52 protein-coding genes and 2 pseudogenes (1 of these 54 running past the window's edge) are annotated in these 57,671 nt (G+C 35.5%); 17 read left to right on the top strand and 37 right to left on the bottom strand.

Annotation, left to right across the window (positions count from 1 at the left end):
• The 3 genes from B5V89_RS07140 to B5V89_RS07130 form a co-directional block, all read right to left on the bottom strand.
• On the bottom strand, positions 1 to 570 hold the start of the coding sequence (locus B5V89_RS07140) for an ABC transporter permease/substrate-binding protein (protein ID WP_107919823.1). 951 nt of this gene lie to the left of the window's left edge; only the first 570 of its 1,521 coding nucleotides appear in the window; the start codon lies at positions 568 to 570; the stop codon falls past the left edge of the window.
• 3 nt (positions 571 to 573) lie between these two features.
• Positions 574 to 1,533 (bottom strand): ABC transporter ATP-binding protein, encoded by a 960-nt coding sequence (locus B5V89_RS07135; RefSeq protein ID WP_108071193.1) that lies wholly within the window; start codon positions 1,531 to 1,533, stop codon positions 574 to 576.
• An 83-nt stretch (positions 1,534 to 1,616) separates the two neighbouring features.
• Entirely contained in the window at positions 1,617 to 2,345 is a 729-nt protein-coding gene (locus tag B5V89_RS07130) for a metallophosphoesterase family protein (RefSeq protein ID WP_108071191.1), read from the bottom strand.
• A gap of 329 nt (positions 2,346 to 2,674) precedes the next feature.
• Here B5V89_RS07130 and B5V89_RS07125 point away from each other — a divergent pair, with 329 nt between their 5' ends.
• The gene (locus tag B5V89_RS07125; RefSeq protein ID WP_108071293.1) at positions 2,675 to 4,207 is read left to right on the top strand and encodes an MDR family MFS transporter; all 1,533 of its coding nucleotides are present in this window, start codon (positions 2,675 to 2,677) and stop codon (positions 4,205 to 4,207) included.
• Positions 4,208 to 4,212: 5 nt separating this feature from the next.
• On the opposite strand, the gene B5V89_RS07120 is transcribed toward B5V89_RS07125, so the two are convergent.
• Positions 4,213 to 5,331, bottom strand: coding sequence for a serine hydrolase domain-containing protein (locus B5V89_RS07120; protein ID WP_108071189.1), 1,119 nt, complete (start codon positions 5,329 to 5,331; stop codon positions 4,213 to 4,215).
• 189 nt (positions 5,332 to 5,520) lie between these two features.
• Here B5V89_RS07120 and B5V89_RS07115 point away from each other — a divergent pair, with 189 nt between their 5' ends.
• A complete protein-coding gene (locus tag B5V89_RS07115; protein ID WP_066231399.1) occupies positions 5,521 to 6,588 on the top strand; it encodes an undecaprenyldiphospho-muramoylpentapeptide beta-N-acetylglucosaminyltransferase in 1,068 nt (355 codons plus the stop codon).
• A 67-nt stretch (positions 6,589 to 6,655) separates the two neighbouring features.
• Here B5V89_RS07115 and dltD read toward each other — a convergent pair whose 3' ends face one another.
• From dltD to B5V89_RS07080, 7 genes are all read right to left on the bottom strand, one after another.
• Positions 6,656 to 7,831: a D-alanyl-lipoteichoic acid biosynthesis protein DltD gene (dltD, locus tag B5V89_RS07110; protein WP_066231397.1), complete on the bottom strand. Its 1,176-nt coding sequence runs from the start codon at positions 7,829 to 7,831 to the stop codon at positions 6,656 to 6,658.
• Complete coding sequence (gene dltC / locus B5V89_RS07105) at positions 7,828 to 8,061, bottom strand: D-alanine--poly(phosphoribitol) ligase subunit 2 (protein ID WP_066231394.1); 234 nt, start codon at positions 8,059 to 8,061, stop codon at positions 7,828 to 7,830. The genes dltD and dltC overlap by 4 nt, the downstream gene beginning before the upstream one ends.
• A 13-nt stretch (positions 8,062 to 8,074) precedes the next feature.
• Positions 8,075 to 9,247, bottom strand: a complete 1,173-nt coding sequence (gene dltB / locus B5V89_RS07100) for a D-alanyl-lipoteichoic acid biosynthesis protein DltB (RefSeq protein WP_107919826.1) — start codon at positions 9,245 to 9,247, stop codon at positions 8,075 to 8,077.
• Positions 9,244 to 10,764 (bottom strand): D-alanine--poly(phosphoribitol) ligase subunit DltA, encoded by a 1,521-nt coding sequence (gene dltA, locus B5V89_RS07095; RefSeq protein WP_107919827.1) that lies wholly within the window; start codon positions 10,762 to 10,764, stop codon positions 9,244 to 9,246. Before dltA ends, dltB begins: the two co-directional genes overlap by 4 nt.
• 18 nt (positions 10,765 to 10,782) lie before the next feature.
• Complete coding sequence (gene dltX, locus B5V89_RS20585) at positions 10,783 to 10,929, bottom strand: teichoic acid D-Ala incorporation-associated protein DltX (protein WP_084347628.1); 147 nt, start codon at positions 10,927 to 10,929, stop codon at positions 10,783 to 10,785.
• A 366-nt stretch (positions 10,930 to 11,295) separates the two neighbouring features.
• Entirely contained in the window at positions 11,296 to 12,429 is a 1,134-nt protein-coding gene (ald, locus tag B5V89_RS07085) for an alanine dehydrogenase (protein WP_107919828.1), read from the bottom strand.
• A gap of 116 nt (positions 12,430 to 12,545) precedes the next feature.
• Positions 12,546 to 13,784, bottom strand: coding sequence for a PucR family transcriptional regulator (locus tag B5V89_RS07080; protein WP_108071289.1), 1,239 nt, complete (start codon positions 13,782 to 13,784; stop codon positions 12,546 to 12,548).
• Positions 13,785 to 14,171: 387 nt separating this feature from the next.
• On the opposite strand from B5V89_RS07080, the gene B5V89_RS07075 reads away from it, so the two are divergent.
• Positions 14,172 to 15,539 (top strand): amino acid permease, encoded by a 1,368-nt coding sequence (locus tag B5V89_RS07075; protein WP_107919829.1) that lies wholly within the window; start codon positions 14,172 to 14,174, stop codon positions 15,537 to 15,539.
• Positions 15,540 to 15,758: 219 nt separating this feature from the next.
• Positions 15,759 to 18,197, top strand: a complete 2,439-nt coding sequence (locus tag B5V89_RS07070) for an SH3 domain-containing protein (RefSeq protein WP_181294625.1) — start codon at positions 15,759 to 15,761, stop codon at positions 18,195 to 18,197.
• A gap of 90 nt (positions 18,198 to 18,287) precedes the next feature.
• On the opposite strand, the gene B5V89_RS07065 is transcribed toward B5V89_RS07070, so the two are convergent.
• Complete coding sequence (locus B5V89_RS07065; protein WP_244913470.1) at positions 18,288 to 18,689, bottom strand: hypothetical protein; 402 nt, start codon at positions 18,687 to 18,689, stop codon at positions 18,288 to 18,290.
• 138 nt (positions 18,690 to 18,827) lie between these two features.
• Here B5V89_RS07065 and B5V89_RS07060 point away from each other — a divergent pair, with 138 nt between their 5' ends.
• A complete protein-coding gene (locus tag B5V89_RS07060; protein ID WP_108071185.1) occupies positions 18,828 to 19,295 on the top strand; it encodes a CBS domain-containing protein in 468 nt (155 codons plus the stop codon).
• Between the two features lie 155 nt (positions 19,296 to 19,450).
• Here the strand turns inward: B5V89_RS07060 and B5V89_RS07055 are convergent, their stop codons facing one another.
• Positions 19,451 to 19,903: a DUF2269 family protein gene (locus tag B5V89_RS07055; RefSeq protein WP_407716582.1), complete on the bottom strand. Its 453-nt coding sequence runs from the start codon at positions 19,901 to 19,903 to the stop codon at positions 19,451 to 19,453.
• 299 nt (positions 19,904 to 20,202) lie between these two features.
• Between B5V89_RS07055 and B5V89_RS07050 the strand changes: the two genes are divergently transcribed.
• Entirely contained in the window at positions 20,203 to 21,606 is a 1,404-nt protein-coding gene (locus tag B5V89_RS07050; protein WP_181294624.1) for a vWA domain-containing protein, read from the top strand.
• 24 nt (positions 21,607 to 21,630) lie between these two features.
• Here the strand turns inward: B5V89_RS07050 and B5V89_RS07045 are convergent, their stop codons facing one another.
• Positions 21,631 to 22,656, bottom strand: coding sequence for a DUF3231 family protein (locus tag B5V89_RS07045; protein WP_108071181.1), 1,026 nt, complete (start codon positions 22,654 to 22,656; stop codon positions 21,631 to 21,633).
• A gap of 167 nt (positions 22,657 to 22,823) precedes the next feature.
• Between B5V89_RS07045 and B5V89_RS07040 the strand changes: the two genes are divergently transcribed.
• Positions 22,824 to 23,252: a VOC family protein gene (locus B5V89_RS07040; protein ID WP_108071179.1), complete on the top strand. Its 429-nt coding sequence runs from the start codon at positions 22,824 to 22,826 to the stop codon at positions 23,250 to 23,252.
• Between the two features lie 274 nt (positions 23,253 to 23,526).
• On the opposite strand, the gene B5V89_RS07035 is transcribed toward B5V89_RS07040, so the two are convergent.
• Complete coding sequence (locus tag B5V89_RS07035; protein WP_142406515.1) at positions 23,527 to 24,840, bottom strand: WD40/YVTN/BNR-like repeat-containing protein; 1,314 nt, start codon at positions 24,838 to 24,840, stop codon at positions 23,527 to 23,529.
• A 253-nt stretch (positions 24,841 to 25,093) separates the two neighbouring features.
• On the opposite strand from B5V89_RS07035, the gene B5V89_RS07025 reads away from it, so the two are divergent.
• The 3 genes and pseudogenes from B5V89_RS07025 to B5V89_RS07015 all read left to right on the top strand — a co-directional run.
• Complete coding sequence (locus tag B5V89_RS07025) at positions 25,094 to 25,417, top strand: DMT family transporter (protein WP_066231367.1); 324 nt, start codon at positions 25,094 to 25,096, stop codon at positions 25,415 to 25,417.
• Positions 25,418 to 25,438: 21 nt separating this feature from the next.
• Entirely contained in the window at positions 25,439 to 25,786 is a 348-nt protein-coding gene (locus tag B5V89_RS07020; protein ID WP_108071175.1) for a DMT family transporter, read from the top strand.
• A 146-nt stretch (positions 25,787 to 25,932) separates the two neighbouring features.
• Positions 25,933 to 26,400, top strand: a pseudogene (locus tag B5V89_RS07015) (methyl-accepting chemotaxis protein); the annotation flags it as partial.
• A gap of 146 nt (positions 26,401 to 26,546) precedes the next feature.
• On the opposite strand, the gene B5V89_RS07010 reads toward B5V89_RS07015, so the two are convergent.
• Complete coding sequence (locus B5V89_RS07010; protein ID WP_066231434.1) at positions 26,547 to 27,134, bottom strand: GNAT family N-acetyltransferase; 588 nt, start codon at positions 27,132 to 27,134, stop codon at positions 26,547 to 26,549.
• Positions 27,135 to 27,491: 357 nt separating this feature from the next.
• Entirely contained in the window at positions 27,492 to 28,010 is a 519-nt protein-coding gene (locus B5V89_RS07005) for a YfiT family bacillithiol transferase (protein ID WP_107958760.1), read from the bottom strand.
• A gap of 255 nt (positions 28,011 to 28,265) precedes the next feature.
• Between B5V89_RS07005 and B5V89_RS07000 the strand changes: the two genes are divergently transcribed.
• A complete protein-coding gene (locus tag B5V89_RS07000; protein ID WP_244913468.1) occupies positions 28,266 to 28,562 on the top strand; it encodes an MFS transporter in 297 nt (98 codons plus the stop codon).
• Between the two features lie 106 nt (positions 28,563 to 28,668).
• Complete coding sequence (locus tag B5V89_RS06995; protein WP_108071171.1) at positions 28,669 to 30,477, top strand: beta/alpha barrel domain-containing protein; 1,809 nt, start codon at positions 28,669 to 28,671, stop codon at positions 30,475 to 30,477.
• A gap of 62 nt (positions 30,478 to 30,539) precedes the next feature.
• On the opposite strand, the gene B5V89_RS06990 is transcribed toward B5V89_RS06995, so the two are convergent.
• Positions 30,540 to 31,076 carry a hypothetical protein gene (locus B5V89_RS06990; RefSeq protein ID WP_108071169.1) on the bottom strand — a complete coding sequence of 179 codons (537 nt, stop codon included), beginning with the start codon at positions 31,074 to 31,076 and terminating at the stop codon, positions 30,540 to 30,542.
• A gap of 221 nt (positions 31,077 to 31,297) precedes the next feature.
• On the opposite strand from B5V89_RS06990, the gene B5V89_RS06985 reads away from it, so the two are divergent.
• Positions 31,298 to 31,618, top strand: coding sequence for a YbjQ family protein (locus B5V89_RS06985; RefSeq protein WP_066231340.1), 321 nt, complete (start codon positions 31,298 to 31,300; stop codon positions 31,616 to 31,618).
• 1 nt (position 31,619) lies between these two features.
• Positions 31,620 to 31,847 (top strand): hypothetical protein, encoded by a 228-nt coding sequence (locus B5V89_RS06980; RefSeq protein ID WP_321165987.1) that lies wholly within the window; start codon positions 31,620 to 31,622, stop codon positions 31,845 to 31,847.
• 58 nt (positions 31,848 to 31,905) lie between these two features.
• On the opposite strand, the gene proP is transcribed toward B5V89_RS06980, so the two are convergent.
• The 10 genes from proP to B5V89_RS06930 all read right to left on the bottom strand — a co-directional run bounded on the left by proP (position 31,906) and on the right by B5V89_RS06930 (position 42,293).
• Positions 31,906 to 33,375: a glycine betaine/L-proline transporter ProP gene (gene proP / locus B5V89_RS06975; protein WP_108071167.1), complete on the bottom strand. Its 1,470-nt coding sequence runs from the start codon at positions 33,373 to 33,375 to the stop codon at positions 31,906 to 31,908.
• Between the two features lie 490 nt (positions 33,376 to 33,865).
• The gene (locus B5V89_RS06970; protein WP_107958692.1) at positions 33,866 to 34,630 is read right to left on the bottom strand and encodes a LamB/YcsF family protein; all 765 of its coding nucleotides are present in this window, start codon (positions 34,628 to 34,630) and stop codon (positions 33,866 to 33,868) included.
• A 19-nt stretch (positions 34,631 to 34,649) separates the two neighbouring features.
• Complete coding sequence (locus tag B5V89_RS06965) at positions 34,650 to 35,585, bottom strand: 5-oxoprolinase subunit C family protein (RefSeq protein ID WP_108071165.1); 936 nt, start codon at positions 35,583 to 35,585, stop codon at positions 34,650 to 34,652.
• 46 nt (positions 35,586 to 35,631) lie between these two features.
• On the bottom strand, positions 35,632 to 36,348 hold the full coding sequence (pxpB, locus tag B5V89_RS06960) for a 5-oxoprolinase subunit PxpB (protein ID WP_108071163.1): 717 nt from the start codon (positions 36,346 to 36,348) through the stop codon (positions 35,632 to 35,634).
• A gap of 36 nt (positions 36,349 to 36,384) precedes the next feature.
• Positions 36,385 to 37,704, bottom strand: coding sequence for an MFS transporter (locus tag B5V89_RS06955; protein ID WP_066231327.1), 1,320 nt, complete (start codon positions 37,702 to 37,704; stop codon positions 36,385 to 36,387).
• 35 nt (positions 37,705 to 37,739) lie between these two features.
• Entirely contained in the window at positions 37,740 to 38,537 is a 798-nt protein-coding gene (locus tag B5V89_RS06950) for a carbon-nitrogen family hydrolase (RefSeq protein ID WP_107958328.1), read from the bottom strand.
• Positions 38,538 to 38,540: 3 nt separating this feature from the next.
• Positions 38,541 to 39,227 (bottom strand): DUF2848 family protein, encoded by a 687-nt coding sequence (locus B5V89_RS06945; protein ID WP_066226136.1) that lies wholly within the window; start codon positions 39,225 to 39,227, stop codon positions 38,541 to 38,543.
• A gap of 1 nt (position 39,228) precedes the next feature.
• On the bottom strand, positions 39,229 to 39,912 hold the full coding sequence (locus B5V89_RS06940) for a GntR family transcriptional regulator (protein ID WP_108071161.1): 684 nt from the start codon (positions 39,910 to 39,912) through the stop codon (positions 39,229 to 39,231).
• Positions 39,913 to 40,265: 353 nt separating this feature from the next.
• Positions 40,266 to 41,429, bottom strand: coding sequence for an MFS transporter (locus B5V89_RS06935; RefSeq protein WP_107958324.1), 1,164 nt, complete (start codon positions 41,427 to 41,429; stop codon positions 40,266 to 40,268).
• 585 nt (positions 41,430 to 42,014) lie between these two features.
• The gene (locus B5V89_RS06930) at positions 42,015 to 42,293 is read right to left on the bottom strand and encodes a hypothetical protein (protein WP_108071159.1); all 279 of its coding nucleotides are present in this window, start codon (positions 42,291 to 42,293) and stop codon (positions 42,015 to 42,017) included.
• Positions 42,294 to 42,700: 407 nt separating this feature from the next.
• On the opposite strand from B5V89_RS06930, the gene B5V89_RS06925 reads away from it, so the two are divergent.
• Complete coding sequence (locus B5V89_RS06925) at positions 42,701 to 43,678, top strand: YdcF family protein (RefSeq protein ID WP_066226121.1); 978 nt, start codon at positions 42,701 to 42,703, stop codon at positions 43,676 to 43,678.
• A 433-nt stretch (positions 43,679 to 44,111) separates the two neighbouring features.
• On the opposite strand, the gene B5V89_RS06920 is transcribed toward B5V89_RS06925, so the two are convergent.
• The 8 genes and pseudogenes from B5V89_RS06920 to B5V89_RS06885 all read right to left on the bottom strand — a co-directional run bounded on the left by B5V89_RS06920 (position 44,112) and on the right by B5V89_RS06885 (position 53,325).
• On the bottom strand, positions 44,112 to 45,182 hold the full coding sequence (locus tag B5V89_RS06920; protein ID WP_108071157.1) for an isocitrate/isopropylmalate dehydrogenase family protein: 1,071 nt from the start codon (positions 45,180 to 45,182) through the stop codon (positions 44,112 to 44,114).
• Positions 45,183 to 45,410: 228 nt separating this feature from the next.
• Positions 45,411 to 46,622 carry a MalY/PatB family protein gene (locus B5V89_RS06915; protein ID WP_108071155.1) on the bottom strand — a complete coding sequence of 404 codons (1,212 nt, stop codon included), beginning with the start codon at positions 46,620 to 46,622 and terminating at the stop codon, positions 45,411 to 45,413.
• 87 nt (positions 46,623 to 46,709) lie between these two features.
• Positions 46,710 to 47,156 carry a hypothetical protein gene (locus tag B5V89_RS06910; protein ID WP_108071154.1) on the bottom strand — a complete coding sequence of 149 codons (447 nt, stop codon included), beginning with the start codon at positions 47,154 to 47,156 and terminating at the stop codon, positions 46,710 to 46,712.
• A gap of 161 nt (positions 47,157 to 47,317) precedes the next feature.
• Positions 47,318 to 47,905: a hypothetical protein gene (locus B5V89_RS06905; RefSeq protein ID WP_108071151.1), complete on the bottom strand. Its 588-nt coding sequence runs from the start codon at positions 47,903 to 47,905 to the stop codon at positions 47,318 to 47,320.
• A gap of 223 nt (positions 47,906 to 48,128) precedes the next feature.
• Positions 48,129 to 49,250 (bottom strand): SH3 domain-containing protein, encoded by a 1,122-nt coding sequence (locus tag B5V89_RS06900; RefSeq protein ID WP_244913467.1) that lies wholly within the window; start codon positions 49,248 to 49,250, stop codon positions 48,129 to 48,131.
• A 485-nt stretch (positions 49,251 to 49,735) separates the two neighbouring features.
• Positions 49,736 to 50,916: pseudogene (locus tag B5V89_RS06895) on the bottom strand (NupC/NupG family nucleoside CNT transporter).
• A gap of 71 nt (positions 50,917 to 50,987) precedes the next feature.
• Positions 50,988 to 51,695 (bottom strand): purine-nucleoside phosphorylase, encoded by a 708-nt coding sequence (deoD, locus tag B5V89_RS06890; RefSeq protein WP_108071148.1) that lies wholly within the window; start codon positions 51,693 to 51,695, stop codon positions 50,988 to 50,990.
• A gap of 193 nt (positions 51,696 to 51,888) precedes the next feature.
• The gene (locus tag B5V89_RS06885; RefSeq protein WP_108071146.1) at positions 51,889 to 53,325 is read right to left on the bottom strand and encodes an AcpB/EbpR/MafR family transcriptional regulator; all 1,437 of its coding nucleotides are present in this window, start codon (positions 53,323 to 53,325) and stop codon (positions 51,889 to 51,891) included.
• A gap of 267 nt (positions 53,326 to 53,592) precedes the next feature.
• On the opposite strand from B5V89_RS06885, the gene B5V89_RS06880 reads away from it, so the two are divergent.
• The gene (locus B5V89_RS06880) at positions 53,593 to 55,290 is read left to right on the top strand and encodes a M3 family oligoendopeptidase (protein WP_108071144.1); all 1,698 of its coding nucleotides are present in this window, start codon (positions 53,593 to 53,595) and stop codon (positions 55,288 to 55,290) included.
• A 226-nt stretch (positions 55,291 to 55,516) separates the two neighbouring features.
• On the opposite strand, the gene B5V89_RS06875 is transcribed toward B5V89_RS06880, so the two are convergent.
• Positions 55,517 to 56,095, bottom strand: a complete 579-nt coding sequence (locus tag B5V89_RS06875; RefSeq protein WP_108071143.1) for a class I SAM-dependent methyltransferase — start codon at positions 56,093 to 56,095, stop codon at positions 55,517 to 55,519.
• A gap of 412 nt (positions 56,096 to 56,507) precedes the next feature.
• On the opposite strand from B5V89_RS06875, the gene B5V89_RS06870 reads away from it, so the two are divergent.
• A complete protein-coding gene (locus tag B5V89_RS06870) occupies positions 56,508 to 57,341 on the top strand; it encodes a helix-turn-helix domain-containing protein (RefSeq protein WP_108071141.1) in 834 nt (277 codons plus the stop codon).
• Positions 57,342 to 57,671 lie beyond the last annotated feature (330 nt).

The raw sequence follows: 57,671 nt of genomic DNA, 5'->3' as shown, positions 1-57,671 counted from the left end.
GAGTAACGCAGCAGGAATAGCACCTAAAATAATGAGATAATGGTCATTACGGTCAATACCTAGAAGGATAATATCTCCTAATCCACCTGCGCCAATCAATGCTGCAAGTGTAGCAGTTCCGACGATCAGAACCGTAGCCGTACGAATCCCCGCCATTATAACAGGAAATGCTAGGGGTAGCTCTACCTTTATTAATCGTTTTCTGTTATTCATTCCCATCGCATGTGCTGCCTCAATTAATGAGGCATCTACTTCTTTAATTCCTGTATACGTATTTCGCAATATCGGTAATAACGCATATACGACAAGGGCAATAATTGCTGGTATTGTCCCAATACCAACTAACGGTATTAATAAGCCTAATAATGCCAAGGAAGGGATCGTTTGAAAGATCGCCGCAATTCCCATGACCGCTTCCGCAATTTTTCTATGCTTCGTAATGTAAATCCCTACGGGTATTCCAATCAAGATCGCAATCAGGAGTGCAATAAACGAAATTTGCAGATGTTCCAAAAAGGCCTGGAATAGTTGTCCTTTTCGCTGCTCAAATACTTGTATAAACTGCTCCATTCATTATGCCCTCCCTTCTTCTAGGCTGGCTAAATATTGGATAACAGTATGGCTTGTGACGGTGCCGATTATTTTATTATCGTGTTCAACAGCGATTTCACCATCACGCGCTAAAATGGATAAAAGTGCCGAAAGTTTTTCCTGTGTCGAAATGGTTTTCAACGAATAAGACGGAGTTGGGTTAGGAATGATCCACTGAAGCAACCTTTCAACGAGCTCATCTTCCCATTCAGATGTATCATTTTCCGTTTTTAAAAAATGTTGAACAAATTCATTTGCCGGATGATTGATGATTTGTTCAGGTGTATCAATTTGAACAACCGTGCCGTCTTTCATGAGGCATATTCTATCTCCAAGTTTTAATGCTTCATGGATGTCATGGGTAACGAAAATGATTGTTTTATGTATTTGTTTTTTCATCGTTAATAAATCATCTTGCAGTTGTTGCCGGCTGATCGGATCCAATGCACTGAAAGGTTCATCCATTAAAATAATATCCGGATCGGCTGCAAGTGCTCGAATGACACCGACCCGTTGTTGTTGCCCGCCTGAAAGCTCGTCCGGTTTACGTTCCCGGAATTTCTCCGGATCTAAGCCGACCATCGTTAATAATTCATCAATCCGTTTGTTAATATCGGATTTTTTCCATTTTTTCAGCTCCGGCACTGTTGCGATATTTTCTGCAATCGTCATATGTGGAAAGAGGGCAATTTGTTGGAGAACATAGCCAATATTCCAGCGTAAGGAATGGATGTCATACTCACTTACATTTTTCTCTTGGATATAAATATTTCCTTGTGACAACTCAATTAAACGATTAATCATTTTCAATGTCGTCGTTTTTCCACAACCACTTGGACCAATTAGGACAAAAAACTCACCCTTATTGATCGTGAAATGCAAATCGTCGACAGCTTTCGTTCCATCAGGGTACTCCTTTGATACGTGTTCAAATCGAATCATTTTTATCTCCTTTATAATGCTATTAAGTTCAATTGTAAGAAAAAGCTGTTTACTTATTCTGTAAACAGCTTTTTTAATTCATGCTAGCAGGATGCTACGTTTGCCTTAACAAAATACTGCTCAAACATACCGTCTTTTATTTCTAAACAATTTAATTGATGTCCATATGCACAGGCCCCATCAATTCCTATTTTCTTATTACCGTAATATACATCTGCCTTTTCATGCAAGTAAATTGCTGGTGTATGACCATGAATAATTGTCCGGGAAAATGAATGATTTACTTGAAGAAACGGATCTCGTATCCATATGAATTCGTGATTACTCGTTTTTTTCCAATCATCATGTTCCGGATTGATTCCCGCATGAACAAAAATGAAATCATCTGTTTCATAAAAATACGGGAGATTCTCGATGAAGGAAACAACTTCTTTATGCGTTTCTCCGATTTGCCGCGCCCATTCCTGATAGGTTGAGTCCTCTTCCTGATCACTGCAGCTCTCCCCCAAGAAAGATTGAATGGTTGCTAAAGCTCCATTTCGAAAATATCTTTCCTTCTCACCAATTGGATCCGCTAACCAATTACAAAACATTTGATCATGATTACCCTTTATTGCTACAGCCCTATGCTTCTCTACTAATTCCTTCACGAAATAAATGACTTCTTTGCTATTTTTCCCACGATCCATGTAATCGCCTAAAAGTATCAATTGATCTACACTAGAATCGTATTTTACTAGCGATAATAATTCTTTAAACTCACGAAAGCAACCATGGATGTCACTAATAACAAGCATTCTATTTTTATTCATACCATACCCCTTTTCTTCTCTAAATAGTACAACTTTTCACATTTATTTTCTATTATCTTGTTCTTTGTAAACCGCTTTTTTTAAGAAGTGTTGCTTTCATCCATAATAAAGCACAGAGTGGATTGGAGCGGAAGGAACCTGACTCCTGCGGGATATAGAGGAAAGGAAAGGTCGAGACCCCACAGGCGCAAGCCGAGGAGGCTTGACTTCCTCCCCGCGAAAAAGCAGGTTCCTGGAGCGGAAAGGAACGGTTCATTGTTTAAAAGTTCATATTCAGTTCATAAAGATTTTATATACTGCAAATACTCAACAAGGAAAGGAAAGATATGATGGAAAACATTTTAAAGAATGAAAACCAACTTTTAACGAATAAAAGCAATAAAATTCTTGTTATGGTTGGATTAGTTATCGGGTTAATTTTTTCCGAATTAGATGAGACCGTAGTGAATACGGCGATGCCTACGATTATTCGTGATCTTGGTGGATTGTCGATGTATGGGTGGGTTGCCGGGGTGTATATGCTGGCATTATCAGCATTTATGCCGATTTTAGGAAAGCTGGCAGATTTAGTCGGGAGAAAGAAGATTTATTTAGCTTCTATGGCCTTTTTTATCGGAGGATCGATTGTTTGCGGGCTTTCCCAATCGATGACCATGCTATTGATTGGACGCGGAATTCAAGGATTAGGGGCTGGCGGATTGATGCCACTTGCGATGACCATCTCAAGTGACCTTTTTCCAGTCGAACAACGGGCGAAGGTTCAAGGATTTATGGGACCTATAATGTTCATTCCGATGTTATTAGGACCTTTAATGGGTGGATTTTTCGTCGACCAAGTAAGCTGGCATTGGATTTTCTTTGTGAATATTCCAGTCGGAGTACTTGCTGCAGTTCTTTTAGCATGTGGATTAAAGGAAGGAAATGAAAAGAAAAAAGTCATTATTGATTGGGCAGGTGCAACTTTGTTAGTATCTGCAATTATCTCATTATTGATCACTCCTGTACTAATAGAAAATGAAGGGTATACATGGAGTTCACCATTTATTATTAGTTTGCTTTGTCTAGGTGTAATGCTGCTTGGCGTTTTCATTTGGGTGGAATCGAAAGTCAAGGAACCAATTGTGCCGCTCCACTTATTTAAAAATCGAAATATTTTAGTGTTGTCTATCATTGTTTTTACAGTGGGAATTGGGCTTATGGGATCGTTCTCTTCCTTCCCGTATTTCGCACAAAATGTGTTAGGACTCACACCGACAGAAGCTGGATATTTAACGCTTCCGATGATGGTAGGAGCAATCCTCTCAGCAATGGTTTCAGGATATTTAATTACTAAAGTACGTTATCGTGAATTATTCGGGATTGCCTTTATTATGCCAATCATTGGCTTCTATTTATTTTCACATATGTCGATTCACACGACGATTATCCAAATTATTATTTTCTTTGTCATTACAGGGCTTGGCTTAGGGGTCATGTTTGGTGGAGATAATTTAATCGTTCAAGAGTCAGTTGAAAAAGAGCATAAAGGAATCGCCTTGGCGACAGTACCATTATTTCAATCAATTGGGGCGACAATCGGTGTGAGTATATTTGGGACAATGCTATCGTCAACCCTTACATCAAAAGTAGGAGAGTTAGGAGCAAAACTACCTAAAAGTATGGATGAAAATATGAATGGTTTAGTTGCTGGAGGTATTCCGAAAGGTCTCTCCCCTGAACTGTTCACAAAAATAAAAACACTTTTTGTGGAATCGTTCCAACATATTTATATGTATTCATTCATTATTGCTATCATTGCATTTGTATTATGCTGGTTTTTGAAAAAAGAAGTTCTTACTTCTAAGTCAGAAGAAGATGTGTAAGTGTCTTAAATGGCACTTACACCCTTTTCTATTTCTACATACATTTTTTTCAGTTCTGATAAACTTTGTAAATTGGACAGAAGGATGATAAAATCCTTCCCATCTTTTGAAATGCTGTTAATGGCAGACCATCCAGGTATATGTCCATGTATAGTGTAATTTCTTTGATGAATATACCAACCATATCCATAACTATTTTTATAAGGCATAAATAATTTTTTCAGACTGTATGGTGAAACTAGTTTTCCCGTTGTCAAAGCTTGATCAAATTTGTACAGATCATAGGCGGTCGAATAACTATCCCCACTGCCTAATAGTTGAGAGAAGTGCGTCTTAGATGGGGAATAGATAAAATTGAACCTCCTTTGATAGCCGGCGGATATGTATGAATCATTTTTGTCGGCGTCACCAAATCCGGATTGTTCCATGCCTGAAGGGTTAAAAATGAACTTCGTGATGTACTCATGAAGTGACATCCTCGACACCTTTTCAATAATAACCCCTAGAATAGAATAGTTCGAATCCGTATATTCCCACGTTTCACCGGGCTTCGAATGAAGGGTTTTGGCATGGCGGGAAATATCTTTCATTAATTCGTGCTTCGTCAGTTCCTCTCCATTCTCATTTCGGCGCGGAATACCAGATGTTTGCGAAAGCAAATGTTTAATTTTTATCTCGTTCGCATGTGGGAATTCCGGAAAGTATTTTGATAAACGATCCTCGCTCGTTAACTTTCCCTGCTCTTCTAACTGAATAATTGCTGTAGAAACAAAGGCTTTTGTCAGTGAAGCAATATAATACTGTGTATTTGGTCCATTATTACTTTTTTTAGCACGATTGCTTAACCCGTAACCTTTGTGTAAAACTATTTTTCCATCTTTCACAATCAAAGCTGTCCCACTGAAATGATTGTTTTTTAAATAGAGATCAATGTGATGGCTAGTCGGGGTTTGTGGAGATGCAACAGGTATATTAAGAATTTCCCCTTTAGAATGATGAATCCCATGATCCATAAAACTATTCGTATGATATAATAATCCAATTATAAGCAGAACCATAATGAAAATAGATAAATTTCGTTTTTTCATCTTTCTTTTATCGTGTTTTCTACATGATGTTTGCATTTTTATCTCCTAATGATGAGTTGTACCGTTATTTTAACCAATTTCTAGGAGGTAATACGGTAAATTCTTCTGGATAAAAGAGATATATTTGCATTCCTTTCAGAAAAAAAGCTGGATTAGTATCATGAAACGAGATAAATAAGATATAATTTATAAAGTCATTATCTTTAACGTATTGTAGGAGGAATTATGTTTAAAAAGAAAATTGTATTTACAGGTGGGGGAACAGCAGGTCACGTGACACCTAATATTGCCATCATTAAGGAAATGGACCGTTCTAAATGGGATATTCATTATATAGGATCAAAAAAAGGAATTGAGAAAGATTTAATCACTCAAATTAACATACCTTATTACGGGATTTCTAGCGGTAAGCTAAGAAGATATATTGATTTCGAAAATGTAAAAGATATTTTTAGAGTTCTTAAAGGTTGTCTGCAAGCAAGGAGAATTTTAAAAAAGCTAAAGCCAAATCTTATTTTTTCAAAAGGCGGATTCGTATCTGTACCCGTCATTATCGCGGCAAAGTCATTAAAAATTCCGATCTTCATTCATGAAAGTGATATGACGCCTGGTTTGGCTAATAAAATTTCGCAACGTTTTGCAACGAAGATTTTTACCTCGTTTGCAGAAACGAAAAAATACTTTCCGGAACAAAAAACAATGGTCATTGGATCTCCTATTCGAAAGGAAATCTTAAATGGCTCTTGGGAAAAAGGTAGAGACTTTCTCGATTTCAATACGTATCAGCCCATTTTAACGATTATGGGTGGTAGCTTAGGTTCGAAAAAAGTGAATGAGGCGGTAAGATCATCTTTAAATCAACTCATCGGAAAATATCAAATTGTTCATTTATGCGGGAAGGGAAATATCGATAATAAGCTTTTGAATATTCCCGGGTATAAGCAATTTGAATATATCAATGATGAATTACCAGATATCTTAGCAGCAACCGATATTGTCATTACGAGGGGCGGCTCGAATGCGATATTTGAATTTTTAGCATTGAAAATCCCGATGATCATCATCCCGTTAACGAAACAACAAAGCCGAGGCGATCAAATTTTAAATGCAAAAGCATTCGAAGACAAAGGCTATTCATTGACATTAGAGGAAGAAAATTTAACAAATGATTCATTAGTAAGCAGCTTAGATTTCGTCATGAGCAAAAAAGAAAAATACCAAACCGCCATGTCCACATCAGAACAAGGCAACGCGCTACAAGTACTAGTCGACGAAATAAATAAATATCTTTAATTCAAAATAAGGTGTCAGGCACCGTCTGTGGACATTTGTCCACAAGAGGTGCCTGACACCTTTTTGGTTATTGTTTCCAGTGGTTTTCCATTGCTTTGTCCATGTATACCCAGCCTTTCCACGCGATGTGGATGGTGTCTTTGAGGAAATATGGGTCATATTCATGTCCGGAGTAGTCAGCAATTGGAAAACCTGCTGCTTCTACTTGCTTTTTAATCTTTTTGTAAAAGGCAGTCCTTCCTTCCTTCGGGAAACCAGTATAGTCATACCATTTCCCGTTTACTGGAAGTGTTACAAAAAGCGGCTTTGCACCTTTTTCTTTTAAAAGATCTAACACCATTTGAAAATCTTTATATTCTTTGGATTCAGCAAATGATGTGCCCTTTTTGTAGTTTTTAAGCTCATTTATTTTTGGTGCAATCTTCTTTTTATAATAACTATCTGATATATTAAATGGATTGCTTTTCGCTCGTTTGCGGCCGTATTTTTCAGCTGAGATCACCAATTCATCCCATGACTTATTTTTTACAAGTTTAGGATTTTGATGTCTTTTCCTTTGATAGCCTCCAAACAATGAATAATACAAATCCTTTTTCTGTAGAAGTCGCCAATTCAAATAGGCAATAGGTCTTGCACAGTCTGCTTTGAATCGTAAAGATTTAGTATTACTTAGTTCAGCTTTATATAATGTCGATAAGATTTGGTCACGATTCACCGTATTAAATGTCAACAATCGAGCCATCGCCAGTTTTTTCAGTTTCGAATCAATATTTTGATTGAAAACTAAATCATACGCTTGTAGTCTCGAGTAATTAGGGGAAAAATGGGCATCATCGATCCCTTCCTCATGAAACCATTGCGGTGAAATAATAAATACCAGCTTTTTCCCTTTTAATTGATCCGCTTGGGAAGCAAAATTCATGAAATGAATGAGCGATTGCATCCCACCTCTTCCATATAAAAAGGGGGTAAACCCCTTTTTATTTGCCGCAAAATAATTTGACGGATGAAAAGGGTCAAATCGGGCCAATTCCGAAGAACCGTAAATAGGAAAGGAATTTTTTTCTTTAAGAATTTTCTTTTGTACGTAATCGCCTTGAAACATTAATGGATTTAGTTCCGTGGCAGCACGTTGTACTTTTTTATCCGAAATAAATGACTTAAGCCAATTATTTGGAAAAAAGATAAACACTAAAAAAAGTACTACTGCAATAATGATCGGAACAAATGCATATTTTTTCATTCCATCTCAGCCAATTTCGCAGCAATATTATTCGGAGTATTCCACTCCTCACGTGTAAATTCTGTTATTGGAACAGTAATCCCAAGTCGACCTTCAATTTCAACTAATAAATTAATGGTTCCGAAAGAGTCTAATAGTCCTTCTTCAAAAAGATCAATATCCGGATTTTCCTTCACAACATCTTCTTGGCAAACCTCTGCTAAAATGTTAAATAATTCTTGTTTATCCATTGTTCATTCTCCTTTAGTGAAATAAATATCCTGAAAAAATATAAAATCCAAAACATATAAAATGGAATGTAATAACTACTGATACGACATGCGTAACTTTATTTTTTGGCCAGAATTTTGTTTTCCGATTCCAACGATCAAAAAAATCGAAGCTGACCATTAAAAATGCCTGGTACAATCCGTATACTATATATTGAGGAGCAATCCCATGCCATAGCCCCATGATGAGGAATAATAAAAGATACCCTAAATTAGAAACAGTATAACGGTTTTTAATCCACTTCTTCTTCGTCATCCAAAGAACAAAGCGCATGTACACATAATCCCTGAACCAAAATGATAACGTCATGTGCCAACGATTCCAAAAGTCTTTTATGTTTCGACTAATGAACGGGAGATTAAAGTTTTCAGGTGTCTTAATTCCCATCAAATAACTTACTCCTATAGCAAAGGCACTATATCCGGCAAAATCAAAGAACAAGTACATACTATACGAATACATGTACAAAATGTTCCCTAAATATGGGTGTAATTCAATAAATGGTCCTGCCCCAGGATACAAATGAGTGATTACATCGCGATGAATTAAATACGCGATAATAAATTTGTACAAAAATCCTTTAAAAATTTTATTAATACCTAAATACAACAACTCACGGTATTGCTCCTTAGTAGGAACAGTCAAGCGATCTTTTTCAAATCTCCGATAACGGTCAATTGGACCGGAAGAGATGGTTGGGAAAAATAATAAAAAATACAAAAAATCAAGTAAAGGAATATCATTCTTAATTATTCCATCCCTAATTTCAATCACCATTTGAACTGCTTTAAAGGTCAAATAGGAAATACCTAGAAATCCAAATAGATGATTTAGCCCTAAAAGAGGGAAAACTTTCACTAAAACTAACGGCAAAATGGATGCAATAAAAGCTAAACAAAATACAAGTGTACGATTATTTCGTTTTCGATAAGCAGCATATCCTTTAACAAGAATGACCTGCCAAATCGTAAACAATACAAGCGAGACCGCGCCCAACGAATTATTTGAGAAAATGATGGCTAATAAAAGAACTGTAACCACCATATTATAAGCTTTGGACACTTTTCCGTTTAAGCCTAAAATAATCGTTGGTAATAGAAGAAATGCCACAATAAAGAAAAAGAGAAAAGATTCATAAGGAATCATGCTAAAACCTCTGCGGTTAATTTTTTGCGATCAACCTTGCCATTAGCTGTCATTGGCAACTGCTGACAATAAATAAATTTCCTTGGAATCATATAGGCTGGCAACAGTTGTGCAAGCTCCTTTTTAATCGCACTCGTTAATTGGTACTCTTTTTCAAAAGAATGATCGCTTGGGACAACATACGCTGTTAAGAAATCGATTTTATCCTCTCGATAAACCGGAGTAACAACACATGCTTTAATAAATTGCGATTTTACTAGGTTACACTCAATTTCTTCTAATTCCATACGGTATCCATGTACCTTTACTTGAAAATCTATACGACCTTGATAGTAATACAATCCATTTTTCTTAAGTCCTACATCACCTGTTCGATAGGCACGCATTCCATTTTTCATAAAAAACACGCGATCGGTTAGCTCTTTTTCTCCAAGATATCCTTTACTTACACTTGGACCCGCAATAATCATCTCACCTTTTTCACCATCTGGAAGCTCATTTCCCTCTTCATCGACTACATAAAGTTGAGAATCTCCTTTGCATTTTCCAATCGGTAATACACTATGGTTTTCTAATAACTCGCTAGTAACTTCAACCATTGTAATGGCTACTGTCGCTTCAGTAGGTCCATACAAATTATAAACCTTTGCACGCGGAAAACGTTCTTTTAACTGGCGTGCTGTCTCAGCTGTCAGCACTTCCCCACAGAATAGAAATACTTCAAGCTTAGGAAGCATTTCTTGAGTGAAGGTTGATTCCATTAAGCACATTTGCGCAAATGACGGTGTTGAAGTCCAAACCTCAATATTAGATTGCTGAAATTCGGTAAAAAGCACTTTTGGATTCGCAATCATTTCTTTTGTCACCGCGAATAATGTTCCGCCAGTACTAAGTGACGGATAAAGGTCCATCACCGACAAATCAAATGAGAAAGGTGCTTGATTCATAAAGACTCCCCTATTTTCAATGGAAAAGTCAGACAACATCCAATCAACATAGCTCTGCAAATTATTTGCTGTAATCTGAACACCTTTTGGATTACCTGTACTACCAGATGTATAAATAATATAAAAGCTATCCTCTTCCTTAACCCAGCAGTCTTCTGTACATGCGGCTTGATCATTAATTAATACATCACTCAACTCTGATTGATTAACATATTTTATAGGATACTCAGCAAGTGATTCTTTATCAAATTCCTCTGTTGCAATAAAGAATTCAGCTTTTGAGCTTTCAATAATCTTTTTAATTCTTTCATTCGGTATCGACTGATCAACCGGAATATAAGGATGACCTGCCTTTACACTGCCTATAAATGAAATAATCATTTCAGGGGCCATATGTCCAAAAACAATGACTGGCGATTGGACTTGTTCTGACTTCTCCTGAATATAGGCGGCTAAATTACCTGATTGACGCCATAAATCTCTATAAGTCACAGACTTGCTTTGATTAGTAAAAGCATATCGATCCGGGTAATCGATTGAAACTTGTTGAATTGATTCCAGTAATTTCATATATCCCCCATCCATTCATTAAAACTCTGCATATATAAATGGTCCTGCACTCATATCGTGGAAACCATATAATAACACGAGAACGATCAAAATAAACAAATAATAAAGTGTACGAACACTTAGATTATCTATAAATCTCTCAAAAAGATTTTTTATTTTCTCCACAAAAAAAGCAACCTTTCTTATTATCTTCTTTTTACAACAGAAATCATCTTACCATATTCCTTAAACAATTTTGTAAATTTTTTGTAGATATTTTTCATTATATAACATTAATAAGACTTAATAAACACCAAAAAAGTTTCAATAAAATTCGGAAAAAATAAATAAGAAAAGCGAAAAGCGCTTGATCAGCCCCGACAAGCAAATGTTCCTCGAGGGCTAGGCGCTGGAGCTAGACAAAGCAGATATTTATTAGAAACATTATACATACAAAAATTTCTTACCTTTTAACAAAAACAAAGGTGTCAGGCACCTACAATGGACAAATGTCCACAAGTGGTGCCTGACACCTTTGTTCATTTCAATTAATTATGCATTGATTGCTTCTTTAGAAATTGCTTCTTCTACTGTTACATATTTGTAGCCAAGATCGTTTGCTACTGCTTCAAATGTTACATGGCCATTCGCTACGTTCACACCAGCCTTAATTGCTGGGTTGTCATTCACTGCTTTAACTACACCTTTTGTCGCAATTTGTACAGCATAAGGAATCGTTACATTTGTTAAGGCAATTGTAGCTGTACGTGGAACTGCACCAGGCATATTAGCTACTGCATAATGAACAACACCGTGTTTAACATAAGTTGGGTCATCATGAGTTGTAATATGATCAACTGTTTCGAAGTTTCCACCTTGGTCGATTGCAACGTCTACAATAACAGATCCTGGTTGCATGGATTTAACCATTTCTTCTGTCACTAATTTCGGAGCTTTTGCACCAGGAATGAGTACTGATCCAATAACTAAATCGGATTCTTTAACAGCTTCAGCAATATTGTATGGATTTGACATTAATGTTTGAACACTTGTACCAAAAATGTCTTCTAATTGACGTAAACGATCTGGATTTAAATCGATGATTGTTACATCCGCTCCTAGACCGACTGCGATTTTTGCAGCGTTTGTTCCAACCATTCCGCCACCAATAATCGTTACTTTGCCACGTTTTACTCCAGGTACACCACTTAGTAGAATTCCTTTACCACCTTGTGTCTTTTCAAGGAATTGAGCTCCGACTTGTGCTGCCATTCTGCCTGCTACTTCACTCATTGGTGAAAGAAGTGGTAATGTACGATTTACAGTAACTGTTTCATATGCAATGGCAATCACTTCACTATCTACCAACGCTTTTGTTAATTCAGGTTCTGCAGCTAAGTGAAGATATGTGAATAAGATTAATCCTTTACGGAAATAACCGTACTCAGATGCAAGCGGTTCTTTAACCTTCATAATCATATCAGCTTTTGTCCATACATCTGAAGCGCTTTCAATAATTTCAGCACCAGCTTGTTTATATTCTTCGTTCGTAAAACCACTGCCTAATCCAGCGTTTGTTTCAATAATAACTTTATGTCCAGCATTTAATAAATGAACGACACCAGCAGGAGTCATTGCCACACGATTTTCATTATTTTTAATTTCCTTAGGAACACCGATAATCATCTATAACATCTCCTTAATGATAAGTCAGTAATGCGCTTACAATGCTATTATATTCCTTTTTTCTGCATATTGCTTTATGAATAATATAAAAAATAAGAGTGGGCATTTGTGAAAAATCACAAATCCTCACTCTTCATATTCTCCATAATTAAATCTAGATATAACGTAAGCTTTTGATTTGGATCTTTTAGATTGATTTCTGCAATTTCTACAATTCGCTTTAGTCGATAATTTAATGTATTTGTATGAACATGCAACACCTTCGCCGCATCATGAACATTATTATCACACTCTAAATACGTTTTAAGTGTTAGTAAAAGATTCGTTTGATGTTTACGATCATATGCTCTTAATCGTTCAATCGTATAATTTTGATATTGTTCCCGAGCTCTAATTTGAAATAGCTCCTCGATAAACTGATAGATCCCTAATTCATGATAACAAATGACTTTTTCTAATTCTTTTGGAAAATGTGCCTTCAGTTCCAAAACTTTTAAAGCTTCAGTATAACTTTTATTTATTTGTAATGGGGATTCATAAAATAATCCCGAGGAACCTTTTACCTGTTCGATTTGCAGTCGTTCTTTTATTTTATCAATAAACTGCTGGATAAATTGTTTCGTACTATTAATAGAAGTTTTTTCAGTTTCGCAACGAAGTAATAGAATAAGTTGATTTTGATCAAATACCCGACATATCACCTCGACATGTTGTAATGTTTCTATTAAATAATAGGAATGCTTCTCTATTTGCTGATTGACTTCCTGATCAAAATCAATAATGGCAATCACTAACCCGCCATCTAACTTCACCCTAAATCTTTCGGCATGCTTTTTTATTTCATTTAGCTTTTCGAAGTGCCCTGTTAGTAGTTTCCAAAAGAATTCATTATAATCCTCTTCCACTTTCCTTTTCTTTATTTGGTGCTGGAGAAGTTGATTTTTCACGAACTTGGCTGCTTCCTTAAGAAGTTGGAGCTTTTCCTCTCCGAAATTTTCATGATCTGTTTGAGCCCAAATAAAGCCGAGAACTTCTTTATTCTTTCTTACGGAAACAGCGATACGGTTTCCGAGTCCAACTTTTTCTATTGCAGGTATGATAATCGGCTCGTCACTTTCGAATAGTTTAGGCATTACACCATTTTTCCACAGCGTATGGATTACATTATCCGGTACTTTTCTTCTTATAATAGTAGCGATTCTTGCGGGATCGACATTTTCTTCGTGGGTACTGTACGCGATGATTCGATGATTTGAGTCTTCTATTGTAATCGGACATTGCAATATTTCACCAATACGGTCGGCCAACCCTTCGAGAGAATCAAAGGAATCTTTAAAATTTTGAGAATGGTTCACTTCAAACTTCCCTTTCACAATATAAATATAATTAATTTTACCATATTTAGTTCACCTTTTGTGAAATTACACAAATCCAAATATTCATTTTTTGATTTTCGCACAACTTTAGACTCTTTTATTTTATGATATACTAAAAAAACTTCCAAATTATTTGATGAAAACGTTTACAAATCGGTAGTCAAAATAAAACTATTGTAGTAAACTAATTTCATAGTAATATTCAGTGAAATTGGCTACTCTTATTTGTAAAATGATTTTTCAGAATAAATGGAACTATTAATCTCTTGAAAACGCAAAATTAAAAATAATATTGTGGAATATTTTTAATTGCTAAAAGAGCAACACAAAAAATGAGCAATTTCACTATTTTAAGGGGTGGAACAAATGAACAACCAAGAACTTCAGCGTGGCCTTGAAGAAAGACATATTACATTAATGTCATTAGGTGCCTGTATCGGTGTAGGATTATTTCTTGGCTCAGCAAAAACAATTGAACTAGCAGGACCGGCTATATTGATTGCCTATGTTGTCGCTGGTGCGATTATGTTTGTTATTATGCGAGCACTTGGCGAAATGGCCATTCAAAACCCGGTTGCAGGATCTTTTAGCCGCTATGCAAAGGATTATCTAGGACCACTTGCTGGTTACATCACTGGATGGAATTATTGGTTTTTATGGGTTGTTACATGTATGGCTGAAATTACAGCTGTAGGCGTATATATGCACTTATGGTTCCCAAATGTACCTAAATGGATTTGGGCATTAGCTGCACTTGTAATTATGACACTTGTTAATTTAATCACTGTTAAAGCGTATGGAGAATTTGAATTTTGGTTTGCTTTAATTAAAATTGTAGCGATTATTGCGATGATCATTATTGGTCTATTAATTATTATATTCGGGTTTGGAAATGGTGGCGTTGCCACCGGAATTAGCAATCTATGGAGTCATGGTGGTTTTGCTCCGAATGGAATGAAAGGCATTTTATTATCGATGCAAATGGTTATGTTTGCTTACCTCGGCATTGAAATGCTTGGAGTAACAGCCGGTGAAGCGAAGAATCCGGAAAAAACGATTTCAAGAGCTGTAAATACTGTTTTCTGGCGTATCCTTATTTTCTATGTTGGTGCATTATTTGTCATCATGTCCATTTATCCGTGGAATGAAATTGGCACAGCCGGTAGTCCATTTGTTATGACATTTGAAAAAATCGGGATTCGTCAAGCAGCAGGAATCATCAACTTTGTAGTGCTTACAGCCGCACTTTCTAGTTGTAATAGCGGGATTTTTAGTACAGGCCGTATGTTATTTAATTTAGCCGAACAAAATCAAGCACCGGCATCGTTGAAAAAAGTAAATAAAGGCGGCGTACCGTCCTTAGCGATTATCCTTTCAGCCGCAGCTTTATTAATCGGGGTCATTCTTAATTATTTAGTACCAGAAAAAGTATTTGCCTGGGTTACAAGTATTTCTACATTCGGTGCTGTGTGGACATGGGCAATGATTTTACTTTCTCAACTTAAATTCAGAAAAAATATGTCTCCGGAAGAACGTGCGAATATCAAATTTAAAGCACCATTTTGGCCATACGGCAACTACATTGCACTCGCATTTCTAGTACTCGTAATCGTATTAATGGCCTTCTCAGAAGACACATGGATCGCCTTGGTCGTTGGACCAATATGGCTAATCCTATTAGTAGCCGTATACTACAGCAAAGGCATCAACAAACAAACAAAGAAAAACCCATAATAGCCAGCAACCTGTTAAAAACTGAATCTTGTTAAATACTGAACAAAGTGTCAGGTACCGTTTTGGTACTTGGCATTTTTTTTGCATTACTCCAATTCAATAATATTAGATAAACTATTGAAAAACGGCAAGGTTCAACCGATAATAAGACTAATAAAGACAATTTAATATATTATTAGACAAATGAATATATTAATAGATATTGGGGGGCACGATTGGATGAAAAAAATGGGGAAAGCGATTATACTTTCCACAAGTATATTGCTGGCTACACCTGTATTACCACTTACTCCGTTTACTGCCATTAAGGCGGAAGCAAGCAGTACGATTAAAATGAAAAAAACATCATTTCAAACGAAAGATCGCTTAAATCTTCGAAGTGGTGCAAGCACGAAGAATAAAGTAATTCTCACAATACCAAAAGGAAAAATCATTCAAGCCACAGAAAAAAAAGGCAGCTGGTATAAGGTTACTTATACATATAAGTCTAAAAACAAAAACATAACGAAAACAGGTTGGGTGAGCAGCGGATATTTAAAAGAATACTATCAATATAAAAAAATAAGCAAAACTTACTATTTTACGAAAAAAACATCTAAATTCTACACGAAGCCTGATACGAAGAAAAAAGCTGCTTTTACGGTAACTGCACATAACGGATTTCCCTCTACCCAAAAAGTGGTAAATAGTATTGGTGAGACATGGTACCGCATTTCTTATAAAGGAAAAACACTTTATGTTAAGAGTAATGATGTATCAAAACAATCCTTTACATCATTTTCACAAACGAAGTATATAGCAAATAAAACTACGTACTTATATCAATCCTATGGAAATGTCCAAAAGAAGTTAGTAACGATTCCAAAAGGAACGATTGTGCAAGCGAAAAAAAGAATTGGTGATTGGTACAGTATATCCTATAAAGGAAAAACTGGTTATTTCTATATAGGTGATTTCTCTAAGTATGATAAAATTACCTATCAAACTTCTAACACTGGTGTAACCTACTATATTACGAAACAAACATCTAAACTTTATTCAAAACCTGATACGAAGAGTAAACTAGTTTACTCCGTTTCCGCAAATAACGGATTTTCTTCCACCCAAAAAGTAGTCAATAGCTTAAAGGAAACGATGTATCGGGTTACGTATAAGGGAAAAACATTTTACGTGAACGGCAATGATGTAAGTAAAGCTACAACTACGTCAATTAATAAAACGGATTACAAAGCAAATAAAGACACCTATCTTTATCAATCCTTTGGTTTAAATCAAAAGAAGCTAATCACAATCCCAAAGGGAACGGTTATTTCTTCATCACTAAAATCAGGAGATTGGTATCGTACTAGTTACAAAGGATCAACAGGCTATGTTTTTATTAAGGATTTTTCAATAAATAATAATATCACTGTCAAAAAAATTGATGAAACCACATATGTTACGAACGATGCGCTGAATCTAAGAAAGTCATATGATGTTACATCTTCTATTGTAACAACCATTCCGAAATCAAAAATTGTTATTGCAAACTATAAAGCATCAAACGGTTGGTATAAAGTAAAATACGGAAAATCGACCGGCTATGTTAGTGGAAAATATTTAACGCAAGTTCGTACAGGGGACCCACTTACAAGCCATACAGGTTATCAATTTATCGACTTGAGAACAAAATCATCAGTAACAGCTACGCAAATTAATAATTATATTGCAAAATACGTGAAATTAACCGGAAAGAAAAGTATATTATCTGGAAAAGGACAAGCCTTTATCGATGCGGGAAATAAATATGGAGTGAACGCACTTTATCTTGCAGCCCATGCAATTCACGAAAGTGCATATGGTACATCGCTTCTTTCAGTAGGAAAAAATAATTTATTTGGCTTTGGTGCCTATGATGCCACACCATTTATTGCTGCATATAAATTTAAAAGTGTAAATGATTGTATCAACTATATTGCACAAGAAATGAAAGCAACATATTTGAATAAAAATAACTGGAAGTATAATGGTGCCTATCTCGGATACAGCACGAAAGACATGAACAATAAGCGAATCGATGAGAATAGCGGCGGAATGAACTTTTGGTATGCCAGTGATCCATATTGGGGACAAACGATTGCTAAACATATGCAGAATATATTACCTTATAAATCTAGTTACAGTAAGGCACCAATCAATACAAAAGTATATTCACAACCAGGTAAACCAGCAGGTAGCGACGTCTTTCCAGCTGGAATTCAAGCAATTATGAAAAAGGATTTAGATTTCCACAGTAAAAAAGGCGCAACAGACAAAGCGAAAACATTGAAAAAAGGAACAAAATTTACTTTACTTGAAAAAACAAATGACTTTTGGGTAAAAGTTAAAGTAGGTAAAACAACATATTGGACCAACTCTATTAAATTTGATGATTATAAAAAATATTTAGCTGTTCAAAATTTAGGAAGAGTCACCGTAGAAGACTTAAACGTACGCAGCTCTGCATCCACAAGCAGCAGTAAGATCCAAACATTAAAACAAAATTCATTTGTTCAAATCGTTCTAACAAAAGACGGAAAACCGACAATGGATAAAAATAAAACATGGTACAAAATAAAACTATCCAACGGCAAAACCGGATGGGTAAGCGCCTACTACATCAAACAAGAATTAAAATAGGTGTCAGGCACCATTTATTCACTTTTTGAATATTTATTCGATTTTTGCATAAAAGGTGTCAGGCACCAGGTGCCTGACACCTCTTTTACTCTATTCATTTGTAGAAATTTGTTTCACATAAATAGCTTGTGAAGAGATCTGTTTAATACATCCTTCTAAGTCCGTTTCTTTTAGCAGTCCTAAATTTAATGCTGACTTGATCTTTCCTTCATCTGGCTTTCTCTGAATCAGATCCATCATATTTAGTTCTTCCAACCTTTTTACCGTTTCATCCTGTTCAAATTTTTCCGATCTTCTAATTTGTCTTTGTAATTTATACCCACTGATGTTTAGCTCACCCTTCACATTTTTCCCTACAGCCACATCAAAATATTGATTAAATGCCTTCTTTAAATTCTCCAATTCTTTTTCAATCTCTTTTTTCTTCCGATTCAGGTCATCATACTGCACTACCATCTCTTTAGTAATAAAATAATCAACATTATTATTCAAATTAATCCCTCCACCCTCAATACTTCATCATATTGTGAAAGGCGCACATATATTCCTATTATTCATTTAGTTTTTTACGAATTTATGTTAAAATAATGATGTGAAATAAAATCACTTATAAGAAAGAAGGCACTTATTATGAAGGTAAAAGACTTCATGATCCGAGATGTAATTACAGTTAATGAAAACGATACAATTAAGCATTTACTGAATACGCTAGTTGATAACAAAATTGGTGGTGCGCCTATAGTGGATTCCGAAGGTAAACTAGTCGGAATGATAAGTGATGGAGATGTATTAAGAAGCATTCAATTAAAAGATACAGTGATATATGATTATTTTAGCTTAATGGCTTATACGTTTGAAAAAGGAAATCTTGAAAATGTGTTGACGGCTATTAAAGATCAACCATTAAAGAAAATAGCAAAGAAACGTGGGATTGTAACTGTAAAAGAAAATGATGAAATCGAAACAGCGTTAAAACTTTTGGGGAAACATCATTTTAAGAAAATTCCGGTTATTGATGATAATCATAAAGTTGTCGGTGTCATCAGCCGCGGTGACATTATTCGAACTATCCAGAAAAATATTATTGAAATATTATAAGAAAAGCGCCTTGATTATCGACGTAAAAGTCTTACGTGACTTTATCTGAAATTAAGGAAAGGCGAATCGATGTTAACTTATCTTAAGGACAGCAATAAAATGTTATACCATTCTACTAAAATAACAGCATGGGGAGCTCCCCATGCTGTTTTGTCTTAAAATGGCTTCAAAATCATCAATGCAATGATAATAAGAAAAATAAGGTTTTCGAGGTTTTCATATCGAAACAATTCCTTTGACAATCGTGTATATTGCTCAGGTATTTCTTCCCCTTCATATGAAGCTAATAATTCCTTAATCGGTTTCGATCTCGGAGATAAGACAAATGGCCCCATTGCTAGACCAATTAGAAAGAGAATCAAACTTGCTATATACCATCCCATTCGGAATAAATTTGGATTAAGCATGCCCATTAACAATCCCGTCACAAGTAAAAGTGTACCACCAATCATCACGATTATATGTAAATCTCTTCTAATTGCGAACGAATGCCGCACTTTCGTCATAGTATCCGCAGACTTCCCAATCCTCGTCAAAATAAAACCAGGTCCCATGCCTAAAATAGCAGAGAAAATATGTATAAACACAAGTATCTTATAAATTAACACGATCAATCCTCTCCATCATTCAACATTCATTTTAATTATACACGATTCCATCTACCATCTTAGTGACAATTTGGTTGAAATTAGAAGAGAACTATGGAAATGAAAGGGAAATTTTCTATCTCCCTTCACTCACCATCAGATGAATTAACCTATCCATGATATTCGGCCAATCTGACTCTGACATCTTTCCTGCCTACCTATTACCTAGGTACAAAGACCTCTTTTCACTCCATAAAACATTTCCTATACTATTTTTAGAGAAAAATGAAAGTTCACAAAACAAGATAGGAGATGGGGTTTTGTATAAAAAGTCACTTTTTTTCTTCTTCCTACTTTTCTGTATAATCGTTACGGGTTGCCAACAGAACGAGAAAACGAGTACGAAGAAGGAACCAACAAAAAAAGTTGAAGAAGCTAAAGAAAAGGAAAAGCTACCGGAAACACCAATTAGTATGATAGGGGAAGAAATTGAAAAAGAACCGGCAGGCGAATTGTTTCAGAAATATTCTCGCGCAAAAGAGTTAGCTACTAATGAAGAATACTCTCCTACCGTAGACGAAGCAATCAAAGAATACATACAAACCATGAAAAAAGTGGAGACAAAAGAATGGGACGCTCAGAAATGGGCGCAATCACTCATTACAAATTTTCGTTCGCAATACAGCGACACAATCCAACCGATGAAAGATTTTGAAGTGAAATATGATAAATTAACGCTACCGGATGGTCGTTTATTACAAGATGTAGATGAAGAAGAATTAAGTAAAAGTCCTGACAAGGTAAATGTCGCGATACTCCTTGATGCAAGTGGAAGTATGAACGCAAATGTTCCAGGTGGAAATAAAATGAAGCTAGCCAAGACGAGCTTGAAAAGCTTTTCGGAAAGCCTTCCGAAAAACACCAATGTCTCACTATCCGTATTTGGACATAAAGGAACCGGTGCTGACAAAGATAAAAAATTATCATGTAGCAGTGTTGAAACGGTTTATCCTTTAAAAAACTATTCAAAGGAAAAGTTTTCAAAAGCATTAAACCAATTTAAAGCAAGTGGCTGGACTCCGCTTGCCTCCGCTATCCAGAAAGCAACAAAACAATTGCTGCAGGCAAGTGATGAACATACGAAAAACTTTATCTATGTTGTTAGTGATGGAATCGAAACATGCGGCGGTAATCCCGTGAATGCTGCGAAAGACGCTAAGAAAGCGAAGATGGACGTACAAATTAACATTATCGGATTTGACGTCGATAATAAGGCCGATCGTCAACTAAAAGAGGTAGCTAAAGCCGGCGGTGGCGAATATACATCGGTAAAAAATAAACAACAACTAGACGATGAAATAACAAAGTCTTGGAAAGAAAGCATGGGAAAAACGACGTGGAGATTTTGGGTTGCTGGCAATCATAATAATATAAATTGGGATTCAGTCGGTATGTCCAATCAACTAAGAAAGCTTTTTAATAATCATATTACCTCCCGCAACCGTGAACTTGAGCGAATGAATGAAGCATTAAACCAATTACTAGAAGATAAAATAATTGATCTAGACACAAAATCTGCCACCTCAGATTTCCTATTTAAACGTCATGAAGCAATAAAAAATTACGCAGACACGATTCAAAATGAAAAACATACCGAAATTTTTGATACGGCTGAGCGATTGAAAAAAATAATTGATCGTATAACAAAAGATTTAGATTTATAAAAAAAAGAAACCAAGGATCGAAATTTAAAACGATCCTTGGTTTCTTTTTCCCGTTTCCGAAACTAATTTTCGGTCATCTGCAAATGGAGGCTGTTCTAACCATTTTTTCTTAATGAGTAATTTCCCAAATACCCCATAAAGTAACAAGTCATCAAATATGGCTTTCTCACAATGAAATGTGATATCAGCTCGAATACTTGTTACTATAGCACTGCCGTAATAGGAAATGGCAGCTGCAATTAAAAAGCCGGAATGAAACAACATTAATTTATCCGAAAAAGGAGAAATAGTTGATTTTACCACTTCTGGTTCAAGTGCACGAGGTGAATGCAAATCTTCTTTAAGCAATAAATTCGAGAAAACTCCAATATGTTTGTTTTTTCTATTTATACACTTGTTAATAAAATGATTGATTTCTTTATCTTTACATACTTGATTAAAAGCAAAAAAACACGCTTTTGCGATTAAGCTTTTTTGCAAATTAAAAAAGATATTTCCGCTCTCAATCGAATTCATCTTCCTTCGCTCACCTAATACATCTGTCACGTAGTTAAGACTATTTATAAATGAAACATTGCTTGGCGTTTCATAAAATGGAGGTTTATCATAAAGTTGTTTTGATTGCATAACATCAAATGATTTATTATAAAGGTCCATTGTATCTAGATTACACTGATAATAAAAATCTCTTATATCTTTTCGAATAGAAACACTAAAAGCAAGGTTATATGCCTGTGATCCATGCATGGTCATCGTGTGAATATAAAATATACTAAAAGCATCTGTAAATAATGGAGGCGCATGTAAATTAACATCTTCCTTAGTAAATCCTTTAGGAATTGGGAAATTTTCTTTATGAAATATATCTCTTATCTTTATTACATGATTCTCTGACATTTCCAGAGCTAATGTATAAATCTTATGTATTTCAGGGTCTTTAATAATTTGCAAAAAATATTTCGTCACACAAATTTGCATTGTCTCTCGAATATAATGTGTCCATAAATTAGATATTTCTGATGAGGTTAATCTTTCATTATTATCCGGCAACGGGGGACACCACCTAAATAATTTTGTCCTATTTTTATATTCACCAGGACTGCAGGATTTATGTAATTTTTATTTTCTTGTTAAAATTTTTTGAAATTTCTTTTATCTCATCTATCTTTTGGTTACAATAAAAAGGGATTAAATTTTATATTCTAGGAGTGGTGCAAATGTCAGTAGATGTTTATCTTAATTTTAATGGGAACTGTCGTGAGGCGGTAGAGTTTTATGCAAAGGTTTTTAATACAGAAGAACCGCGAATTATGACCTTTGGTGAAGCACCTCCTAATCCGGAATTTCCGCTGCAGGAAGAAGCCAAAAATCTTGTCATGCACGCACGACTATCGATTAGCGGAAGCAATGTGATGTTTTCCGATACGTTTCCCGGCACGCCTTTTGTCGTTGGAAACAATATAAGTCTTGCGATCGTAAGTCAAAACCAAGATGAAATTACATCGTATTATAATCAGTTAAAAGAAGGCGGAAAAGTCAACATGGAGCTCCAAGAAACTTTTTGGAGTAAATGCTATGGACAAGTTGTTGATAAATTTGGCGTTGAATGGCAATTAAGCTATGATAATGGGGAATCAGGTTGGTGAATTTATGGGAAAAGCGCAAGTGCCTTGCTCATCGACGTAAAAGACTTACGGGACTTTGACTGAGATAAAGGAAACGCGGGTGATGCAAGGCGAATCGATGTTGACTTATCGTAGGGAAAAGTCCTGAAGTTTTCTAGTCGATAGGCGCTGGAGCTAGACAAAGCAGATACTTTTTAAGAACTGTAATTCCAAACAAATTTATACTTTCTCACTTTATAAAAAGAACAGGAAATGAACGTCAATAGACATTCATTTCCTGATTTTTCTTATCCGCTCATTTACCTAGAACCTCGTCCGGATCAACTAATCCAGCAAAAGTCCAAGTTTTCCCCATGTCTTTAGTTGTAAATTTTGCGAGGACATTTCCTCCTAAATAATCCCCGTTTGGTCCTTGATTAACGAGGAGTGTTCCTTTATTCCCGTTAAAAATCGGGGTTTCAGCTACGGTGAATATCCCTTTGTATTCTTTTGGAATCGGAACTTTTACTTCCTTCCACGTTTTTCCCCCATCAGCCGTACGATAGAGGCAAGGTCTTGGTGGCTCGTTTTCGAAGTTGATTGATCCGAATGATACGAAACCAAGTTCATCATTGATTAACCCTCCGTCCGTAACAAGTGATGTTACGCCAGCAACTGAACCAGCTTCTTTCCAAGAATGACCACCATCATTCGTTTTAAACAGATAATTCCCTTCACTGGCCATCGTGCGATATCCGGTGGCAATTAAATATCCATGTTGATCTGAAGTAAAACCTAACAAACGCATCCGAGCTCCCTGTATTTTATCTGTTATGTTTACTTCGTCCCAAGAGTTCCCTTGATTTTCTGATATCAAAAGTTGCAGACCCCGGCGCCCGCCTATCACAAAAGCAGTTCTTTTTGAATGAATAACATAGCTTCCTTTGATAAGTTCATTTTTTGGCCCATTATAATCGCCTTCGAATAATCGATCTACCTCAATTGGTACATCAATCCAATCCTTTCCGTTGTTATACGTAACTTTTAATGTATCATCAACAATTTCATATCGACTATTTTCATCAGTTTTTATACCAGCTTCTTTTTTATAGCTATCCATATCTTGCATTGGAGGTAAACCAATTAGTTTATCCGATGATTTTTCAAAACTTTCTAATGTATATGTTTGATCGGATTGTTTCTTAATCTTCAACTTCCAAACTAATCCATCAATTAATCCATTCTTTTGCGGTTTCCAACTTGTCGTTTGAACGCCTTCACCTAGCTGAAGTTGAAAAACAGCAGCAACGACAAACTCTTTATCTTTTTCCTCTAATAAATGAAATCTATTAAAATAAGCGCCCGCAAGTTGTCCACTTGTTTTAAACTTCTCCATTAAATCAAACCATAGGCGATAGGCAATGGTTTCTTTTTTTGTATCACCCTCAATGATTTTCTTAGTCATTGGTAATTGATTTTTAAAATCTTGTTCATTCAAAGTCACCACCTTTTTTTCGATGGAAGGTTTTTTGTTTTTTTCTCCACCTTTCCACATATAAATGGATATTATAACCGCTCCTATTAGTAAAATAGTGGCCAATAACACTATTTTGTTTGTGAACAATTTCATATAAAACAACATCCTTTTTGCTTTTAACATTTAATTTTGTAAATATTATAACATTCATACGGGACAATGAATCGAATCCAACAGCACAACTTTCACCTTATTTAAACAGTGGCCCGTTCCTTTCCGCTGCAGGAGCTTGCTTTCCGAAGGGAGGAGCCTCTATTATATAAAGATGACCATTTTCACATTATAATAGATTAGTATTAATACATATTAACAAGTATTTACTTCGACAAGAAAGGAGAATACAGCGATGGATGCTTATGTACTTTTGATTGTAGCCATTATAAGTGAAGTATTTGGAAGTTCGATGCTTAAAGCCACAAATGGATTTAAAAACTTTTTCCCGTCTTTAGGAGTTGTTGCAGGATACGGAGTGGCATTCTTTAGTTTATCAATTTCGCTCAAAACACTTTCGCTCGGAATGGCTTATGCAATATGGGCGGGATTAGGTACTGCACTTACTGCACTAGTGGGTGTGATAATCTATAAAGAAAAGTTTAATGGTAAAAAGTTTTTCGGTTTAACATTAATTATAGGTGGAGTCATATTTTTAAATTATGGGGGAGCTCATTGAATGTAAGAAAGGAGAATACATATGAAGGCTTATATTTTTTTAACAATTTCTATTATTGGAGAGGTTTTTGCTACTGCCATGCTTAAGATGTCTGAAGGGTTTACAAACTTTCTTCCCTCTCTAGCAGTAATTGTTGGTTATGGACTTTCATTTTATTTCATATCTCTAGCCCTCAAAACGATACCGCTAAGTTTAGCTTATGCTATTTGGTCTGGGGTAGGAACTGCATTAACAGCTCTAATTGGGATATTTATATGGGATGAGCTTTTTAGCACACTTAAGTTAGCTGGAATACTATTAATTATTGGTGGCGTTGTATTACTAAATTTTTCAGATGCGAAAATCCAAGAGAAGAAACCTGCAAACTAAGGGTCAATGGACAAAGTTCCACTGTCCTTCTTATGATGTTTTTTTTATTCATTAATTATGATTCATTCAGTTACAAGTGTTCTCTTTGAAAAAAATGTAATCCATTACACCCTACTAACATGAACGAATAGTCTGCTCGTGCGGGTGAACATGGGAAAGGGTTTGCAGTTGTAGCAAATGAAGTGAGAAAACTAGCTGAACAATCAAAGGATTCGGCGGATCAGAAAGCTGAATTAATTAATAATATCCAACTAGAAACAACACATGCTGTTGACGTAATGGATAAAGGGACTATTGAGGTTAAAGAAGGATTAGTAGTTGTACACGAAGCGGAAGAAGGTTTTAAAAAGATTCTAACGTCAATTGAACAAGTAACCGCTCAAATTCAAGAAGCAACAGCAGTTTCCGAAGAAATGTCTGCTAGTGTAGAACAAGTCAATTCCTCTATTGAGGAAATTGCTAGGATTGCACAAGTATCTGCAACCAATACACAATCCGTGGCATCCGCTTCAGAGGAGCAGTTAGCATCCATGGAGGAAGTCGCCGCTTCTACATTGGCCTTATCCAAAATGGCGGAGGAGCTGCAGCTTCATGTGAAGGAATTCAAAGTTTAATAGGAGTAAGAAATTTTTTTTAAAAACATCCTGTTTCACACTTAAAAGTGGAACAGGATGTTTTTTCATTATCTAACACTGTCACACATCCCTTTGATCCAGCTACCAAGGCTTGTTATATCCTATCGTTCTTACACTAGCGATTCTTACTCAAACTCCTTCTCAAAACAATTGCATTCATGAACCCTTTTAAATCGTTTCTTTATCTTTTCTTTATCTTTACCAACATAGTGAGCGAAGGTTTGAACAGGGTACAAATCTGATAGCTCTGATTTTATTACACCATTCAGCTCTGCCTCACCATCAATATACACGTGCAAATATGAATCCACTTTTGAAAATTGGTTGTTTCTATACCAATTATTTACCCATTCATCATCTCTCGTCCATGCCTCTAGACGGTTTAACCCCTTCTCTTTCGCTATTTTCTCAGCTTCAGATAATAGTTGACTCCCAACCCCTCTTCTTCGATGATCAGGGTGAACCGCAATGTGCCAAATCATTCCTCCTAGTCCTTGTCCCCTTGAACAGACTGTTCTTTCTTCCACTTCATATTCAATATCTATTAATCCAATCACTTGATGATCCTCTACAGCTACTAGTTCAATTGCAGGATTTACGTATTTTTCCTTTTCCCTTAAAACATTGTCATAATATGCAGTATCCAAAAAGGATAATACCCTACAATGAACCCACTCCATTTCATCTTCCTGATTGTAAGCTCTAATATCCATATTTCCCTCCCATTCATTTATGCCGTTTCTGCCTTTTTCGGTACCATAGGCGCGGAGGACGCCTGGCTTTCGGGCCGCTTTCTCCTTTTCCGGTACCATAGACACGGAGGACGCCTGGCTTTCGGGCCGCTTTCTCCTTTTCCGGTATCATAGACACGGAGGACGCCTGGCTTTCGGGCCGCTCTCCTTTTCCGGTATCTTAGACACGGAGGACGCCTGGCTTTCGGGCCGCTTCTACCTTTTCCAGTACCATAGACGCGGTAACGGATTGGCTTTCGGGCCGCTTCCGAATATTCCGATACTATTAACGTAGAGGCGGATTGGCTATCAGATCACTTCAAGCTCATCATAGGACATTCACCAACCCTTATGCTTACATAAAGAAGTTATGTGTGCAAGATGATGTTGACCATGCCACGCATAAATGCCTATATTTTCACGAACCGATACTTCGCCAGATTCTGGGTGTATAAATGTCTTTTTCATATCATCATGGCTTAAGCTATGTAAAAGTTTGACCCAACGTTTGTGTAAGGATTCAAGAAGAGATGAAGAAATATCAATTGGTGAATTGTAATCCGGAAGCTCTGCCCATTTTGTTTCTTCATACGGCTTGATAACTGGGTTTTCTTCTGTTATCGCTAATTTAAAACGAACATATGCATTCATATGGCTATCTGCAAGATGATGAACAACTTGGCGAATGGTCCATCCCCCTGAACGATAAGGCGTATTAAGTTGTTCATTATCCAAGTTTTTTACAGCCCCTCGTAATAAAATTGGTAAACCTTCAATTTCATTTATCCAACCGGCAATCATTTGGTCAGTAATCTCACCATCATATTGAAATGTTCCAATGGGATACTTTTCATTCATCATTTATTCCTCCTTAAGTTAAAAGTAATAACAGGTACTATAAAAGACGCCCTTATAAGAGCGTCTCATCATTAGAACATATGTTCTTTTTCCTGTGTTCTTCAAAATAAAAAGTCCGTCCCTTTAATTTTCATACTATTAGTATAAATCAAATAAATTTATAAGTCTATATTTATATAAAAAGTTCTTTTATATTTTAATAACCAGCTGGGAAATCGTGTTAATCACATTGGTATGATTAAGAGAGAGGGTATGATGAGTTCCGTTAGAGTCAAACAAAGGGAACATGGGTTAACATTTTTTCAACTTTTTAAAAAGTCACCTCATTTTACATCCTTGTTACTTGGGCAAATTTTTTCATATCTAGGTAGCTCGATTACAAATGTAATCATGCCTATTGTGGTTTTGCAAGAGACAAAATCGGCAGCCACGATGGGAACGGTTATGGCAGTTTATATGGTACCGTTTATTTTGCTCCTGCCATTTTCCGGCGTACTCGTTGATAAAATGAATAAAGTAAAACCATGTTATTGGAATAGCTTCAAAGAATAGAAGTTATAATTTACTGAACCAAGTCCTCATTCATATAGTAAAATAACAGATAGTAATCATCTTTTTCATAATCAATATTTAAAGTAACAGAGAGGGGAGATCACCCTTGCCGGATTGGTCATATCAAACGATATTTAAACCGATTCTTCAAAAGCTTCCACCTTCCTTTAGTCGGGAATTTATTCACCATGGGATGAGCATAGTATCATCGACAACCATTGGTGAAAGATTTATAGAATTTCTTGGCCACATGGCACCTTCTAAAAAACTAGAGAAGCAGATATGTGGGGTTCAGTTTCCTTCTCCTGTTGGACTAAGTGGCAAAATTGATCCGAAATTATCCGGAATAAAAGCTTTCCAAAATCTCGGTTTTGGTTTTATGGAAATTGGCCCAGTTTCAATTCTTGGTTCATCAGAGAAAGAAGAACTTCGAATTGACCACAAGCAGGAACAAATTTTGGGATATAGCGAAAGGATACCGCTATCAAAAGTCAAAGAGAAACTCGCCTCTTTGAAAAAAAAGAAAGTACCATTTTTTATAAAAGTAGAGGGAACGCTTCAAGAATCAAAGCAGATTTGTGAAGAGCTCGATCCTTTTAGTGATGGATTCATTATAAACAGTCATACTTTTCATTCGGTTAATGAATACATTTTTTTTCGTGAGCAAATAAATAAACCTATTTTATTAGCTTATTCAGCCGAGAGTTTTACTGACAGTAATAACCTAGAAAACTATCATGCAGATGGAATATTAATTGAAGAAAGCCATTCACTTGATAGGCTTCAGCATGCACTTATTGCTATAAGGAAAGTACATAAGGATATACCCATTATCACTTCGGGTGGAGTAAGAGAGCCAGCAGATGCTATTAGATTATTCGATAGTGGAGCTTCCCTTATTTTGTTAGGATTTGAATACGTGTTTACCGGACCTGGTCTCCCAAAGAGGATTAATGAGGATTTTGAGAATAGATTCTCGAAGGAACCAGTAAAAGTTGAAGGATGGATTTGGTATTGGTTGTTCGGTTTGGCGATCACAGTAGCTGGTTTTATTGCTCTGCTTTTTAGTATGACAAGGATTATTCTTCCATATGATGAATCTTTTTTAGAAATCTTTAGAAATGATATTCTACGTTTCAATCCTGCCATTTTATACTTTATGGCACATGACCGGATGACACTTTCAGGAACGATGATTTCAGGTGGATTTATTTACATGCAGCTTTCAAGGCATGGAATCAGATATGGTATTCATTGGGCAAGAAAAGCAGTAAATATAGCAGGGCTGGTTGGTTTTCTTGGTATTTTCTTATTTATCGGTTACGGTTACTTCGATTGGCTTCATGGATTGTTTTGGCTTATATTATTACCTTTATTTATTATTGGATATGTGAAATCAAGAAATGCAACAGGAGCACCAAAAAGTACTAACCTTTTCAATCATCGATACTGGAAGTTGAGTTTAATCGGTCAACAAGCCTTTGTCCTATTAGGCGCTTCATTAACTCTTGGCGGTGTTGTCATTTCTTTCATTGGTGCATCAAGTGTCTTTGTACCAACGGATCTTACCTACCTATGTCTATCTCCAGAGGCACTTAGTGAATTTAATGAACGCTTAATCCCTGTTATTGCGCATGACCGTGCCGGATTTGGAAGTGCCCTATTAAGTGTAGGTTTACTCGTATTGATGCTTGCCTTATGGGGAATTCGCGAAGGAGAAAGATGGGTTTGGTGGACCTTCACAATTGGTGCCATTCCTGCTTTTTTAGCGGGAATTGTCACTCATTTTATTATCGCATATACTGATTTTGTTCACTTATTACCTGCCTATTTTGCAGTATTTCTATACTTAGTAGGTGTCATTTGTACAGCACCATTTTTATTACTTACAGCTATTGTACTAAAAAAGTTTTGAAAGTAAATGAATTTGTACTCGAGTTAGGAAAGTTACTATCATTCATAATAAAGAAATCAATTTCATCTTCGGCGACGAGGAGCTGCATTTTTAGATTGCGAAAATCGTTTAAACAGAAGTTCTGCCAAAGACACCTCAGCCTTTTCTTCAAAAACGTTTTCTTGCCATCTTTGATATAAATATATGATGGGCACAGTGATGGCAATCATAATGAAGAGCCCAAAATTGGACATACTGTTCATCGTATAAAGCCCTACTTTCTGAAAGATAAAAGGACTTATAATAAGAGCTTGAATTAAATCGATAACCCAATTTACAATAAGGAAAAGCCAAAAATTCGGATAGGTAAAATAAAACATATAAATGGTCGTTACAATCAGAAATCCATATACAAAAGATGAAATATTGGTGAGAAAGAATACATTGCTTGTTTCGTGAACATCCCACCAATTCCAAACTTCAGCCATTTGAAAAAGAATTGTATATAAAACAGCCATGAATAGAGATACTGGCATAAAACGCTTTACACGTTTCGTATCTAAGGGGAGCAATAAAAACCAAGGAGCTAAAAATAAAATCCATGAGACAATCTGACCCATTCGATATACCTCCAATTAAAAATACCTAATTGATATTGTACCCTCTTTTTCGGTAGATAATCGTTCGTCCGCGAAGTAGGATAACTGAGATATAATTAATCCGATGATCTGCTTAGAAGCCAACACAATTGCCTCTTTATTTGAAAAAACAATGGTATCTTTCACTCAAAACAAAGTAAAATGAACATGTAGCGAATCAATTATGAAAAGGGGCGTTCCATATGATTATTGTAACAACAGAGAAAATTGCTAATCATAAAGTTACTGAAGTGAAAGGTCCAGTATTTGGGTTAACCGTTAGAGCAAGGGGGATCGGCAAAGATATCGTTGCTTCGTTGAAAGGTCTTGTAGGCGGAGAAATTAATCAGTATACGGAAATGCTGGAGGATGCCAGAAAGCAAGCGATTGATCGCATGGTAGAAAACGCCAGAGCAATGGGTGCCAACGCGATCATTATGATGCGCTTTGATTCTGGTGAAATCGGCCAAAACATGAGTGAAATCGTTGCTTATGGAACAGCCGTTATTGTAGAAGAAGAATAAGATGATGGAATGGATTTTCGGCTTTTACGGTATTCAATTCATTGTTCTCCTTATTTTAATCTTCGGATCTTGGTTCATTTGGGATCGTCGCTTCAAAACAAAGCACGGTAAACAAGTACCTAAAGGATTCATTCGGACAAATGAAGTTTCAATCGACCCAACCACAAAGAAACGATTAGTCGTTTATTTTAATCCGGATACTGGAGAACGATTTTATAAAGAAGAATAAAGATCAAGAAGGCTGCCGGAAATTATCGGCAGCCTAAGTAGGGAATTACTTGTAAACCCTATTTTTCATTATCTGAATCAGCGATTTTTTCATCAATAGTTATTTTTTCGTCTTTCCACCAAATGGCCTCTTGTGGATTCTCTAAAATATCTGCAATTTCATGTTTTTCTTCTACTGCTGGAGCAGAACCTCGCAGCGCTTTCCCTGTTGTTTCCTTTACAAAAATCATTGTCAAAATACCAATTAAGCAAGCAGCCATAATATAATAAGCTGGAACCATTGGGTTACCAGTCACTTTTATAAGCCACGCCATAACCAATGGTGTTGTTCCGCCAAATAAGGAAACCGAAATATTAAAAGTAACGGCTAGCGCAACATATCTTACTTCTGTAAAAAATAAGGAAGGCAGCATGGACGGCATGGTTCCTTCAAATGTAGCTAAAAGAATTGCTAATATCATTAGTCCAAAAAACACCGTCGTGTAACTTCCACTTCCAATCATCTTGAATGCTGGGATGGACAGAATAACTATGCCTATTAATCCACTTAAAATAATACGTTTATTCCCAACCCGGTCACTAATATAGCCCATGAATAAAACGATTGGAATCATGATAAACATAATAATCAAAATGAACAAAAGACCAACTGTTTCACCATAACCTAGCACAACATTTAAATAAGATGGCATATATGATAGCAACATGTAATCGACAACATTAAAAAATAAAACTAAAACTACCCCTTTAAGCAGTTGCGGCCAATGATATACAAAAACTTTTTTTATTAAGCCTTTTTCTTTTTCTTTGTCTTTCCCTTCATTCATTGCTTCAAAGACAGGTGATTCCTCTAAATTATTTCTCAAATAAAGACCGATTAGTCCCATCGGAGCAGCAATAAAAAACGGAATGCGCCATCCCCAATCAAGCATTTTATCCGGTCCGAGTGTATAACTCAGAATCGTCACAATTGCGGATCCACCGATATATCCAGCTAATGTTCCCACTTCTAAACCACTTGAAAAAAAACCTCTTTTTTTATCTGGAGAAGATTCGGCGATAAATGTCATGGCACCTGAATATTCACCACCCGCGGAAAATCCCTGAACCAGTCTGGCCAAAAGCAAAAGTATTGGAGCCCAATTTCCAATCTTTGCATAGCTCGGTATCAAACCCATACATAGAGTAGAAAAAGACATTAACACTAAAGTGATCGTTAATATCTTTTTTCTTCCTAACTTATCACCCAACATACCAAAAAACATCCCGCCAATAGGACGAACGAGAAATGCTACAGCAAAAGTAGCAAACGAAAACACTAATTGTAGCGACCCGGCTGTGCCCGAAAAAAATACCTTTCCTATCGTTACGGCTAAATAAGAGTAAATTCCAAAATCAAACCACTCCATCGCATTTCCAAGGGCAGTAGCCACCACCGCTTTTTTAGCCGCTTTTGTATCAACAACCGTAATATCATCTTTTTTTAGTTTTCTTTTAGGACTTTTTTTACCCCCAGAAATTTTGTCCAATTGCTTCACCTATATTCTTATTAAAAATTATCATTTAATGTTATTTTGAACTGACTTCTTTATTTCTATTCCGATTGGTTTTCTGCTACACTCATACCGTACATTAACAATATTTTCGGGTTCGCCCATATCAAAGCCGCTAAAGGTAATTGGTGGAATTATCTTAAAAAATTAGAAGAAGGTCAAAAAAGGGTAAAATCGAAGCATTAACATTCTCTGCAGATAAGAATGTTGATTTTGCTTTAAGAATTAGTGTTACATTAATTATAAATATTACCAACTTTATGGTCAAATTTGGTGCTTTGCTTTATTCCATTCACTTCTTTTGTTTAATTTCTTTTTGTTAAAATATTTTCCTAGTAGTTTTATATGGAAAAAGTGTGTAGTGGCTTCTTATTGGTCAAATAAAGTAAAGAAAAAAAGAGGCTTCCAAAAAGTTTAGCAACTTAATGAAATACCTTCTTAAAAAGCTTAATATTTAGTTAAAAGACTACACGGAAAACGGAGCAATCTCAATATCCATACTTTCAAGCTTTTGTTTTATCGTTCTAATCATGTCTAAAGCAGTCGGAGTATCACCATGGACGCAAATCGTTTCTCCTTGCACTTCCATTTCCTCACCATCAAAGGTTGTCACTTTTCCTTCTGTCACCATTTTTAATACTCTCTCTGCAACAATGTCTGGATCAGTAATGACAGCACCTTTTTGTTTTCTTGATACTAACGAAAAATCGCTATTGTATTCTCGATCAGCAAACAATTCTAAAATAAAAGGTAATCCTTTTTCTTTTGCTACCAAATGTAATTGAGAGTTAGGCTTAACCATGATAGGTAGATCTGGTTTAACGGCAAGTACTGCATCCACTATATTTGTAGCCATTTCTTTATCTGAATCTGCCATATTATTCATATTTCCGTGCGGTTTTACATGCCGAAGTGGTGTTTCATGTTTTTGACAAAATATATCGAGTGCACCAATTTGATAAATAATCAAATTCATTAAGTCTTTTCTTGACATGTCGATATTTCGTCGCCCAAACCCAGCTAAATCTTGAAATCCCGGATGTGCCCCGACACCAACACCATATTTTTTGGCCATCGCTACTGTATGATCCATCGTGTTAGGATCTCCGCCATGGAACCCGCAGGCAACATTTACAGAAGAGATTAATTTTATCACTTCATCATCGAAACCAAGTTTATAAACCCCAAAACTTTCTCCCATATCACAATTCAAATCAATGGTTTTTCTCATTTTACACTCTCCTAAAAAATCAATTATAAGAATACGACTTTAATATTAAAAAATCATGTTCCATTTCTTTTAATAAATCATGTGCATCTTCAATTGTAATTTTTTCGAATGTTATACTGTCTCCCGGCTTCACTTGAGCTAATTTCGGTAGATCTACCGTGATTACTCCCCCTATTTTCGTATACCCGCCTACACTTTGCCTTCCGACTAAAAATATAATTGGCTGTCCATTTTTAGGAACTTGAATGGCTCCGAAAAATATCCCCTCAGACGTGATATCCGCCCCTCCTATATGCTCTATTACAGGTCCCTCTAGTCTGCAGCCCATTCGGTTCACATCTTTGGTTGCCTTATACGTAAAGGAAAAGAATGTATCTATCGCTTTTTTTGAAAAAGCTTCCTCTTGAGGACCAAGTATGACTCTCAGGTGAAATGAATTAGTGTAAGTAGGGATTAAATATTCAGGAAGACGACGCCTAATCCCTTGAAACTGGCTAAGTGGCTGCTCGTTAAAAGGAATAATATCACCTTTTTTAAGTGCTCTTCCTTCTATTCCGCCAATTTTTCCAATTGTATCGGTGGATCTACTGCCTAATATCTCTGGAACAGTAATTCCACCTAGTACACTGATATATGCTCTACAACCGGACTTGCATCCGGCAAAATGAATAATATCTCCAATATTTACTTTCACGGAGCACCACATGGGGGAAGGAACTCCGTTAATTGTAAAAGTAAGGTCCCCTCCTGTCACCGCTATAACGGTCTGCTTTAATGATTTCATTTTTAATCCCATGAGAGTTACCTCTAATACTGCCGAAGATTCCGGGTTTCCCACTAAAATATTGGCTATCCTATGAGAGTAATGATCGGCGGATCCAGATACAGCCAGCCCATATTTTTGGTATCCTGATCTCCCTAAATCTTGAACGGTTGTAAATACGCCTGGGTGAATGACTTCAAAAATAACAAATTCCTCCTTTCCCTGAACTGGTGTCTATTCAATTTTTAATTACAGGAATATATTTTCCATCTTCAACTTGTTCTTTTATTTCATTAAATTCGTCGATCTGTATTTCTTTAAAAGTCACTTTATCGCCCGCATGTAGTAAAAATGGCTGGTTTGCCTGCCAATCATATAAGCGTATCGGAGTTTGTCCAATTAATCTCCATCCTCCCGGACTTTCAACAGGATAAATACCCGTTTGATTATTTGCAATCCCTACACTCCCAGAAGGAATTGAAATCCGGGGATTTTCTAAACGAGGAGTAGCGATTCTTTTTGACATACCTCCCATAAAAGGAAAGCCAGGTGTAAACCCTATAAAATAAACTAAATAGCTGGCTGCACTATGAATAGAAATAACTTCTTTTGGTGATAGATTGTTATAAGTAGCCACACTTTCCAGATCAGGTCCATGTTCCCCACCATATAGAACAGGAATTTCAATATGTCTTCTTTTTTCATATTTATTACTGTCATTATTGGTTTCTAAATATTTGAGCAGCTCGACAGCTTGTTGGTAAGACAGTCGTAAAGGATTGTATTGAACGAGTATTGAACGGTAGCCGATAATAACTTCGCCAAAACCCTCTTCCGCCTTGTCTTCAATAAGTTTTGATAAATGGATGATCCGTTTATTTGTTTTTTCATCGATACCTGCATCGAGTTCCATCAAGATCGCTGAATCTCCAGCAGCTTTATATCTAAAATCCAATTTCATCAATCCCTTAAAAGGTACTCTTAAAGATTATTAATCTTCTTTATGATATTTAACATCCACAAATTTTAATGCAATTAACGCTATTACTGCTGCAATTATAATATATCCACTAATGGCGTATCCGGTATCAAATTTATTAAGAAGATAGGTAGAAATCAATGGAGCTACTCCTCCACCAATCAAACCTCTAAACATAAAAGTAATAGCTGATCCACTAAATCTAAGATGTGCCGGGAAACTAGCGGCAATAACCGGAGCCAACGGTGCCCACATAATAGAGTGAATGATAAATGCTATAATAATGGCCAAGAAAATTAATCCTGTACTTTTAGTATTTAGTAAATAAAAATACGGCAAAGCCCATAAAATAAGTAGTATATTACCAAATCCAAGTATTTTTTTTGGACTTATTTTATCGCTTAAATATCCAAATAAAGAGATTGCGAATACGGCTATAACTGCACCTACAAGTGTTGCATTAACAAAAATTGATTTATCTAAGCCTAAAAATTTTATTCCGTAGGTCGTCGTATAGAAAGCAAACACTCCAAATGCAATATCACTACTAACATTTGAAAATACTCCGGATATTACCTGTTTAGGATAATGCTTAAACACGGAAACAAAAGGTAATTTAGGTAACTCCTTTTCTTCGAGCGCTTTTTTAAACGAAGGAGTTTCTAGCAAATTGAATCTAATCACTAATCCAATAATTACCAAAAATATACTTAAAATAAATGGTACTCGCCAACCCCATGTTTGAAAACTATCGCCGGAAACTGTAATAAAAAGAGAAGTTACTGCTGTTCCTAGTATCAATCCCAGAGGAACTCCAATCTGAGGCAAAGCGGCCATAAAGCCTCTATTTTTCTTAGTTCCCCATTCCATTGAAATCAAAACTGAACCCGGCCATTCTCCTCCAATAGCAATTCCTTGTAAAAATCTAAGTACTGTAACGATAATAGGTGCCCATAATCCAATTTGATTATAACCAGGTAGTAAACCTACAAGAAGCGTCATGACCCCCATTAAAATTAAAGTGGCTACTAAAGAAACTTTTCTACCGATTTTATCGCCCAAATGTCCAAATAGAATTCCACCGATTGGTCTTGCAACATAACCAACCGCATAAGTTGAAAAAGTTAGTAGCGTTGCTACATATGGATCTTGTTCCGGAAAAAATAATTGCGGAAATATAATTGCAGCCATTGTTCCGTAAAGAAAGAAATCATACCATTCTATCGTTGATCCTAATACACTTGAAATCCCAGCAATTTTTTGCTGCTTGCTGCGATCAATTTGTGTATCATTCGCAGTGTTATGAACTGTATTCTCCCTAATTTTATTCATTAACTTTCCCCCTCGAATTAACAAAATTTTAAATGTTATAAACCTTGCTTATACAAATTAGGTACGCGACTAGAGAATACGGGTACTTTTTGGCGAACTTCCAATGTTTCTTCAATATTAATTGAAATATATAGCGTTTCTTCAACTGTTGTTGATCCTTCTATCAATGTATCTCCCGATGGATTAACGACCATGGAGTTGCCAGCAAAAGTAGTGGATTGATACGAGCCTACGTTGTTGCAGGAAACAACAAATAATTGATTTTCGATCGCGCGTGTAATTTGAATGTTTCTCCAATGGTTAAGTCGTTCTATAGGCCATTCTGCGACGATAAACAATACTTCGGCTCCTTCTAATGCAAGTGGACGGATAACTTCCGGAAAACGTAAGTCATAGCAAATGATAAGTCCCATCTTAATTCCATCAAGTTCGAAAACTTCAGGTACGATTCGCCCCCCCTCTAAATACTTCGGCTCGTTTAGCATCGGGACCAAATGGACTTTATCATATTGATAAATCGCTTCTCCTTGTCGGTTTATTACAACCGCTGTGTTAAAGATCTTTCCATTGACCTTATTTGCAAAAGAGCCGCCAATAATATTGATGTTAAAAGTTTGGGCCATCGTTTGAAGGAAAGGTATAATCGTTTGGCCGTTATCGTCTGCATAATGATGAATGTCCTCCAAAGTGTAGGAGGTAGTCCACATTTCAGGTAATACAATGACGTCCGGACCGGAGTTTTTCACTTCCTTTTCAATCCATGCACGTACTTTTTTCATATTTTCCATTGGATTACCAGGGATGATTTCCATTTGGTAAATTGAAATTTTCATCTCTTACGCCTCCAAATCTAAGCGGGTAATAGCATATTCCGCATGTATTTCATCATTTCTTACATTGTCAATGAATGCCATTTTAAATCCGCTACCATATTTAAATCCTTCTAATAGTGGTACAGTTCCCGAGAAGATGACGCAATTTCTCATAGAAATGTTCTTCTTATTGAGAAAAGCTTTTATATCATCCAAAGGAATAATTGCGTCAATCTTCGCCATTTGGTAATCCTGCCAATGACCGTCTATATAAACTTGTGAAGTTAATATAAGGTCATCCCAGTGATCAATTACGTCGTTAAGCTTCCATGCCTTATGAGCAAGCGGTTTATCGCAAATTTGTTTTGATTGGTTAATATCAATGGTTTCCAGTGATCGGTCTGTATGATCGCTGCCTACAGTAATGTATACATCATCATCTGAATCTCCGAATATTAGAACAATTTCCGCTTCACCACTTGATTCTCCACCAAGTACTTCAATTTCCTCAGTTTGATTAAGACTATTTCTGCGAACTGGATAGAGTGTCGGGATTTCTGCCGGACGTGGTACGCCGATTTTTTCTAGTTCATCAATATGCTCCATTGTTTTTTCTATATTGCGACCGGCATACCCTATACAATAAACAGAGTTTATAGTAATCTCTTTATCTTCGTTATTAATAGTTAACGGTAATGTTATCGTTTTCAATTTACTCCCCCTCTTCGGAAACGCTTTCATTAGTTTCATTTAGACTTGATAAAATAGCTGTTCGAGTATGCTCGATATGCTCTAATGCAGCCTTTTTTGCTTTTTCTACTTCTTTATTTTTTAGACAATCAATGATTCGCGCATGCTCTTTTAATGTTTGTTCCTTTCGATTAGGTAAATTCACCGCACTAACACCAAACCACCTTATTTGTTCACTTATCGTATTCATTAAATATACAAGACGGCCATTTCCACTCAATTCAGAAAGGTAAATATGAAAATCTTTATCTACTGATATGAATTGTCCATTATCTTCCACCTGACCAAGCTGTTTTACGTAAATTTCATTTAGCTGTTCAATGTCCCTCTCTTTAATGATCGGGATAATCAGTTCGATAATTAGACTTTCAAGTGCTTTTCTAATTTGAATCACTTCTTCAACATCCGAAATTGTAATTTGACTAACGAATGTCCCTTTTCTCGGTATAGACTTCACCCAACCTTCCATCTCCAATAGTAGAATAGCTTCTCTTACAGGGGTTCGACTAATTTCTAAGCTTTCGCCTAAGTCCCTTTCAAATAAAGCGCTTCCCGGAGGAATCTTTTGTAAAATGATTGCATTTTTAATTCCTTCATATGCTTGTTGCTTCAGAGAAGGAGCCTGCTGTACTTTAAATAGGCTCATCCTATATCTCCCTCCCATTCTGGCATGTGGCATGCCAGTTATATTTACAGTTTATTTAGAGTAGTTATTTTTGTCAATATATTTAAAGAATATAAACCACCTTGAATAATAAAAAAGCTGAAGAAAAATTTAATCTTCAGCTTTTATCCCAACTTAAAGTTTTTAATTTTTTCTCTGTAAAATGAAAAGAATGACAAGGATTCAAATCTTTTTCACGTCCATTTCTATCGCTATCAATTTGTATCAGCTTTTTATAGAGGAAGCCCTTAAATCAAATACAGATCAAGAAGAAACCCTAAAAAAACTAACTTATATTCTTGCCACCTTATGCATTCGCTCGAAAATACCTATCTTTACGTTTTAAGATAATCTCTTTTTTTCCATGCAAACGAAATTCCAATTCCAACTGCTAATAAGACCGTTGCAAAATAAAAAGGATAGTTTAAATTAATATCGAATAACATCCCGCCTATAATTGGTCCAATAACATTACCGATACTAGTGAACATAGAGTTCATACCGCCGACAAAACCTTGTTCATCACCGGCAATTTTTGATAAATACGTTGTTACAGCCGGACGCATCAAGTCAAACCCAACAAATACGGTTACAGTAACAATTAAAATGGTAAAATAGGTATTCACGATTGTTACTAAAAATACGAGTATCGCTGAGAAAATTAGGCAATAGCGAATTAAGCGAATTTCCCCAAGCCAGTTCGTTAGGCGATCAAATAAACCAATTTGAAAAACTGCCCCAAATATCCCGCCACCTGATACCACTATGGCAATATCCTTCGGGGAAAAGCCGAATTTATGATCGACAAATAAAGAAAACAACGATTCAAAGGACGATAGACCGAACGAAAAAATAAAAATAATAATAAAAGATATAAAATAGATCGGTACAAAAATACGTTTCCATCCTGTTTTTTGTCCTGTTCCTTCTCCATTTTCAAGTTGTCGTTCCGGTTCATGAAGTACAGCGACCGATATAATTGCCGTGACTACTGCAAAGGCGGCTGCAACGAAGAACGGCAAGCGAGTATTCAACTCTCCTAAAAAGCCGCCAAATCCGGGTCCAATAATAAAACCCGTCGAAATAGCAGCCGACATATATCCCATCGCTTTTGACCTTCCCTTAACCGTCGTAATATCTGCAATAAACGCGGTAACAGCTGGCATAATGAATGCTGCACTGACACCGCCAAGCATACGAGAAATAAAAAGCACCTCTACAGTTTTACCGATTCCAAATAAAAACTCCGAAATTCCAAAAATGATTAAACCAATAATAATCATTTTTTTACGTCCAAATCGGTCTACCCAACGGCCGGCAATGGGCGACAATATTAACTGCGTAAGTGCGAAAAACGCTACCATATAGCCGACAACAGATCCAGCAATATGTAATTCATCCATAATCGTAGGAGTAACCGGAATAACAAGGCCAATTCCTACAAAGACAATAAATAGATTAATCAATAATATAGCTAACATCATGTTTCGATTTTGCATATATTTTACTCCCTTTATGTAAGCTAAAATTCCTCTTTAAAAGTTATATCCAAATTCGTTCAAATAATAAGGCAATCATAAACAACCTTACAACGCATAATTTAATCCCTAATCTATCGATAGAGTCAAGTTTTTTGCTTTTAGCAAATGCTGAAATTCATGAATTGCTGCTACAAATCAATTAGTGGTTCATTTTCCTGTTACTGGATTTTATGATCAAGCAATGTTATAATCTCTATTCCTTCTTTTTTCCTCGAAACCACCCAGCTCATTAGCTGCTAAAGTGAGTTTGATAATTAAGCGGAGAAATTCCTCTTAATTTGGAAATAGCATTAAATATTGCTAAAATAGCCGGAAAGATTCCGGCTATTGACTCGAAAAACGTAAAAATGGGTACTTTTGCTTTGCTTAATCGGAAATTCTCCGCTTAAATTCCCCGCACCGAGCTCTATACAGCAGACTAACCGGAAAACTTCCGCTTATTTAAATATCACTGGTTACTGATTTAAGGATAAGATTTCTAATGTTTCAAAAAACCAAGTAAACCTCATTTAGATGCTTTGAATCTCTGTAATTCTTTATCGATCACTTTTTAATTTTTCCTAATTCATCTAAAAAGGCCGGCCTTTTTCTATATAAGGCTATTAGTTCATTTATCAATTCCAATTGTTTTGGCTTACCTACAATCTTTTTATATCTTCTGATTTTGTGACATACTCCTTGGTAATCTCTTCGATTGGATGAAGTACTTGCCGTATCTTTTATATACTCTTTATAAATTTCAATGACTTCTTCTTTATAATGCTTGACTAGCTTTTCAGCATATTCTTCTATATATCTCGTATTATCTTTAACATATTCCAAGAGTTCCTCAAGATCATTTTCTTCCTCTATCGTATGCTTCTACAACATTTCCTTCGAGGTAATAGGTATACCCTCTGTCTAAAATGGTTTTGTTTATATAGCTTTCAAAATTATTAATGTTCATATTCAGACCCTCGCCTTATCTATCGAATAATTTCGTATACGTTTTCCAATAGGTTAATCAACAAATAATCCCTTCTCATTAATCGGGGGAATATTTTATATATGATATCAAAAATTTAATCCTCAATCGGATCCAACTTTCATAAATGTTCAAAAGAACAGTACAACTAAATTTTTTTGAATTGTAAACTAATAAAAATAGGCAAAAATAAAAAAGGGTTATAAACTGATACAGCTATCGTTTATAATGAACTGGATAATCTTATAAAAAGTCGAGGTATAAAATGGTTATTATTGGAATTATCACTGTTATTTTATTTATTATTTTCCTAGCATTTTATTTAACAGATCCTAGACGAATGATAAACGGTTTTCTATTTAACCTGTTTATTTGTTCATTTCTTCTTTTTTGTGGTTATGTAGGATTCAGTTCAGATATTTTTATTTTTAAGTTAATCGCTCTTATCCCGACTGTTTTATTTATACTTTTTATCTCAGCATTCGGATTATTTGCACTAGGGGTAGGGTTATTTTTAAATGGCCGATTCCTGATGAAAAAAGAAAGCAGGCGATTCTCTAACAGTTTAACCCTCATTTTAGGGATCTTTCTTTTAGTATTGTTCTTATTTAAAATCATGAATACTGAGCGTTTTTTTTCTACTGAATTTCACCCTTTATACACTGGGGCTACTTTAATAATCGTTTATTTCTTTTTACACTTAACCAATTTTTTAACTGCTTATTTTTTATATCAATTTAACAAGCCAAAATTGAACCAAGACTTTATCATCGTACTTGGCAGTGGTTTAATTAACGATAAAGTGCCGCCGCTCTTGGCCAGTCGAATTAATAAGGCCATTGATTTTTATTGGAAACAAGCGGCTGCCGCTTTTCCGCCAATCATACTTTTCTCAGGCGGACAAGGTCCGGATGAAAACCTTCCTGAAGCGGAAGCCATGCAAACGTATGCTGTTGAGAAAGGAATTCCTTCTGAGCATACATTGACAGAAACTCGTTCAGTTAATACATTCCAGAATATGCTTTATTCAAAACAAATAATGGATTCAATAAAGGGAGGCGAATATAACAGCATCTTTACTACAAACAATTTCCATCTATTCAGGGCCAGCTTATATGCAAAAATGGCAGGCCTAAAGAGCCAAGGAATTGGTTCAAAAACTGCATTTTACTACTGGCCAAATGCAATGATTCGAGAATATATCGCAATCATTGTGATGCAACGTAACGTCATACCGTTGTAGTGGGGATCATTTTAGGAGTTTCCATCCTTTTAACCCTTTTATCCCTTCTTCTAGTTCTATTAAATTAACCAATATAAAAGCCATTCATCTATTGTGAATGGTTTTTTGTATTGGTTAGTTAAGTTTAAAGACGCACCATCGATCAAATTTGAATGTTAATCGTGTTCCATAATGATTCTTCCGTCATGGACTTTCGATGGATGATTTAAATTAACAACAGGATTTTGTGCCAGATAGTGATTGAGCTATTGAATAATCCGAAATACGCTGACAGCAATATCCAGTTTCATGTAAACCAAGAGACCATCGTGCTAGAAATAGATGAAATTCCTTTTCTCAGATAAGCTAACGGAAAGTCCAGCACAATAATCAGTAGCCTTTAAATAACTGAAAGCTTCCTTTACATTAAACCGCTTTTTCAAGAAATTCCTGCTTATCGTTTAAGTCTTTCAATAATCCCTTCGGTAAATTCTGTAGTCGAAGCCTTCCCACCTAGGTCCTTTGTTTTCACACCTTCAGAAATAGCCAAGAATAACCCGTTTTCTATATTACGGGCAATTTCCGAAACCTTTGGATCATTGTGCTGGCTAGCCAACCACTCTAAAAACATGACAGCAGATAGTATAATTCCTGTAGGATTCGCAATGTTTTTTCCTGCAATATCAGGTGCTGAGCCATGTGCCGCTTGAGCCATTGCTTGATTGTCACTGCTATTAATCGATGGTGCTAAACCAAGACTTCCCACTAACTCTCCTGTTAAATCGGATAAAATATCACCAAACATATTCTCTGTGACAATCACATCAAAGTCATTAGCACGTCTAACAAGATGTGCCGCCATAGCATCAATATGATAATCATCCACTTCCACATCCGGATATTGCTGACCCACTTCACGGCATACATCAAGAAATAACCCAGACCCCAGTTGAATCACATTTGCTTTATGTACGATCGTAACCTTCTTGCGGCGTTGCAGAGCCGCCTTAAATGCAGCATGGGCAATTCTTTCAATTGCTTTTCTAGTAAATACACCAGCGGAAATGACGATATCGGGTGTAACTTTCCACTCTCCAACACCAACATACATATTTCGATCACAATAATAACCTTCCGTGTTTTCTCGGTAAATCACTAAGTCCGCATCGCCTACTACGCTTCGAATACCTTCCATCGTTTTGGCAGGCCTAACATTTGCATATAAGTCAAAATAAGTGCGTAGCTCCCCACTTGGATTTCTTTTTTCTTTAAGTTCTTTTGGATACGATGCTGAGTCATGTGGACCCATAATCCATCCATGAGTCTCTTTTAACGCATCTTTTGTTGATTGCGGCATTGGATCATTGTATTTTTCTATTCCATCCCATCCCATAGGAAGCTCTACAAATTCAAATTTCGTTGTTCCTGCTAATTTCGATGCTGCAGTTAATACATCTACTGTTGCCTTTGTTATTTCAGGGCCAATTCCATCCCCATAAAGTACACCAATTTTATAGGTTGCCATGATAATTCCATTCCTTTCCAAAAGCCGATTTGTCTTTTAGATTAAATATAATAATAAAATAGTTAAAAGTATAATATATAAATCTAATAAATAATCATATGTTTTAATTATGGTTGTTTAATCCTGGAATGCTATCTAAACCGAAGGAAAAAGATCGAATACAAGACTGCATCAAAATAAAAGGAGCCCCATCTATCAGGATTAGGACTCTTTGATTAATTTTTGTACTTAGGATTTTAATAAACTTTTAGATTCAACATCCTTAAATTCCGCGGCAATTCTTTCAAGAGCTTTTTTAATGAGAGGTCTAGGTGATGGGATACAAATTCTTTGAAAACCTTCTCCTTCATCTCCAAACATTTCGCCATCCTCGAGCAGGACATTTGCTTTGTTATAGATGCGATCATGAATCTCCTTAGCTGAAAGACCGTATCCCCTAAAGTCCATCCACATCACGTAGGTTCCTTCAGGTATTCTGACTTTAACGGTCGGCAAGTTCTTCGCAAGGAAATTTTTCACATACTCCATTGTACCATCAAGATATTCGTTTAACTGTTCAAGCCATTCTTCTCCCTCATTGTAAACGGCGATTAGTGCAGCAATTGTAAATGGTGATGGTAGCTGCATGCCCAATGTTTCACTGAATTTTTGTCTTTTTTCTGGTTCGGAAATGATCACATTCGTACAATGAAGGCCTGCTGTATTAAATGTTTTGTTAATGGCTGTAAAAGTGATGATATGACAATCATTGTCAACTGTTTTTGCAATTGGAATAAACGTTTGATTACGTCTGATCAGGTCTCCGTGAATTTCATCTGCAATGATAAGGACATTATTTTTTATGCAAATATCCGCTAACCTTTGAAGCTCTTCTCTTGTAAAAATTCTTCCGGTTGGATTGTGCGGATTACAAAGAATGAACATCTTAGTGTTTTCATCCCTTGCTTTCTCTTCAAAGTCCTCAAAATCTATCGAATAATAGCCATTATCATCACATTTAAGGACATTATTTCTTACCTTTCTTCCGTTTCCTTCAATTGCTGCAGTAAATGGAGGATATACAGGGCGCTGAATGATGATACCATCACCGATTTCTGTAAATGCTTTAACAGCAATATTTAAAGCATGAACGGTTCCTGGACAGTATACAATATCCTCCTTTGCGATCTCCCAATCATGTCTCTTTTTAAACCAATGTTGTATGGCATCATAATAGGCATCTGGAATAATAGAATAACCGAATATCCGATGATCAACAGTTTTATGCAAAGCATCTAATAAAGCCTGTGAAACTGGTAAATCCATGTCGGCAGTAAATAGTGGTATCGTCTCTTCATCATATCTTTCTGTGAAACCCATCTTTTTAAGAAAATCACCACCATCCCATTTCATCGAGTAGGTATTCCTGCGATTGACGATTTCATCAAAATTGTATTTCATATTGATTCTCCCCCTTATGAATTTTTTAAAGCGCCTTCATTAATTCTTAAAGAAAGTTTAGCACTAAAATATCATCAAATGAATGATTTAGATGACCTTTTGAATTTTCAAACCAGAAATTTGACCGAGTAAATTTCTATAGTATTCAGAACGAATAGAAAAACCGCCAAATTCCTCGTGAGTTGTACATGAAAACCAAACAAAGTTATTTTTCAAAAAGGTTAAGTCTTCTGGTAATTTTGGAGCTACCCAATCGTATAGTGTGCTTGCAAATTTTTGCAGTAGTTCACATGTGGCCTGATTTGCTTCGATTATATATATCGTTGCTGCCGGTCCCTTTGTTATTGTATTTGCCCACTTTTTTGTTTTATAAGTTTCGACGGTGTACGGTTTAAATTGTACAAGAATTTCCGGATCGTATTTCAATTCTTTTCTAGTTACAAAATAGAATTGGTCCGAATGATCACAGAGCACTTTTATTAACTGCCGATACGTTTCTCCAGAAGGATTCTCAACTAAATCCCAATATTCCATTTCATCACCTATGTTTATAATGATAATAATTATCTAATACGTAATATTCGTAGGAAAGTTTCATATAGTCCCGTTAATAAAAAACACCATTCTTAATCGTAAATTTCTTACAATAAGAATGGTGTTTTTCACTTTTGAAACTATTATTAATCTTCTCGAGCCTAATTATCTTCTATCTTCTTAATGACCTCACCGTTTTTCTCGTAAAAAATGAACGTTTTCCCTGAAGGACCTTGGCAATCCAAGGCATCAGGTTGTATATTCAGAAACCACATTTTCAAGTTTTTAGCCTCCTTAAAATAAGGAGTCAATGGCAGTAAATCTGCTTCAGTTTTACCTATTTTAACTTTGGTAATATTAGGGTTTTCGGTAATCGCTGTTGCAACACAATTGAAGTGTAAATCGTATTCGATATCCTTTTCCTTCATATTCTTTAAGTCGTCATTATCAATTCGATAAACGGACGGACCCCTCCAAAGAAAAAATTCTTTCCAGAAACGAAGCTGATAGATTTTGTTTTCACCTGCTAAAATAAGCAATTGTTTATCAGTTGGTTCAATTTTTTTTGCATTCTTTAGAAATTCCGTGGACAGTTCTGTTCGCCTGTTTTCATTCACCCATGCCTGATACGCTCTCTCTTTTGTAAAATAGCTATCTTTTAAAAACAAATCTCCAGTTTTTAAAAAATATATGAACCAAACTAGTAAAAATACTATCAAAATAAAAATAAAAACTCGTACTAATTTCATTGATTTCCCCCTTTGTTTACCTCTTATGTTTGCATTAGTCTATCGATAAAACAATATTACTCCCACTTACCCATTTTCCGAATTATACCATAAATCTCCAAGGATTTAGAAAGCAATTAATCTATTTTCTAAAATGATAAGCAATATTCATAAAGAACTAAATAAAAATGTATATAAAAAAAACCTACAAACGAGATATTATCTCATGTAGGCTTTGCTTGGATTAATATTTGTTTAATTCCTTAATAGGTGTTTGAATGATGACTGGTTTCTTTTTAGGATCCAACCATTTTAAAATCTTCACAACATTGGTTTGCGATGTATCTGTGCAACCAAGCGTGTAGCTACTTCCTATATGGAAGAAGATTGCACTTCCTTTGTATGGTATACGTTTTGTATTGTAATTAATTACAAAACCGTAGTTATATGCTGAAATATTCATATTTTCAGCACTTTTCCACTGACCTTTGGTTTTCTTGCGAGATTGCCAAGTGTTGTAAAGTTTAGATTTTGAATCATCCACCCAAACATCATCGGATGTGATTTTTCGGTAAGGTAATTTAGTTCCTGGATTACTGTAACGTCCAAATGCCGTCCCGATAGTATACTTTCCAATTGGAGACTTTTTACCGCCTTCACTCATCTTGGATGCCGGAGTGAATCCATATTTACCAATATGACCTGTTGTAGTTAAAACAGGAATCCATTTTCCTTTAGAATTTTTCTCAAATGTTCGTATTTCAGCGGAGGAAGTATTGTAACCGTTAGAAGTGACAAGAATTAATTGCTTATTACTTCCCACTGTCTTTAACCCTGCTGCTAAATTTTTAGGAGCAGCTGGTTTCTTCGTAGTAAGGTATTTGTTAGACACCCAACCCGTTTTACTTCCAATCGTCACCTTACTCCAAGAACCTTTTGTTTGCGTTACTTTTACCGATTGATTCTTTTTAACAGTCGTAACTACTTTATATTTTGTACTTGCACCGCTTCTGACATTTAATACACTAGCTGTGACATACATTGTTTTAGAAGTCGTTTTCGTTGCTGCACTTTTCTTAGCTGTAGTAGCTGGTTTCTTCGTAGTTAGATATGTATTAGATGCCCAACCGATTTTACTCCCCACGGTTACCTTATCCCAAGAACCTTTAGTTTGGGTTACTTTAACCGATTGATTCTTCTTAATCGTTGTCACCACTTTGTATTTCGTACTTGCACCAGTTCGGACATTTAATGTACTAGCTGTAACATATTTGGTTTTGCTAGTCGCAGCATGAGCCGGTTCAGCCATATGGAATCCTGCAAATACAACGAAAAGTGCAATAAAGATTGCGAATATCTTTTTCATCAATTTCCCCTCCCTTATAGTATTGAAATTAACCTTTTTATAGTTTTAAACCGGAAGTGCCCAGCAAGGGAAGTTAACACAAAAGTAATTTTACCATTATTCATTTATAAAATCATTTCACTATCTTTACAGTTTGATAGTTTATGATTAAATAATCATTACTCTGCTAATGAATCGGATGTATCAGACAAAGTTATTTGATTTTGGTTGTTATAACTGAATGATGTCCCTGTGTTGGAAGAAAAATAAACGGAAAAATTCCGTTTAAATTGGGAAATATCCATATTTCCCTTAAAATAAAGGAAGTTTTTCCGGTTATATTATCCAAATCCTTGGATTATGTCTTATTTAGAGAAGTTAATCGGAATAACTCCGCTTATTTCTGCTTTTTTAACCTTCTCTATATACAATAGCCGGAAATTTTCCGCCTATTCGCCAGGGCAGTTCTTTTTTGTTGAATCGACAGAACCTTCCCGGGGGTTAAATTAAAATATGAGACTGACGATTATTGAGGAGAGAACGCTTACAAGAGTAGCACCATATAACAATTTTAACCCGAAACGAGCAACGACATTCCCTTGTTTTTCATTTAACCCTTTCACCGCTCAACGATTGTACCAATAGATCCAAAGTTTGCAAATGAGATTAAAAATACTGAAACAATGGCCGTTGTACGTTCACTCATACTGTTTTGTATCTTAACAAAATCAAGCATTGCAACGAACTCATTCGAAACAAGTTTGGTTGCCATGATACCACCTGCTTTAACAGCTTCATGCCATGGAACACCCATTAAAAAGGCAATTGGCGCAAACACATATCCTAAAACTCCTTGGAATGAGATGCCAAATATACCATTAAAGATTCCGTTAATTAAAGCAATTAATCCAACAAAACCAACTAACATTACTCCAACTACTATGGCCACTTTAAAGCCGTCCATAATATATTCGCCAAGCATTTCAAAAAATGTTTGTTTTTCTTGTTCCTTAACTTCAACTATATCTTCTTCCGGTTTCACTTCATATGGATTAATTATAGATGCAATGATAAAACCGCCAAATAAGTTTAATACTAATGCAGCCACTACATACCTAGGTTCTAACATGGTCATATAGGAGCCAACAATTGACATTGATACGGTCGACATCGCAGACGCACATAATGTGTACAAGCGATTTTTAGACAAAAGTCCGAGTTGGTTTTTAACAGAAATAAATACTTCATTTTGTCCTACAATTGCTGCTGCAACCGCGTTATAAGATTCTAATTTACCCATACCATTTACTTTACTTAGCACTAAACCAATATACTTAATAATAAACGGCAGTATTTTGAAATGTTGTAAAATTCCTATAATCGCAGACATAAATACAATTGGCATCAAAACATAGAGAAAAAATGTATGAGCACCTTTATTTGCCATTCCACCAAAAACAAAATCGGTACCTTCATTGGCATAACCGAGCAATTTGGCAAAACCATTGGCAAAGCCTTTAACTAAAAATTCACCTACACCCGTTTTTAATAGAATCAACCCTAAAACAATTTGAATAACAATCATTACTATGATTGGACGATATTTAACCTTTTCCTTATTACTACTCGCAAGCCATGCCAGTAACAGAACAATAATCAAACCAATAACAGAAATTAAATAATGCATTCTTTTATTCCTCCAAATATCGGTTAAAAAGCTTGTACCATTTTTCGATATCTTTCTATTAAAATCATAAATTAGTTATCAATGATTGTATTAAGGGCTATTTCTACCATTTCGTTAAAAGATTGTTCACTATCTTTATGAGATGAGCGTTCATTTGTTAATAATTGGCTGCCTACTGTCAAAATAGATAATGCTTTCACACCATATTTAGCAGCTAATGTATAAAGTGCTGTGCTTTCCATTTCGACCGCTAATACACCGAAATCCATAAACTTGTGAAGTCGATCTAATGTTTCACGGTAAAATTCATCTGAATTATAAATGTTCCCAACAAAGACGTTCACGTTTTTATTTTGTGCTTGCTGATATGCTTTCATTAACAACGAATAATCCGAAGTCGGTGCATAATTACACCCGTGGAAAATTTTCTCCGTCATATTGCTATCTGAAGAAACTGCTTGGGCTAATACAATATCACGGATATTAAGTTCTTTTTGCATAGCACCACATGTACCAATTCGAATCAATTTTTTAACACCATAATCGTTTATCAATTCAGTTGCATATATACTCATCGATGGGTTTCCCATCCCTGTCCCTTGAACCGAAATCGGAACACCTTTGTATAATCCGGTGTAACCATACATCCCTCTTACTTCGTTATAACAATGGGCATTATCTAAAAACTTTTCTGCCACAAATTTTGCGCGCATTGGATCTCCCGGGAGTAAAACGCGTTCAGCTATTTCTCCTTCTTTTGCTTCCAAATGTACACTCATGTTTTTTCCTCCTTTTAGCTTTCTTTTAACAGTGATACCCACATGGAAATCGCTTACATTTCCCACCTTGAACTAATTTTCCTAGAAAATTGATGAGGTAAAATAAATTTAAAATCTACTAAAAGCATAAGTTTTTTTAAAATAACAAACTAGACCAAAAACTTACGGAAGGAACAGAAAATAATTGACCAAATTATAAAAGCAATTCTTTACGAATATTATCGAAATCTCTTTTAGTTGGTATGGTAGAAATAATAACAACGGGCACTGTCTTTAACGTTACAGGGATATTACTAATAACGAAATCAATTTTATGCTGCTGTACAATTTCATCGGTCAGTCCTTTCATTATTGAAGTATTAATGATCAATTCATCCCCAATTTCTTTTTTAATCAGTTTCGCTACGTAATGTTGAATTGAAAATTCTTCTCCAATAACCAGAAAAGCCTTTTTACTTTTATAATGTAAGCTTGAACTAACTAACAGCGTTAATTTTGTTAAATGAAAGTCATTATACGTTACAGCAGGGTATGCAGTATTCCACTCTTGCAAGCAAATTTGCACTTCTTGATAATTTTGCTGACATTCTTTTTGAACATACGTAATTAAATTATTATTTGAATTCAACATCAATTCTGGAATTGCATTATCAATTAAAAGCTTGTCAAAAAACTCATCTATTTCCCAAAGAAAACGTTCATTCATATTAAGATTGGGATACACCTCTAATAATAACGATAAAAACCGATCAACCATTTGATATTCTACTTTATTTTTGCCTCGCTCAGCTTCCTTCACTTTCACCATTATCGAATGATCGTAATAATTATATTGGCTAGTACTAAATAGTGATTGCATAAAGAATATTTCACTTTGCGACAATTCAATTGCGAACATTTGCTGAAGCTTTTTTGCTAAATTTGTCACCGGTAAATAAAACATTCCTTGTTTCCAAGGATAATTTCTTTCGGAAATTGTTACAGATTCACCTTTATTTACTCTTTCTAAAACAATAGCAACTAAAAAAGACAATCTTCTTTTGGAGTTGATAAAATAAACAATATTTTTTTCTTCCTCAATATTTGATATTAATTGATTTATAACATCAAAATTAATCTTGGAAAATGGCCATCCTGCAAACTCATAGGCATCACAATACAATTTCCAATAAAAATATCGAATATTAATTTCATTTCCTTTCATTGAAGGTGAAGAATAAGTGATGCGCAGATTATAAGGTTTAAGTACATGATTATTTAATTGGATAATACACTTTTTTAAAGAGGAGGAACTCATGAACATTACTTCGGCTAGTTCCTCGAGTGTGAATCGACCACCATCAGTAAATAACAAATCCATTAATCGAAAAAAAGTGGTTTGTTTAAACATATTAGAAATCACTTCACTAACAGTTTTGCTTCTCCTATCACGTTGGAGAAAGATCCCCTTTCCCCTGGAAACTTCAATTTTTATACCAGAAGGTAGTTGCTTGCTTATCCCTTCAGATATCTTGCTTATTGTTTTATCAGAAACACCTAATTTTTTCTCGATTTCGGCTAAAGTAAACCATCTTTGCTCAGTATCGAGCAATGTTAAAAATTCGCTCGCTATTAAAAAATCCTTATCCATTTTTTCACCTTTTTTCTAGCTAATTTATATCCGTAAAAAATCTCATTATATAAGTATAAAGGATAATGAATACAGAATCATAATTTCAAAGGGCATGAACAACCACCATTACCCATTTAATATTTTGTGTCTTTGTCTATGAACGATATTTTATCCACTAAAGAATTAATTGTTGATCCTTTTGAAAAAGCTAGTTCTGATAACTAGAAAACTATATTATAATTATTAAGATAATTAAAATAATTCAAAGGGGATGGAGAGTTATCCATGACACAAGAGATAAGTCATAATTATTATAAAGAATTAATTGATTTACAGGATGTAGAAGGGGTGGAAGCTCAAATTCGAAGTTTACTTGAGGTTCCGATTGAATCCATTTCTGACCTAGAACAGTGGTTAAAAGATGAAAAGGATTTAATGAATAAAATCACTGAGGCGATGACAGGTCACCAAGTAGACTTCTACCGGAATACAGAGGATGTTCAAGTCAAGTCGACTTATCTTCACGATCAACAAGTCATTCAACCACTTTTAATGAAATATGAAGCAAAACTGAATGAGAAATTTTGTGGGTCTCCTTATATACAACAATTAGATGAAAAACAGTACGGCTTAATGCGACGTGTTCGCGAATCCAAAGTTAAACTGTTCAGAGAAGAAAACATTCCATTAATGGTAAAGGAGCAAGAGCTCTGTACGAAATATAGTGAAATTATGGGTGGGTTAACAGTTGAATGGGACGGGGAGGAAAAACCTTTTCCGTTTATCCAATCCCAACTTGATCATTTAGACAGAGCAGTTAGAGAAAAAGCTTATAACAAGATAGGTTCTGCCTTTCTTCAAATTAAGCCTGATATGGACGCCATCATGGACGAACTCATTCAACTACGCCATCAAATTGCTGTAAATGCAGGCTTTGAAAATTATCGCGATTATATATTTGTGGCCAAAAATCGTGAGTATAGTGTCCAAGATTGTTATGACTTTCATGAAAATGTAGAGAAACATATTATTCCTGCTTGGAATCGACTTGCAGAAGTTTTTAAATCCAAGCTTGGTGTCGATACTTATCGCCCTTGGGATAACACCGCTAAATTAATGAAAAACCCACCATATGCAGAGGTGTCTACTCTAATGGATGGTGTTTCTGAGATGTTAGGAAAAACTGACCCATATTTTGCAGAACGTTTCGATTACATGAGAGAGCATGGGTTATTAGATCTTGGGGATCGGAAAGGAAAAAGCCCAGGTGGTTTCTGTACCCCCTTACCTGTTTCAGGAGATACCTTTGTTTTTGCGAACTTTAGTCCATCCTTTTTCTCTTTAATCGCATTAATTCATGAAACGGGCCATGCTGTGAATGGATACCTCGAGTATGCAGAACATGGTCCTATTGAAGAGTATCAGCATCGAATGGAAATTGCTGAACTGTATTCGCACGGGATGGAATTGCTCTTATTGGATAAGCTGGATCAATTTTATCCTGAAGAAGAAGATTTTAAGAGCGCACAGCGTGAAGAACTGAGACGGGCATTTACAATGTTATTCGGCCCATTGTCAGGGGACCTCTTCCAGCATTGGATGTATACGAATCCTACACACACTGCCAAAGAGCGTGATGAAAAATTCTTTGAAATCTCAAAACGTTATGGCTTAAACCCGGTCGATACTTCTGGGCTGGAGGAAGAAATTGGGATGAGTTGGGTAGGCACCCTTCATTATTTCGAAGTTCCTTTCTATAATATTGAATACTCCATTTCGATGCTTGGTGCTCTACAATTACTTGAGACCTATCGAGAAAACCCAGAGCAGGCTATCGAATCCTTTAAAAAAGGCGCAAGTGCGGACTACAATCAATCCATCGCAGCTATTTATAAGCAAACTGGGGTCAGTTTTGATTTTTCAGAGCCGGCTGTTAAGCGAATGGGTGAATTCCTAGAAAAGGTTATTCAAGACATTCATTAACAAAGTGAGCAAGGGTACGGTTCTTAGTAAAGGACAATAGGAAATTGCGTGCAAAAAGGTACAACTAGTTAGTTTTCTAGTTGTACCTTTTGCTATACAGTAAAAAGATCTGTCCACAACATTTTGGATTGTTCGAGAAGTATGAAGCCGCGGTCCCAGCTAACTCTTTGTGTAAATTTTGCTAGTATTTTTTCTGTTCAGTAAAAATTTAGTCCACCCTTCTTTTTTATCCTTGTTTTTGAGCAATAATAATATATAATGCTTCATTTGCTACTTTGTTAGTAGGAAATATTTTTTCTTTGATATCGAATCCTGCATTTAGTAATTCTTGTTCCATTACAGATGAATGTACTCTCGGACTAACAGATGCCTCTTTTGGTTCAAATTCTACACATAACAAGTATCCTTTCTCTATTAGTACTCTGTTTATTTGTTTCAAAGTATTGGATAAAGGATTAACTTCATGTAATGCTATGGACGCTAAGGCAATATCAATTGTGTTGTCTTCCAGTGGAATATTCTCAAAACTGCCCTTTATAGTTTTAATATTATCTAGTTTTTCTTTTTTTGCTTTAGATTCTAAATAGGTAAGTATACCTACATCTAAATCTAATGCATAAACAATACCGTCAATTTGTTTAGCTGCAGGAAGTGCCAAATACCCTGTTCCTGCACCTAAGTCCAAGATATTGTCAGATCTCTTTATCGGGAGCAATTTTAACAAGTCTTCTGCTGGAAAATTATTTTTTCTATCAGCATTTTCTAGTATATTGATCTTTCTTGTTAATTTGTCACTTTCATACATTTAAAATGAGTTGCGATACACACTCCACATGCGCAGTATGATGATTTATTTAAACTAGGTTAAATGAGACACAACTATGAGTAACCACATGTAGTAGTTAAAATGAGTATCTTTTCGAAACACTTGATTCTATTTGCGCTAATTAAAACTTATTAAAACTGTTTATGTTTTTGTCATTGGTGGCAGAACGGTGGAATATTAACCTTTGCCACCGAAAATAGATAATTATTAAAAACAAAAGAGCACAGCGTGTAAAAGTAGTGCTACCAACACTCTTTTACCGTCCGCCTACTCAGACTAGGCAAACACTTGCTGTACCCTTAGGTGTAGTTTATTACATCATAGGTTTCTTTGCAACGGTTTGCTTAAATCAGGCCGTTGCTTTTTTGTTTCCAAAAAGGAGACAAGGTTCATGAATAAATACCACTTTTCACATTTAGAGAATTATACTACATTTAATAGTGTGGAAGAATTAAATCACCATGTGAATAATTTTCGTGATAAAACTACAGAAACGGAATTCAAGGTTTTGTGGTTCATTAGTCGTTATGCTGTAAAATTCATTGGTGCAGCACACTTAAAATTAGCTACCATTGCAGATGGAATTGGGATGTCTATTAAAACTGTACAACGAGCTTTAAAATCACTAGTGGAATTAGAAGCAATTAATAAAGTAAAGACAAACAAGCCTGTTAAAGGAGGACAAGGAGCTAATATTTATCAAATCTTGCCTTCTTATGATCTTGATGTCCAGGCGCAAATGTCCAAGCGTAAAAATGCCGAAATACCGCATGATAGCGAATTTAAAGAAGAAAATTCAGAAAATCAATCAGCTATTTCTTTAAGCTCTAAATCATTTAAAGAATTTAATACGTATACGGCACCTGAAACAGATTCTGACACTTATTTTAGTGCGCCGTATCGTTCAGTAATAAAAACAGTTTTTCAATATGTTGAAGATAAAAAACTAGCAAGTAAAATGTACGGAATCTATTTAGCGCAGATTAAACATATTAAAGGCCAATACAGTCAAGATACATTATTAGATATTACTTTGTCTGCAATTCGTACAAGCTTTATAGCAACGAAGAATAAAGCTATTAAATCTATTACTGGATATTTCAATGGGATTCTCAACAACAAATTAGATGAATTGTATTATCAAACTCTTGAATCAATGGATGAAGGTAATTACAATTCACCTAAACAGCTTAACGGACCCATATTTTATGATTGGTTGAATTAAACGAGAAAAAAAGATGTGGAGGAATTATATTATGAATAAAATTACAAAGGAAAATTTATACGAAAGACGAGAAATGAAAACAAGAAGGAAAATGTATTCAATCTTTAATTGTTCATCATGCAAAAAAATAGTAAGCATTGAAACTCATCCACACTTTTTTCTAGTCGCTGAACATCTAACCGGCCCCATAGAAAGTTCAGGAAGATATTGTTCAACTGATTGTGTATTTAATCATTTAGATTCGTTGAACATTAACATCGATAGAATTATTGAAGAACATAATGAGCTGATGGATAAGATAGATAGTCATTAATAAAATCATGGACAAGC

This window comes from Heyndrickxia sporothermodurans (assembly GCF_003055045.1).
Lineage (GTDB): Bacteria > Bacillota > Bacilli > Bacillales > Bacillaceae_C > Heyndrickxia > Heyndrickxia sporothermodurans.
The sequence above is the reverse complement of the archived record's forward strand: the minus strand, read 5'-3'. Positions and strand labels throughout refer to the sequence as shown.

Coding starts and splice junctions, on each gene's coding strand:
- B5V89_RS07135 (WP_108071193.1), bottom strand. CDS start 1,533: ATGATTCGATTTGAACACGTATCAAAGGAGTACCCTGATGGAACGAAA.
- B5V89_RS07130 (WP_108071191.1), bottom strand. CDS start 2,345: ATGAATAAAAATAGAATGCTTGTTATTAGTGACATCCATGGTTGCTTT.
- B5V89_RS07125 (WP_108071293.1), top strand. CDS start 2,675: ATGGAAAACATTTTAAAGAATGAAAACCAACTTTTAACGAATAAAAGC.
- B5V89_RS07120 (WP_108071189.1), bottom strand. CDS start 5,331: ATGCAAACATCATGTAGAAAACACGATAAAAGAAAGATGAAAAAACGA.
- B5V89_RS07115 (WP_066231399.1), top strand. CDS start 5,521: ATGTTTAAAAAGAAAATTGTATTTACAGGTGGGGGAACAGCAGGTCAC.
- dltD (WP_066231397.1), bottom strand. CDS start 7,831: ATGAAAAAATATGCATTTGTTCCGATCATTATTGCAGTAGTACTTTTT.
- dltC (WP_066231394.1), bottom strand. CDS start 8,061: ATGGATAAACAAGAATTATTTAACATTTTAGCAGAGGTTTGCCAAGAA.
- dltB (WP_107919826.1), bottom strand. CDS start 9,247: ATGATTCCTTATGAATCTTTTCTCTTTTTCTTTATTGTGGCATTTCTT.
- dltA (WP_107919827.1), bottom strand. CDS start 10,764: ATGAAATTACTGGAATCAATTCAACAAGTTTCAATCGATTACCCGGAT.
- ald (WP_107919828.1), bottom strand. CDS start 12,429: ATGATTATCGGTGTTCCTAAGGAAATTAAAAATAATGAAAATCGTGTG.
- B5V89_RS07075 (WP_107919829.1), top strand. CDS start 14,172: ATGAACAACCAAGAACTTCAGCGTGGCCTTGAAGAAAGACATATTACA.
- B5V89_RS07070 (WP_181294625.1), top strand. CDS start 15,759: ATGAAAAAAATGGGGAAAGCGATTATACTTTCCACAAGTATATTGCTG.
- B5V89_RS07060 (WP_108071185.1), top strand. CDS start 18,828: ATGAAGGTAAAAGACTTCATGATCCGAGATGTAATTACAGTTAATGAA.
- B5V89_RS07040 (WP_108071179.1), top strand. CDS start 22,824: ATGTCAGTAGATGTTTATCTTAATTTTAATGGGAACTGTCGTGAGGCG.
- B5V89_RS07035 (WP_142406515.1), bottom strand. CDS start 24,840: ATGAAATTGTTCACAAACAAAATAGTGTTATTGGCCACTATTTTACTA.
- B5V89_RS07025 (WP_066231367.1), top strand. CDS start 25,094: ATGGATGCTTATGTACTTTTGATTGTAGCCATTATAAGTGAAGTATTT.
- B5V89_RS07020 (WP_108071175.1), top strand. CDS start 25,439: ATGAAGGCTTATATTTTTTTAACAATTTCTATTATTGGAGAGGTTTTT.
- B5V89_RS07010 (WP_066231434.1), bottom strand. CDS start 27,134: ATGGATATTAGAGCTTACAATCAGGAAGATGAAATGGAGTGGGTTCAT.
- B5V89_RS07005 (WP_107958760.1), bottom strand. CDS start 28,010: ATGAATGAAAAGTATCCCATTGGAACATTTCAATATGATGGTGAGATT.
- B5V89_RS07000 (WP_244913468.1), top strand. CDS start 28,266: ATGAGTTCCGTTAGAGTCAAACAAAGGGAACATGGGTTAACATTTTTT.
- B5V89_RS06990 (WP_108071169.1), bottom strand. CDS start 31,076: ATGGGTCAGATTGTCTCATGGATTTTATTTTTAGCTCCTTGGTTTTTA.
- B5V89_RS06985 (WP_066231340.1), top strand. CDS start 31,298: ATGATTATTGTAACAACAGAGAAAATTGCTAATCATAAAGTTACTGAA.
- B5V89_RS06980 (WP_321165987.1), top strand. CDS start 31,620: ATGATGGAATGGATTTTCGGCTTTTACGGTATTCAATTCATTGTTCTC.
- B5V89_RS06970 (WP_107958692.1), bottom strand. CDS start 34,630: ATGAGAAAAACCATTGATTTGAATTGTGATATGGGAGAAAGTTTTGGG.
- B5V89_RS06955 (WP_066231327.1), bottom strand. CDS start 37,704: ATGAATAAAATTAGGGAGAATACAGTTCATAACACTGCGAATGATACA.
- B5V89_RS06950 (WP_107958328.1), bottom strand. CDS start 38,537: ATGAAAATTTCAATTTACCAAATGGAAATCATCCCTGGTAATCCAATG.
- B5V89_RS06940 (WP_108071161.1), bottom strand. CDS start 39,912: ATGAGCCTATTTAAAGTACAGCAGGCTCCTTCTCTGAAGCAACAAGCA.
- B5V89_RS06935 (WP_107958324.1), bottom strand. CDS start 41,429: ATGCAAAATCGAAACATGATGTTAGCTATATTATTGATTAATCTATTT.
- B5V89_RS06925 (WP_066226121.1), top strand. CDS start 42,701: ATGGTTATTATTGGAATTATCACTGTTATTTTATTTATTATTTTCCTA.
- B5V89_RS06920 (WP_108071157.1), bottom strand. CDS start 45,182: ATGGCAACCTATAAAATTGGTGTACTTTATGGGGATGGAATTGGCCCT.
- B5V89_RS06915 (WP_108071155.1), bottom strand. CDS start 46,622: ATGAAATACAATTTTGATGAAATCGTCAATCGCAGGAATACCTACTCG.
- B5V89_RS06910 (WP_108071154.1), bottom strand. CDS start 47,156: ATGGAATATTGGGATTTAGTTGAGAATCCTTCTGGAGAAACGTATCGG.
- B5V89_RS06905 (WP_108071151.1), bottom strand. CDS start 47,905: ATGAAATTAGTACGAGTTTTTATTTTTATTTTGATAGTATTTTTACTA.
- B5V89_RS06900 (WP_244913467.1), bottom strand. CDS start 49,250: ATGAAAAAGATATTCGCAATCTTTATTGCACTTTTCGTTGTATTTGCA.
- deoD (WP_108071148.1), bottom strand. CDS start 51,695: ATGAGTGTACATTTGGAAGCAAAAGAAGGAGAAATAGCTGAACGCGTT.
- B5V89_RS06885 (WP_108071146.1), bottom strand. CDS start 53,325: ATGGATAAGGATTTTTTAATAGCGAGCGAATTTTTAACATTGCTCGAT.
- B5V89_RS06880 (WP_108071144.1), top strand. CDS start 53,593: ATGACACAAGAGATAAGTCATAATTATTATAAAGAATTAATTGATTTA.
- B5V89_RS06875 (WP_108071143.1), bottom strand. CDS start 56,095: ATGTATGAAAGTGACAAATTAACAAGAAAGATCAATATACTAGAAAAT.
- B5V89_RS06870 (WP_108071141.1), top strand. CDS start 56,508: ATGAATAAATACCACTTTTCACATTTAGAGAATTATACTACATTTAAT.